At 73.1% G+C, this 57,671-nt stretch carries 45 protein-coding genes, 1 tRNA gene and 2 pseudogenes (2 of these 48 only partly in view); 29 read left to right on the top strand and 19 right to left on the bottom strand.

The annotated features are described in order from the left end of the window. Positions 1-1,658, bottom strand: partial view of a hypothetical protein gene (locus tag ACN268_RS12790; RefSeq protein WP_421483402.1) — the 5' portion only. Its footprint begins 856 nt before the window's first position; only the first 1,658 of its 2,514 coding nucleotides appear in the window; its start codon is at positions 1,656-1,658; its stop codon lies off the left edge, out of view. Positions 1,659-1,836: 178 nt separating this feature from the next. Here ACN268_RS12790 and ACN268_RS12785 point away from each other — a divergent pair, with 178 nt between their 5' ends. Further along, the gene (locus ACN268_RS12785; protein ID WP_421483401.1) at positions 1,837-3,333 is read left to right on the top strand and encodes a DUF3237 family protein; all 1,497 of its coding nucleotides are present in this window, start codon (positions 1,837-1,839) and stop codon (positions 3,331-3,333) included. Positions 3,334-3,424: 91 nt separating this feature from the next. Here ACN268_RS12785 and ACN268_RS12780 read toward each other — a convergent pair whose 3' ends face one another. Beyond that, complete coding sequence (locus ACN268_RS12780) at positions 3,425-4,375, bottom strand: FAD-dependent oxidoreductase (RefSeq protein WP_421483400.1); 951 nt, start codon at positions 4,373-4,375, stop codon at positions 3,425-3,427. A gap of 397 nt (positions 4,376-4,772) precedes the next feature. Between ACN268_RS12780 and ACN268_RS12775 the strand changes: the two genes are divergently transcribed. Next, on the top strand, positions 4,773-7,184 hold the full coding sequence (locus ACN268_RS12775) for a M48 family metalloprotease (protein WP_421483399.1): 2,412 nt from the start codon (positions 4,773-4,775) through the stop codon (positions 7,182-7,184). Between the two features lie 17 nt (positions 7,185-7,201). Continuing rightward, complete coding sequence (locus ACN268_RS12770) at positions 7,202-7,621, top strand: effector-associated constant component EACC1 (protein ID WP_421483398.1); 420 nt, start codon at positions 7,202-7,204, stop codon at positions 7,619-7,621. 428 nt (positions 7,622-8,049) lie between these two features. On the opposite strand, the gene ACN268_RS12765 is transcribed toward ACN268_RS12770, so the two are convergent. Both ACN268_RS12765 and ACN268_RS12760 read right to left on the bottom strand, forming a co-directional pair. Then, positions 8,050-8,916 (bottom strand): aldo/keto reductase, encoded by an 867-nt coding sequence (locus tag ACN268_RS12765; protein WP_421483397.1) that lies wholly within the window; start codon positions 8,914-8,916, stop codon positions 8,050-8,052. Positions 8,917-9,031: 115 nt separating this feature from the next. Next, on the bottom strand, positions 9,032-11,158 hold the full coding sequence (locus ACN268_RS12760) for a PP2C family protein-serine/threonine phosphatase (protein WP_421483396.1): 2,127 nt from the start codon (positions 11,156-11,158) through the stop codon (positions 9,032-9,034). Positions 11,159-11,427: 269 nt separating this feature from the next. On the opposite strand from ACN268_RS12760, the gene ACN268_RS12755 reads away from it, so the two are divergent. From ACN268_RS12755 to ACN268_RS12745, 3 genes are all read left to right on the top strand, one after another. Further along, positions 11,428-11,793 (top strand): YciI family protein, encoded by a 366-nt coding sequence (locus ACN268_RS12755; protein ID WP_088643099.1) that lies wholly within the window; start codon positions 11,428-11,430, stop codon positions 11,791-11,793. A gap of 260 nt (positions 11,794-12,053) precedes the next feature. Beyond that, entirely contained in the window at positions 12,054-13,502 is a 1,449-nt protein-coding gene (gene pyk, locus ACN268_RS12750; protein ID WP_421483394.1) for a pyruvate kinase, read from the top strand. 210 nt (positions 13,503-13,712) lie between these two features. After that, positions 13,713-14,597: an acyl-CoA thioesterase gene (locus ACN268_RS12745; protein WP_421483392.1), complete on the top strand. Its 885-nt coding sequence runs from the start codon at positions 13,713-13,715 to the stop codon at positions 14,595-14,597. Between the two features lie 50 nt (positions 14,598-14,647). Here the strand turns inward: ACN268_RS12745 and ACN268_RS12740 are convergent, their stop codons facing one another. Together ACN268_RS12740 and ACN268_RS12735 are read right to left on the bottom strand one after the other, a co-directional pair. Continuing rightward, entirely contained in the window at positions 14,648-16,414 is a 1,767-nt protein-coding gene (locus ACN268_RS12740; protein ID WP_421483391.1) for a substrate-binding and vWA domain-containing protein, read from the bottom strand. A 27-nt stretch (positions 16,415-16,441) separates the two neighbouring features. Continuing rightward, on the bottom strand, positions 16,442-17,881 hold the full coding sequence (locus tag ACN268_RS12735; protein WP_421483390.1) for a serine/threonine-protein kinase: 1,440 nt from the start codon (positions 17,879-17,881) through the stop codon (positions 16,442-16,444). A 171-nt stretch (positions 17,882-18,052) separates the two neighbouring features. Here ACN268_RS12735 and ACN268_RS12730 point away from each other — a divergent pair, with 171 nt between their 5' ends. Together ACN268_RS12730 and ACN268_RS12725 are read left to right on the top strand one after the other, a co-directional pair. Beyond that, positions 18,053-18,523, top strand: a complete 471-nt coding sequence (locus ACN268_RS12730) for an RrF2 family transcriptional regulator (protein ID WP_421483389.1) — start codon at positions 18,053-18,055, stop codon at positions 18,521-18,523. Positions 18,524-18,751: 228 nt separating this feature from the next. Further along, positions 18,752-19,828 carry a sulfite exporter TauE/SafE family protein gene (locus ACN268_RS12725; protein ID WP_421483388.1) on the top strand — a complete coding sequence of 359 codons (1,077 nt, stop codon included), beginning with the start codon at positions 18,752-18,754 and terminating at the stop codon, positions 19,826-19,828. A gap of 74 nt (positions 19,829-19,902) precedes the next feature. On the opposite strand, the gene ACN268_RS12720 is transcribed toward ACN268_RS12725, so the two are convergent. Continuing rightward, positions 19,903-21,381, bottom strand: a complete 1,479-nt coding sequence (locus tag ACN268_RS12720; protein ID WP_421483387.1) for a pyridoxal-dependent decarboxylase — start codon at positions 21,379-21,381, stop codon at positions 19,903-19,905. 209 nt (positions 21,382-21,590) lie between these two features. On the opposite strand from ACN268_RS12720, the gene ACN268_RS12715 reads away from it, so the two are divergent. Next, entirely contained in the window at positions 21,591-23,891 is a 2,301-nt protein-coding gene (locus ACN268_RS12715; protein WP_421483386.1) for a cellulose binding domain-containing protein, read from the top strand. A 199-nt stretch (positions 23,892-24,090) separates the two neighbouring features. Here ACN268_RS12715 and ACN268_RS12710 read toward each other — a convergent pair whose 3' ends face one another. Both ACN268_RS12710 and ACN268_RS12705 read right to left on the bottom strand, forming a co-directional pair. Next, positions 24,091-25,101, bottom strand: a complete 1,011-nt coding sequence (locus ACN268_RS12710) for an LLM class flavin-dependent oxidoreductase (RefSeq protein WP_421483385.1) — start codon at positions 25,099-25,101, stop codon at positions 24,091-24,093. A 251-nt stretch (positions 25,102-25,352) separates the two neighbouring features. Beyond that, complete coding sequence (locus ACN268_RS12705) at positions 25,353-25,832, bottom strand: Lrp/AsnC family transcriptional regulator (RefSeq protein ID WP_145920916.1); 480 nt, start codon at positions 25,830-25,832, stop codon at positions 25,353-25,355. Positions 25,833-25,950: 118 nt separating this feature from the next. Here ACN268_RS12705 and ACN268_RS12700 point away from each other — a divergent pair, with 118 nt between their 5' ends. After that, positions 25,951-27,144 carry a trans-sulfuration enzyme family protein gene (locus ACN268_RS12700; RefSeq protein WP_421483384.1) on the top strand — a complete coding sequence of 398 codons (1,194 nt, stop codon included), beginning with the start codon at positions 25,951-25,953 and terminating at the stop codon, positions 27,142-27,144. Positions 27,145-27,177: 33 nt separating this feature from the next. Here the strand turns inward: ACN268_RS12700 and ACN268_RS12695 are convergent, their stop codons facing one another. Continuing rightward, positions 27,178-27,306, bottom strand: coding sequence for a hypothetical protein (locus ACN268_RS12695; protein WP_421483383.1), 129 nt, complete (start codon positions 27,304-27,306; stop codon positions 27,178-27,180). A gap of 653 nt (positions 27,307-27,959) precedes the next feature. Beyond that, positions 27,960-28,043: transfer RNA gene (locus ACN268_RS12690), tRNA-Leu, on the bottom strand. A gap of 96 nt (positions 28,044-28,139) precedes the next feature. Here ACN268_RS12690 and ACN268_RS12685 point away from each other — a divergent pair. From ACN268_RS12685 to ACN268_RS12630, 12 genes are all read left to right on the top strand, one after another. Beyond that, the gene (locus ACN268_RS12685) at positions 28,140-28,763 is read left to right on the top strand and encodes an ANTAR domain-containing response regulator (protein ID WP_088643111.1); all 624 of its coding nucleotides are present in this window, start codon (positions 28,140-28,142) and stop codon (positions 28,761-28,763) included. Between the two features lie 328 nt (positions 28,764-29,091). Further along, a complete protein-coding gene (locus ACN268_RS12680; protein WP_421483382.1) occupies positions 29,092-30,270 on the top strand; it encodes a hypothetical protein in 1,179 nt (392 codons plus the stop codon). Positions 30,271-30,543: 273 nt separating this feature from the next. Next, positions 30,544-31,704, top strand: coding sequence for a branched-chain amino acid ABC transporter substrate-binding protein (locus ACN268_RS12675; RefSeq protein ID WP_421483381.1), 1,161 nt, complete (start codon positions 30,544-30,546; stop codon positions 31,702-31,704). Positions 31,705-31,806: 102 nt separating this feature from the next. Next, positions 31,807-32,757: a branched-chain amino acid ABC transporter permease gene (locus ACN268_RS12670; protein ID WP_088643114.1), complete on the top strand. Its 951-nt coding sequence runs from the start codon at positions 31,807-31,809 to the stop codon at positions 32,755-32,757. After that, positions 32,754-33,899, top strand: a complete 1,146-nt coding sequence (locus tag ACN268_RS12665; protein WP_421483380.1) for a branched-chain amino acid ABC transporter permease — start codon at positions 32,754-32,756, stop codon at positions 33,897-33,899. Before ACN268_RS12670 ends, ACN268_RS12665 begins: the two co-directional genes overlap by 4 nt. Beyond that, positions 33,892-34,737 (top strand): ABC transporter ATP-binding protein, encoded by an 846-nt coding sequence (locus ACN268_RS12660; protein WP_421483379.1) that lies wholly within the window; start codon positions 33,892-33,894, stop codon positions 34,735-34,737. The genes ACN268_RS12665 and ACN268_RS12660 overlap by 8 nt, the downstream gene beginning before the upstream one ends. Continuing rightward, complete coding sequence (locus tag ACN268_RS12655) at positions 34,727-35,437, top strand: ABC transporter ATP-binding protein (protein ID WP_204926046.1); 711 nt, start codon at positions 34,727-34,729, stop codon at positions 35,435-35,437. The genes ACN268_RS12660 and ACN268_RS12655 overlap by 11 nt, the downstream gene beginning before the upstream one ends. A 30-nt stretch (positions 35,438-35,467) precedes the next feature. Then, complete coding sequence (locus ACN268_RS12650; protein WP_421483378.1) at positions 35,468-36,373, top strand: ABC transporter substrate-binding protein; 906 nt, start codon at positions 35,468-35,470, stop codon at positions 36,371-36,373. A 6-nt stretch (positions 36,374-36,379) separates the two neighbouring features. Continuing rightward, a complete protein-coding gene (locus ACN268_RS12645; RefSeq protein ID WP_357759954.1) occupies positions 36,380-37,366 on the top strand; it encodes an amino acid ABC transporter permease in 987 nt (328 codons plus the stop codon). 68 nt (positions 37,367-37,434) lie between these two features. After that, positions 37,435-38,187, top strand: coding sequence for an amino acid ABC transporter ATP-binding protein (locus tag ACN268_RS12640; RefSeq protein WP_363652066.1), 753 nt, complete (start codon positions 37,435-37,437; stop codon positions 38,185-38,187). A 72-nt stretch (positions 38,188-38,259) separates the two neighbouring features. Beyond that, complete coding sequence (polA, locus tag ACN268_RS12635) at positions 38,260-40,968, top strand: DNA polymerase I (protein WP_421483377.1); 2,709 nt, start codon at positions 38,260-38,262, stop codon at positions 40,966-40,968. Between the two features lie 42 nt (positions 40,969-41,010). After that, positions 41,011-41,571 (top strand): isochorismatase family protein, encoded by a 561-nt coding sequence (locus tag ACN268_RS12630; RefSeq protein WP_421483376.1) that lies wholly within the window; start codon positions 41,011-41,013, stop codon positions 41,569-41,571. 130 nt (positions 41,572-41,701) lie between these two features. Here ACN268_RS12630 and ACN268_RS12625 read toward each other — a convergent pair. The 3 genes and pseudogenes from ACN268_RS12625 to ACN268_RS12615 form a co-directional block, all read right to left on the bottom strand. Further along, positions 41,702-42,046 (bottom strand): annotated as a pseudogene (locus ACN268_RS12625) (DUF3140 domain-containing protein); the annotation flags it as partial. Continuing rightward, positions 42,033-42,251 carry a DUF2945 domain-containing protein gene (locus ACN268_RS12620; RefSeq protein ID WP_421483375.1) on the bottom strand — a complete coding sequence of 73 codons (219 nt, stop codon included), beginning with the start codon at positions 42,249-42,251 and terminating at the stop codon, positions 42,033-42,035. The gene ACN268_RS12620 and the pseudogene ACN268_RS12625, both read right to left, overlap by 14 nt. Before the next feature lie 224 nt (positions 42,252-42,475). After that, complete coding sequence (locus ACN268_RS12615; RefSeq protein ID WP_421483374.1) at positions 42,476-43,285, bottom strand: class I SAM-dependent methyltransferase; 810 nt, start codon at positions 43,283-43,285, stop codon at positions 42,476-42,478. A gap of 386 nt (positions 43,286-43,671) precedes the next feature. Between ACN268_RS12615 and rpsA the strand changes: the two genes are divergently transcribed. Together rpsA and coaE are read left to right on the top strand one after the other, a co-directional pair. Beyond that, positions 43,672-45,171: a 30S ribosomal protein S1 gene (gene rpsA, locus ACN268_RS12610; protein ID WP_421483373.1), complete on the top strand. Its 1,500-nt coding sequence runs from the start codon at positions 43,672-43,674 to the stop codon at positions 45,169-45,171. Between the two features lie 413 nt (positions 45,172-45,584). Beyond that, positions 45,585-46,790 (top strand): dephospho-CoA kinase, encoded by a 1,206-nt coding sequence (gene coaE / locus ACN268_RS12605; protein ID WP_421483372.1) that lies wholly within the window; start codon positions 45,585-45,587, stop codon positions 46,788-46,790. Between the two features lie 13 nt (positions 46,791-46,803). Here the strand turns inward: coaE and ACN268_RS12600 are convergent, their stop codons facing one another. Then, positions 46,804-48,366: a hypothetical protein gene (locus tag ACN268_RS12600; protein WP_421483371.1), complete on the bottom strand. Its 1,563-nt coding sequence runs from the start codon at positions 48,364-48,366 to the stop codon at positions 46,804-46,806. A 353-nt stretch (positions 48,367-48,719) separates the two neighbouring features. On the opposite strand from ACN268_RS12600, the gene uvrB reads away from it, so the two are divergent. The 4 genes and pseudogenes from uvrB to ACN268_RS12580 all read left to right on the top strand — a co-directional run. Continuing rightward, positions 48,720-50,828: an excinuclease ABC subunit UvrB gene (gene uvrB, locus ACN268_RS12595; RefSeq protein ID WP_421483369.1), complete on the top strand. Its 2,109-nt coding sequence runs from the start codon at positions 48,720-48,722 to the stop codon at positions 50,826-50,828. Between the two features lie 62 nt (positions 50,829-50,890). Beyond that, positions 50,891-51,757, top strand: coding sequence for a helix-turn-helix domain-containing protein (locus ACN268_RS12590; RefSeq protein WP_421483367.1), 867 nt, complete (start codon positions 50,891-50,893; stop codon positions 51,755-51,757). Between the two features lie 23 nt (positions 51,758-51,780). Then, the gene (locus tag ACN268_RS12585) at positions 51,781-52,149 is read left to right on the top strand and encodes a VOC family protein (RefSeq protein WP_421483366.1); all 369 of its coding nucleotides are present in this window, start codon (positions 51,781-51,783) and stop codon (positions 52,147-52,149) included. 161 nt (positions 52,150-52,310) lie between these two features. Continuing rightward, a pseudogene (locus ACN268_RS12580) lies at positions 52,311-53,168 on the top strand (helix-turn-helix domain-containing protein); the annotation flags it as partial. A 108-nt stretch (positions 53,169-53,276) separates the two neighbouring features. Here ACN268_RS12580 and ACN268_RS12575 read toward each other — a convergent pair. Continuing rightward, complete coding sequence (locus ACN268_RS12575) at positions 53,277-54,038, bottom strand: SDR family oxidoreductase (RefSeq protein ID WP_421483365.1); 762 nt, start codon at positions 54,036-54,038, stop codon at positions 53,277-53,279. A gap of 429 nt (positions 54,039-54,467) precedes the next feature. After that, positions 54,468-54,761: an antibiotic biosynthesis monooxygenase family protein gene (locus tag ACN268_RS12570; RefSeq protein WP_421483364.1), complete on the bottom strand. Its 294-nt coding sequence runs from the start codon at positions 54,759-54,761 to the stop codon at positions 54,468-54,470. Positions 54,762-55,205: 444 nt separating this feature from the next. On the opposite strand from ACN268_RS12570, the gene ACN268_RS12565 reads away from it, so the two are divergent. Then, complete coding sequence (locus ACN268_RS12565) at positions 55,206-56,204, top strand: TerC family protein (protein WP_421483363.1); 999 nt, start codon at positions 55,206-55,208, stop codon at positions 56,202-56,204. 52 nt (positions 56,205-56,256) lie between these two features. Here ACN268_RS12565 and ACN268_RS12560 read toward each other — a convergent pair whose 3' ends face one another. Then, on the bottom strand, positions 56,257-57,165 hold the full coding sequence (locus tag ACN268_RS12560; RefSeq protein ID WP_421483362.1) for an NlpC/P60 family protein: 909 nt from the start codon (positions 57,163-57,165) through the stop codon (positions 56,257-56,259). A gap of 61 nt (positions 57,166-57,226) precedes the next feature. Further along, a protein-coding gene (locus ACN268_RS12555; RefSeq protein ID WP_421483361.1) for a mandelate racemase/muconate lactonizing enzyme family protein crosses the window boundary here: on the bottom strand, positions 57,227-57,671 show its 3' end. Its footprint extends 653 nt past the window's final position; 445 of the gene's 1,098 nt are visible here — the last part of the coding sequence; its start codon lies beyond the right edge, outside the window; the stop codon is at positions 57,227-57,229.

The raw sequence follows: 57,671 nt of genomic DNA, 5'->3' as shown, positions 1-57,671 counted from the left end.
ATGAGAGCTTCGATTCGTCGCCCGACTTCGGTCAGCCGTATCGCGTGCCAGTCCATCCAGTACGCCTGTATCTCGGGCGGGGTGTCCGGGGTGAGAGCGGCGACGATGCGGCTCGTCAGCGCCACCGCCAGCCGCCCCAACTCCATCGACGGGTACGGCACGAGTTCAGCGGTCCGCCCCGCCCACCCCACATCGATGTCCGCGTCCGCCAGCAGCCGCACCGCGCCTGGCGTGAACACCCCGGGGAACTGCACCCCGACCGAAAGCACCGCTTCGACCATCCGGGGCACGTCCACCCCCAACGCCACCTCGATCAGCGCCGCCGCGTCGCCCTGGTGCGTCCTCGCCCGCCCGAGCACGGTCAGCGCCCGTACCGCCTGCGCCACCGTCAGGCCGGTGAACACCCGCGCGCGGTCGGCGGCCGGGTAGTCCCGCAGCACCCGCACCGCCAGCGTCTCCGCCAGCAGGTCGGGCTGCACCACGCCGAGCCCGGTGCCGTCGGCGGCCGGATACAGGTCGGCCAGCCACGCCGCGTACCGGTCCACCCGCTCCGGCTCGGCGGCCACCAGCGCGGGGACCCGCCGGACCAGGCCGGCGACCTCGTCCGGGCCGTCCGCGCCGAGCAGCGCCGCCACCCCGACGACCTGCCGCAGGAGTGCGTCCGACGCCGGGTCGTCGGCGGCCAGCAGGCTCGCCCGTCGGGCCGCGAACCGCCAGTAGCGGGCCTCGTGCCCGAGCACCTCGGTCAGCACGTCGTACCGGCCGTGCCGGGGTTTCCCGTCCAGGGCGGTCAGCAGCGCCTCGGCGTGCAGGCGCAGCACCGGCGTGTCCGCCGGGCGCTCCCGGGCCTCGACCGCCGGCAGCGGTCGCCCCAGGTGGGCGGCGAAGTCCCGCGCCGCGAGGGCGACGATCTCGTCGGGTTCGCTCTCCTCGATCCGGGCCGGCAGCACCACCACCTGCGACCGGCCGGTCACCGCGTCGAGCAGTTGCGCCTGCTGCGGGTACGCCGCCGACAGCGTCTCCCACCACAGCCCGGCACCCCGGGCGATGAGCAGCACCCGCACCCGTACCCCGGTGGCCCGCTGCGCCGCGCAGACCAGCGCCGCCACGCCGGCCCGGTCCCGCGTCTCGGCGTAGTCGACCACCACGAGCAACCGCGACGGTACGCCGCCCGAGGCGATCAGGGCGGCCGTCTGCTCCTCGGCCCCGGCGTGGATCCACTCGCACCGCCAACCAGGCAGCCGGCCGGCGAACTCCCGGGCCAACCGGGTCTTGCCCACCCCGCCCGCGCCGGTCAGCAGCCGTACCGCCACCGCGTCGGGGTCGGTCGCCCAGGACTCCAACTGGCGCAGCACCCAGCCGCGACCGAGGAAGTCGACCACCTCCCGGCCCGGGTGCAGCAGCCAGGCCACCGACGCCGGCAGCTCGGCCGACGTCACCACGCGCAGCGCATCCTCGCCGCGCCGCCGGGCCTCCCGCCTCGCCGCGAGCCGGTCGGCCACCGTCGGCCCGAAGCCCCCGACCACCCCGGCGGCGGCAGCGGAGACGACCGTCCAGCCGGTCTTGTCGTCGGCGACGGCCGCCCACGCGCCGAATCCGGCGACCACGCCCGGGATGCCCACCCACCACGCATGCCGACGCCAGGCACCCCGGTCCATGCGCGACACCCTACCGAGGGTCACCAACAGGACACGAAACGATCTTCACGGGCGTCGGGGTCGGTCCGCCGTCCGGTCGATACCGAGAATCGAGAAGCATCGATTGACAGAAGTTTGTCCGATCGAGACACTCGATGAAACATAACCGTGCGTGCAAGGGCCGCTCCGGGAGGACCAGATGAGGCTCGTACACCGGCGGCCCCTGCTCGCGGGAGCGCTCGCCGCCACCACCCTGGTCGGCGTCGTCGGCGTCGCCACCGCGGCCTCCGCCGCCACCGGCTGCCGGGTGACCTACACCGTCACCAGCCAGTGGAGCGGCGGCTTCGGGGCCAACGTCGCGGTCACCAACCTCGGCGACCCGATCAACGGCTGGCAGCTCACCTGGTCGTTCACCGCCGGTCAGCAGGTCACCCAGTACTGGAACGGCACCGCCAGCCAGAACGGCGGCCGGGTCACCGTCGGCAACACCACCTGGAACGCCGCACTCGGCACCGGGGCGAGCACGTCGTTCGGCTTCAACGGCTCGTGGAACAACGCCAGCAACCCGGCACCTACCGACTTCGCGCTCAACGGCACCCCCTGCACCGGCAGCACCACCCCCACGACGCCGACCACGCCCACCCCGGGCACCCCGCCCCCCACCACGCCACCGCCCACCCCGACCACCCCACCGCCGACCACCCCGGCACCGACCACCCCACCGCCACCCACCCCGAGCACCACCCCGAGCGGCGCGGAGGCGACCATCGTGCCCGACCCGTCCTGGACCTGCGGCCGGTCCGCCGGCCTCGTGCCCCCGACCCGTGGCCGGCTGGTGTTCCGGGCCACCGCCCAGCTCGGCGCGATCCGCGACGTCGGCGTCACCCAGTACGGCCACCGCCGCATCCTCGACATCCGGGGCGGCACGGTCACCGGCGACCGGATCAACGGCACCATCCTCAGCGGCGGCCTCGACCTCGAACTCACCCTCGGCACCGGCGCGACCGAGCTGGAACAGGTCGCCATCCTGCGCACCGGCGACGGCACCCCGATCTACCTGCGCACCTGCGGGGTCGCGCCGGCCGGTGACTCCACCGTGCGGATCGTTCCCGACTTCGAGGCCCCGAACTCCAGCGCGTACGCCTGGTTGAACACCGGCACCTACGTTGGCACCCGGACCGTCGACACCGCGACGAACACCCTGAACCTGGCCGTGTACGACGTCTCCGGGGTGTCCCCGGCCGACCCGCGCGTGCAGCTACGGGACCCGGCCGGGACGGCCAACCAGTCGTGGGACTGCCTGACCGGCAGCGGCACCCGGGGCGCGGCGGTGTTCACCGAGACCGTCACGCTCGGGGCCAGCGTCTCGGTCGGGGCCAGCAAGCGCGGCACCCGCAACATCATCCCCATCACCGGCGGCACCATGACCGGCCGGGTGACCGGGACCGTTCTGCCCGGCGGAGCGGACTACCAGCTCATCGGCGCGACCAGCACGCTCGACGCCCGGTACGTGCTGTCCACCAACGACCGGGAGCTGATCCTGGTCCGCAACTGCGGGGCGTTCGGCCGGCTGGTGCCGACGTTCGAGGCCCGCGCCGCCGGCCCGTACGCCTTCCTCAACGCCAACACCTGGCTCAGTTCCGACCCGGGTTCCGCCCCGGGCGGCGTGAGCATCACCTTCTACGAACGCCGATAGCGTGGGGGAGGGGGCCCGCCCTCCACCCCGGCACCCGGCCCCGCCCCACGGTCCCGATGGGTCGGGGTCGGGGCGCGTCCGGCCCGGCCGGTCAGCCGTCGAGCGCCAGCCCGGCCACCTCGTCGGCGCAGCCCCAGGACAGCGTCACCCCGGCGCCCCCGTGGCCGTAGGCGTGCACCAGCCGCTGCCCCGGCGCCGGCCCGGCCTGCGCCGCCACCCGGGGCCCGCCGTGCCGGGCCGGCCGCAGCCCGACCCGCACCCCGAGCACGGGGGCGTCGGCCAACTCCGGCACCAGCGCCACGCACCGGGCCCGGACCGCCGTCGCGGTGGCCGGGTCGGGGCCGGTGTCCCACCGGTCCGGTTCGGCGGTGCCGCCGAGCACCACGTCGTGCCGGCGCGGGTGCACGTAGGTGATGCCGGCCGGGTTCTCCTCGTCGCGTACCGAGGTGGTCAGGCCCGGGTTCGCGACCAGCACCAACCGGCCGCGTACCGGGTGCACCGCCGGGTCGTCGGCGAGCCGCCCGGCGGCCAGTCCGGTGGCGTTGACCACCGTCGGGGCCAGCGCGAAGCCGTCGTCGAGCCGCGCGAGCCGGCCGGTCACGACCCGGCCGCCGGCCGCCGTGAACCGGTCGGCCAGCCAGTCCAGGTACGGCGACATCTCCACCGTCGGCGCGGTGAACCGCAACTCGGTGGCGTACGGCCCGGAGCCGGGGTGGGCGACCAGGTCACCGGCCGCCGCCGCCCACCACGGCGGTCCGGTCCACGGGCGGCGCAGCAGCATCCGGGTCGGCCGGGCCACCACCCCGGGCACCCCGGCGTCGGCCTGCCGGCCCAGTTCCGTGTACGTCCCGGCGGCCCAGCGCAGCACCCGGGGGTCGGCGTCGGTGTGGCTGGGGTACCAGACGGCGGCGGCGACCGCCGACACCGTGTCGCCGGGCGGGTCGGCGGTCAGCAGGGTCACCCGCGCGCCGCGCTCGCGCAGCCGTACCGCCGCCGTCAGCCCGATGATCCCGCCCCCGACCACCAGCACGTCCGTGTCCATCGTCGACCTCCCCGCCGGTGCCGCCCGCCGGTACGGGTGGCCGGACCCGGATCGTCTCCCCGACCGGCCCGACGGGTCCACGACGGGAAATGGCACCGGAGCCGTTGACGGACAGATATCCGACAGTTATTCGGAAAGCCGATCTCCGATGGGAAACGGGATCGCGGACGGTACTCGTCATCGGTAATGTCCAGCGGCGTCGAATTCCGCCACCTGCGGAGTCGACCGACAGCATTGGTGTCATTCGTCGCCGGTGGCGACCGGTCAGGCGGTCCTGTCGATCTGCCGACCCGTTCGGCCCGCGGGCCGTCGGGTCCGCCGACCGACAGGTCCGCCGGTGGCCCGGTCCGCCGGGCCCGCGCCACGGCCGGCGACATCCGTAGTCGAGGAGCCCCCCGTGCCCGACCTGGACCCCCAGCCGCAGCCCGATCCCCGCGCGGCCCAGCCCGGCCCCACCATCGACCGGCAATCCGACCCGCCGGCCGGCACACCCCTGCGACCTGCGGGCGGATCGGCGTCGCCTGGCGGACCGGCGTCGCCTGGCGGATCGGCGTCGCCCGGCGGACCGGCGTCGCCTGGCGGACCGGCGTCGCCCGGCGGCGACCCGCCGGCCGGGGCGACGGCGTCGTTCGGGGCGACGGCGTCGGTCGGTGCCGCGCAGGCGCAGGAGTCCCCGGCCGCCGGGGACCGGTTCGCCCACCGCCCGCCCGGCTACCCGAGCGCCCTGGTCTGGCTGCGCGCCGGCATCGTGCGGGACTGGCGGGGCGTGCTCGGCGCCTTCCTCGCCACCTGGTTCTACGTGCCGTTGGCGCTGGTCGCGGCGGTCTGGGGTGGCCTCGCCCTCGGCCTGTACGGGCTGGTCGCCGGAGGCACCCAGTCCGACGAGACGGTGCCCGCGCTGCTGCGGGACGCCCCGCTGGTCGGGCCGCTGCTGGAGGCGTTCGTGGCGCGTTCCGGCGGGGTGGTCGGCGGGTTCGCCGGGTTCGCGCTCGGCGCGCTTGTCGGTTTCCTGGCCGTGCTGGTGCTGCCCTGGCGCAACGCCGTCGACGAACCGGCGAACCTGTTCACCGGCCTGGCCGGGATGGTGATCGCCGCCGGCCTGGTCGGGGTGCTCTACACCGTCGGGCGGGTGCTGCTGGAACCGTGGCTGCTGGGTGTCTCGGGGGCACGGCAGCTCAGCCGGCGGGAGGCCGAACGGCTGCGTCCGCTACTGAGCGACTGCGCGGCCCGGCTCGGCCTGCCCGGGGAACCCCGGCTGCTGATCGAGGACGATCCGGTGCTCGCCAACGCCCGCGCGTACGCCCGGCACGTCGTGGTGAGCACCGCGGTGCTCGACTGCACCGACGAGGAGATCGCCGCGCTGCTCAGCCACGAACTGGTGCACTGGCGCACCGGCGACGAGGTGACCAGCGCGTTCATCAGGGGTGTCGGCCTGCCGCTGGTGCTGGTGCACGCCCTGCCGGCCTGGCTGATGCGCCGGTTCCCGCACCCGGCCACCGACTTCGTGGTGTTTCTGTTCTTCTGGCCGGTGCTGCTCACCATGCGGTACGTGGTCCTGCCCTGCCACCGCCGGGACGTCCGGGCCGCCGAGTACCGGGCCGACGCGGGCGCGGTGCTCGCCGGACACCGGGAGGGGATGCGGTCCATGCTGGAGCGGCGACGCTCCTTCGAGACCGGGCGCAGCGGCTGGGACGAGGCGGTCTGCGCCACCCACCCCCCGTCCGAGCTGCGGCTGGACCGGCTGGACCGGCCCGTCCCCGACCCGGTGACCGACCGCGCGGCCACCGCACGCGGCCTCGACGAGCTGTTCGGCGGTACGACGACGACGGCGGTCGGTTCCCGGCGCGCCCTGCTGGTCGTCGGCGCGCTGGTGCTGGTGAGCTGCCTGGGCGGTGGGCTGACCACGGCCCAGTGGGCGTTCTTCCGCCCCCAGGCGGCCGTCGGCGACTACTTCGGGGCCCTGGCCGACCACGACGGCCCGGAGGCGCTCGACCAGCTCACCCCCGACGTGCGGGCGGCGCTGGGCGACAGCGGGCAGCTCGCCCGGATGGTGGCGGCGAAGGACTACCGCCCGCCCACCGACGTGTCCGTGACGGGGGTGGAACGCGACGGCGACGAGGCGGTCGCCACGGTCGCCTACACCCTCGCCGGGCAGAAGCTGACCGCTGAGCTGCCGTTGCGCCGCGACGACTCCGCCGTGCTCGGGCTGTTCCACCGCTGGCACATCGACGCCGCCCCGGCGACCCTGACCCTGCCCGGCGGCCCGGCCCCGCTGACCGTCAACGGGGTACCCGCACCGACCGGCGCGGAGGAGGCGGGGGTGGCGGTGCCGCTGCTGCCGGGGGCGTACACGGTGGCGGGGGAGAGCACCGCGCTCAGCGAGACGGCACCCCGGGTGGTCTACGTCGTACCCGGGCAGCAGAGCGTGAGCGGCGCGGAGCTGACGCCCACCCTGCGTCCCGAGGCGCAGGCGGCGGCGGAACAGAGCGTACGGTCCTATCTGGACGGCTGCGCGGCGCAGGCGGTGGCCACCCCGCAGGGGTGCCCGTTCCGCTACTACACCGGCGGCTCGCCGGTGAAGAAGATCGCCTGGAAGATCACCCGGTACCCGACCATCGAACTGACCCTGACCGGCCCGGCCACCGCCCGGGTCTCCACCTCGTACGAGGCGCAGGGCTCGGCGCAGGCCACCGGCAGCACCGTCGGCTACTTCGGGACCACGCCGTTCACCGAGAACGAGACGTTCGGGGTCAGCGGCGTGCTGTCGGTGGTCGACGGCAAGCTGACCTTCCAACCCGGTGACGACTGATCCGCCGGCCGGACCGCATGACTGAGAGGCAGACCGAGATGACCGTGCCCCGCTCCACCGCACCGGCCCGGCTGGTGCTGGCCCCCCGTGCCGCCGGCCCGCAGCGTACGACGCTGCTGGCGTGGCTGCACCGCGACCCGCGCTACCGGGCCCTGGTCCGCGACGCCGGGCCGGGGGGCGGGGCCGGTGGCCGGGCCGGATTCAGCGACGCGGTGATCATCGCGGTGGTCGCCCAGGGGCTGCTGCCCGGTCTGTTCAACCTGGTGCAGAGCTGGGTGGACCAGCAGCGGACCGAGGTGAGCATCCGGCTGCAGGTCGGCGACTCCGAGGTGGAGATCCAGGTCAACGGCCGCACCGACCCGGCGAAGCTGTTCGACGAGGCCCAGCGGGCGCTGCGCCCGACCGACCCCGGCAACGAGATCACCCCCGGCGGCTGACCCGCCGCCACCCGCCCCCGGGCCCACCCGCCCCCCGGGCCCTGGCCCCGCGCCCGCCGTGCGGCGTTCGGTCCGTCGGGGTTCAACGACGGGGGCGATGTAGCGCTATCCGTAGCTTGGGATGCCGCTACATCGCTCCCGTCGTGGGTCGGGCGCTGCGCGGAGACCCTTATGCCTGTCCGTCATAAATATGACGGACAGGCATAAGGGGTGTTCGACCTGTTGCCGTCAGGCACGACACGCCGGGGCGGCCGACGATGCCATGATCGCCGACGGGCCACCACGGCGACCCCCGTCCGGGTCAGGTCCTCGTCGACCGAGGCATGCTGGCCGGAGGCCGTGACCCCCCGACGGGCGGCCACGATGACGATGACCCGGTATGCGTGGTGGCGCGGGCGACGCCGTGATCTCCGGCGGGGGCGGGGCGGTCAGGCGGCCTTGGCCAGGGCGTCGTACTCCTCGTCGGTGAGCTGCACCTCGGCGGCGGCGACGTTCTCCTCCAGGTGACCGACCGAGGACGTGCCCGGGATGGGCAGCATGACCGGCGAGCGGCGCAGCAGCCAGGCGAGCGCCAGCTGGGCGGGGGTCGCGTCGTGCCCGGTGGAGATGGCGTCCAGCGGGCCGCCCGGCTTGGCCAGGTTGCCGGTGGCGATCGGGAACCACGGGATGAACGCCAGGTCGTTGCGCTCGCAGTGGTCCAGGACGTCCTCGGCGCTGCGGTCGGCCAGGTTGTAGAGGTTCTGCACCGACACGATCGGGGTGATCTTCTGGGCCGCCTCGATCTGCGCGACGGTCACCTCGGACAGCCCGATGTGCCGGATCTTGCCCTCCTGCTTGAGCAGGGCCAGCTCGCCGAGCTGATCTTCCAACGGCACCTTCGCGTCGATCCGGTGCAGCTGGTAGAGGCCGATCGACTCCAGGCCCAGGTGCCGCAGGCTCAGCTCGCACTGCTGGCGCAGGTATTCCGGCCGCCCCACCGGCCGCCAGTCACCCGGCCCGGAGCGGGTCAGGCCGGCCTTCGTCGCGATGACCAGGTCGTCGGCGTACGGGTGCAGCGCCTCCCTGATCAGCAGCTCCGAGACGAACGGCCCGTACGAGTCGGCGGTGTCGATGAACGTGACGCCCAGCTCGTACGCCCGGCGCAGCACCCGCACCGCCTCGGCCGGGTCCTTCGGGTCGCCCCACACCCCCGGCCCGGTGATCTGCATGGCCCCGTAACCGAGCCGGTCGACCTGCAGGTCGCCGCCGATCCGGTAGGTGCCTGACGCCTTCGCGGGCTGACTGCTGGACCCCATGTGCCGTACCCCGATCCTGTGGTTGTCGTCGGTGGCAAATCTAGCCACCCACCCCGACGGCTTTCCCGAAGATCGCGGTCGGCAACACCCCCGGACCGAATGTGGGCGTCGACACTCAGCCGGCGTGCCGGATGATCACCAGCGCCTGGTCGTCGTCGGAGCCGGAGAGCTTGGTCAGCAGGGTGTCCGCGATGACCTCCACGGGCTGGTCCCGCACCGGCACGAGCACCTCGTGCAGGGCCGTCACCCCGGCGTCGTACGCCTGGTCACGCCGCTCCACCAGCCCGTCGGTGTACGCCACCAGCAGGTCACCCCGGCCGAACGCCACGGTCGTCACCGGCACCGGGTCACGGACCAGCCCGAGCGGCAGCGAGTGCCCCGTCCAGACCGTCTCCGGCGGCCGGCCCGGCCGCAGCAGCACCGGATGCGGATGCCCCACCCTGGCGACCTGCGCCTGCCCGGCCACCGGGTCGACCACCATCGCCAGGCAGGTGCCGAGGAACCCGACCCCGAGCAGCCCGGTCAACCGGGGGAACACCTCGGCCAGCGGCACCCCGGAGCGGATCAGCGTGTTCACCACCGTCCGCAGCTGCGCCATGTCGGCCGCCGCCTCGACCTGGTGGCCCACCACGTCCCCGACGACCACCGCCAGCCGGCCGTCGTCCAGGTCGACCAGGTCGTACCAGTCGCCGCCCAGGTGCAGGCCGCTCATCGCCGGTTGGTAGCGGGTCGCCAGCTCCAGGCCGGGTGGCCCGATCGTCGCCGAGGTGCGCAGCCGGCCCGCCAGCCGGGTCACCAGGTTGTGTTCGGCGGCGGCCAGCCGGACCCGCTCCAGGGTCTGCTCGCACAGGTCGGCGACGGTGTCCAGCAGGGCCAGGTCGTCGTCGTGCAGCGCCCTTTCCCGGGGCCAGCCGAAACCCAACGCCGCGATGGGCCGCCGGGAGGCGTCCAGCAGCGGGAGCACGACCGTGGTCACCATCCCGTACTCGCCGGCCGGGTCCGGCAGGCCGGGATGCCGGGCGGCGAATTCGGCCCGGTTGCGCAGGATGATCCGTTCCCCGGTGCGCAGCGCGTGGGCGATCGGCCGGGGGTCGTCGATGGTCAGGTCGTCGAAGGTGGCGACCAGCCCGCTGGGCAGCTCCGCGTGCCACAGCCGGACCCGCCGGCCCTCGTCGCGCATCGCCAGGCCGGGCAGCGCCGCGCCGAGCGCCATCGGGGCGGCGTCCAGGATCACGTCGATCGCCTCACCGGTGGACCGGGTGACGCTGAGCCGGGCGGCGAACTCCGCCATCGCCCGCGCCGACGCGGTCAGCTCGGCCCGCCGCAACGCCTGGCTGCACAGCCCCGCCACGGCGTCGAGCAGGATGCGGCGGGCCTGCTCGTCGGCGGCCGGCCCGGCCCAGTGCACCTCCAGCGCACCGAGCACCGCGCCGGCACCGTCGCGCAGCGGCAGGCAGAGCCCGTCCGGCAGCGGCACGGTGGTCTCCTCGCGTACCGCGCGGGCCAGCGGCTCGTCGTCGGTGACCCGCAGTACGCCGGTGCCGGCGTCGTCGGTCACCGTCAGCTCCCAGGTGCCCGCCGTGGCCGCCGCGACCCGGACCCGGTCCGCGCCGACCAGACCGGGGGTGACCGCGCCGACCACCTCCATCACCGCCGCCCGGCTGCCGGCGGCGCTGAGTGCCCCGGCGAGCCGGGCCAACCCCTCGGCCTGCCGCAACGCCCGCCGCCGGTCCCCGTCGGCGGCGGCGACCGGACCGCCGGGCGCGGCGAAGTCGGCGGTGCCGCCGGGCGCGGCGGTGACGGTGGTGAGGACGCCCTGCGGATGGCCGGCGGCGTCGACCACCGGGCCCGACGAGAAGACCGGCCCGGCTCCGTCGTCGCCGTGCCGGCTGGTGACCCGGGCGGCGGTGAGCACCCCGGTCAGCGCGGGCACCGCGTCGGGCCAGACCGCCGAGGCGGGCCGGCCCAGCGCCCGGGTGCCGGCCGGGCCCAGCAGGGCCAGGTAGTCGTCGTTGGCGAGCAGCAGCAGCTCCGGCCCCCACCACAGCGCGGCCGGCGTCGGGCTGTGCAGGCAGAGGACCAGGGCCGTACGCAGGCTGGGCGGCCAGTCCGCCAGCGGGCCGAGCGGGGTGCCGGCCCAGTCGTGGTCGACGATCCACCGGCCGGCCGGGCCGGTGTGGGAGAGCAGTTCGCGCCAGCGGGAGTCGTCCGGCGGCCGGGGGGCGTCGGACGAGCGAGCCATGTCGGGACCTCCGCTCCGCGGATCGAGCGCCTTCCCCATCAGTCGGACCGTACCAGCGTCGGCTGGCGGGCACGTCTGCCGATCTGTCGGCGTGGGCCGACCGAAAGGCGGGCCACGCCGTCCGCCGCACCCGGTGTCCGCCCCGGGGACGGCCCCGTCCGGCCCGGAGTTGTCCCGACCGGCGATCAGGGGCGTCCCCACCGTGGGACGCTGGCCGGGTCCGGGGACACCACCGGCGCGGTGTGGCGCCGACGCGGGGAAGGGGCGCGATGACGGGTACGCCGCAGCTGGACTTCGCACTCGACACGTACGAGTGCATCGTGCTCTACCCGGGTCCGGCCGGTCGGGTGCTGCCGAAGGAGACCGTGCAGCGCCTCCAGGCCGAGCACACCGCGCACATGCGGGCCCTGCAACGGCGGGGTCTGGTGCTGGTGGCCGGCTCGATCGACGGCCCGGCCCGGGAGCCCGCCCCGCCGATCGGCATCGGCCTGGCCCGTACCGGTTCGGTCGAGGACGTACGCAGCGTGATGGAGGCGGACCCGGCGGTGCAGGCCGGCCTCTACATGGTCGACGTGCTGACGTTCCTCTGCCCGGCGGGCTCGCTGGAGTTTCCGCTGGTCAAGACCGACAGCTGAGCGCCGGGTCGACGGGCGTGGCGCGGCGGTGACCGACGGTGGCGGCGTCGGCGCACGGGAGCACGGGAGCGCGCGGACGGCGATTGCCCTCGGGCGGTACGATTCCCGGCGCGCGGTCGCCGATGCCCGCCGCTTTCCGACGTGCCTCCGGCGTGGCCCGCGTCCCGCCGGCCACGCGCCCACCCCGCGCGTCGTCGGACCCTGTTCCTCAGTCCGCAAGGGGTCGGCCCGTAGGCCGACCCGGAGGAGAGACTAGCCTGATGGGCGTGAACCGCCGCGCGAAGATCGTCTGCACTCTTGGCCCCGCCACCTCGTCCCCGGAGCGGCTCCGGGGCCTCATCGAGGCGGGCATGAACGTGGCCAGGCTGAACTTCAGCCACGGTAGTCACGCCGACCACGAGTCGGTGTACCGGATGGTCCGCGAAGCAGCCGAGGCGGTCGGCGTGCCGGTCGCCATCCTGGCCGACCTCCAGGGCCCGAAGATCCGGCTCGGCAAGTTCGCCGACGGGCCGCACGAGTGGCGCACCGGCGACTCGGTGGTGATCACCAGTGACGACATCCTCGGCACCCGGGACCGGGTCTCCTGCACCTACCGCAAGCTGCCCCAGGAGGTGAAGCCGGGCGACCGGCTGCTGATCGACGACGGCCGGGTCGCCGTCGAGGTCAGCGACGTCACCGGTAACGACATCCGGTGCCTGGTCACCGAGGGTGGCCCGGTCTCCAACAACAAGGGCGTCTCGCTGCCGAACGTGGCGGTCAGCGTCCCGGCGATGTCGGACAAGGACGCCGAGGACCTGCGCTTCGCCCTCGGCCTGGGTGTCGACCTGATCGCGCTCTCCTTCGTCCGCACGGCGGAGGACATCAAGCTCGTCCACGGCATCATGGACGAGGAGGGTGTGCGCCGTCCGGTGCTGGCCAAGGTCGAGAAGCCGGAGGCGGTCGACCACCTGGAGGCGATCGTGCTCGCCTTCGACGGCGTCATGGTGGCCCGGGGTGACCTCGGCGTCGAGATGCCGCTGGACCAGGTGCCACTGGTGCAGAAGCGGGCCGTGCAGCTGTGCCGGGAGAACGCCAAGCCGGTCATCGTGGCCACCCAGATGCTCGACTCCATGATCGAGAACTCCCGCCCCACCCGCGCCGAGGCCTCCGACGTGGCCAACGCGGTGCTCGACGGCGCGGACGCGGTGATGCTCTCCGGCGAGACCAGCGTCGGCAAGTACCCGGTGCTCACCGTCAGCACCATGGCCAAGATCATCACCACCACCGAGGCCGGTTCGATCGGGGTGCCCCGGCTCCAGCACGACCCGCGTACCCACGGCGGCGCGCTGACCGTGGCCGCGTCCTCGATCGCCCGCGCCATCGGGGCGAAGGCGCTGGTCGCCTTCTCGCAGACCGGTGACACCGTCAAGCGGCTCAGCCGGCTGCACTGCGACCTGCCGCTGCTGGCGTTCACCCCGGTCCCCGAGGTGCGCAGCCAGCTCGCGCTGTGCTGGGGCGTGGAGACCTTCCTGATGCCGTTCGTGCAGCACACCGACGACATGTTCCGCCAGGTCGACCAGGCGTTGCTGGGTCTCAACCAGGCCACCCCCGGCGACTACGTGGTGATCGTCGCGGGCAGCCCGCCCGGCACCCCCGGCTCCACCAACACCCTGCGCGTGCACCAGCTCGGCTCCCTGGTCGACGCCGCCTCCGCCCGGGCGCTCCAGTGAGCCGGTCGGCGCAGCGAACAGAGGCCGCCCGGTGAGCGCGAGGAGCGCGCCGGGGTTGCGCGCCCCGCAGTCGCGAGCAGCGGCAGTTCCGGTGAGCGCGAGGAGTGCGCCGGGGTTGCGCGCCCCGCAGTCGCGAGCAGCGGCAGTTCCGGTGAGCGCGAGGAGCGCGCCGGGTTTGCGCGCCCCGCAGTCGCGAACAGAGCAAGCTCGGTGAACGGGCGTCCGGCGGCGACCGGCCAGGCCGCGGTCGACCAGCTCCTCGAGGTCCTCGACCTCGACCACACCGGCGCGACGTCCTTCCGTGGGGTCAGCCCCTCGGTCGGCCCGCAGCGGGTGTTCGGGGGGCAGGTCGCCGGTCAGGCCCTGGTCGCCGCCGGGCGCACGGTCGACCCGGAGCGGTTCGTGCACTCGCTGCACGGCTACTTCGTCCGGCCCGGCGATCCGGCCGAACCGATCGACTACCAGGTGGAGAACGTCCGCGACGGACGCTCCTTCTCGGTCCGGCGCTCGGTGGCGTTGCAGCACGACAAGCCGATCTTCTTCATGTCGGCGTCCTTCCAGCGGCAGGAACAGGCCCTGGAACACCAGGCGCCGACCCCGCCGGACGTGCCCGGTCCGGACGACGTCCCGACGATGTCCGACCGGCTGGCCCGCTATCCGGAGCGGCTGGGCATCTGGGGGCAGATCCCCCGCCCGATCGACGTCCGCTACGTCGGCGAGCCCGGCTGGGTACGCCCCGGCGACCGGCCCGCCGACCCGCACCAACGGGTCTGGATGCGCATCGACGGCAAGCTGCCCGACGATCCGCTGCTGCACGCCTGCGCGCTGACGTACGCCTCGGACCTGACCCTGCTGGATTCGGTCCTGTCGGTGCACGGCGAGGTCTGGGGGCCGGGTGGTCTGGTCGGGGCGAGCCTGGACCACGCCCTGTGGTTCCACAGGGCGTTCCGGGCCGACGAGTGGTTCCTCTACGACTGCTGGAGCCCGTCGGCCTCCGGCGCGCGGGGCCTGGCCACCGGCCGGATGTTCACCCTCGACGGCCGGCACATCGCCAGCGCCGTCCAGGAGGGTCTGCTGCGCCGCGTCGGCGACTGAACGCACCCGCCACCGGGCCGTGGCGGCGGGTGCACACCAGCCGGGCCGGCTCAGAAGCTGCTGACCACCTTCACCAACGCCTCGTCGATGGTGGTCGGGTTCTTGGCGTCGAACGCCTTGCCGGCCGACGCCTTGGCGATCCGGTCCAGCGCGGCCAGGTCGGAGTCCTGGTCGAAGGCCACGCAGAAGACCTTCACCGGCTTGTTCGGGTCCAGCGCGATGTCCCGCAGCAGCCGGTCGAGGTCGCTGTCCTTCTGGTACTCGTTCTTGCCGTCGGTGAGCACCACCACCGCGTTGATCCGGTTCGGGTCGTACCTGTCGAGCAGGGTGCGGTGCGCCGCGCGGACGGTGGCGTACAGGGCGGTGTTGCCGCCGATGCGCAGCCCGGCGAGCTTCCGGTTGAACGCGTCCCGGTTCAGCGGGGCGAGCCGTACCTCCTCGCTGTACGGCCGCTTCGGCCGTTGCGGGGTCTCGCTGGAGAACGACCAGAGGGCCACCTGGTCGGCGGCGTTGAGCAGCCCGATCGCCTTACTGGCGGCGTCGGTGGCCACCTGGAACCGGGTCCGGTCGCCGACGCTTGCCTTCATCGAGCCGGAGGTGTCCACGGCGAGCAGGATGTTGGCCTTCTTGCGCAGGGTGTCCCAGCTGCCGAGGATCGCGCCGACCACCTCCGGGGTGGGCGGGTCGAAGTAGGTGAGCCGGTCGCCACCCGGCCCGGCGACCGTGGCCAGCAGCGTCTCGGCGGGGCGGCGTTCGTCGTCGCGGAAGCCGAGGGCGGCGAAGCTGCGTTGTTGCGGGCCGTCGCGGAGGAAGGTCAGGAAGTCCTCGGCGGCCTCGCGTTGCGCCGGGTCGGCCGACGGCAGCACCACGTACGGGTGGTCGAGGTTGAAGGTGCCCTCCTTGGGGTGCACCGCCACCAGCGGCACCCGGGGCTTGTCGCCGGTGGGGCTGAGCTGGCCCTGGTTGTAGAGGTAGACCAGCTCCTCCTGCAGGACGATCGCGCTCATGTCGGTCGCCGGGGCGTCCCCGGTGGCGACGGCGTCGGCCTCGGCGAGACCGCGCAGCAGGTCCACCGAGTCGTCGCTGTAGTGCGAGACGTTGGCCTCGATCCGCCTGACGAACTGGGTCACCGCCGGCTGGGCGAGGTCCTCGCTGGTCAGGTCGCTGGCCCGGTTGACCGCCGCGTAGTAGGTGGCGATGGTGGCGGCCAGACCGGAGGTGGACAGGTGCGGGTTGTCCTTGCCGAAGGTGAACCGGCCCCACTCGGGCTTGCCGAACGCCGCCCAGCCGGTGCCGCCGGAGAGGCCGAGCACGTCGGCCCAGCCGAGCGGGCCGCGCTGCTGCACCAGTTCGCCCCGGTCCTTGGGCATCGCGATGACCAGCGGGCTGTTGGCGATCGACGGGTACTGCCCGGGGGTCTGCGCGGGCCGGCCCGCAGCCTTGTCGAGCAGGCGGAGCTGCCCGGTCCACAGCGACGAGGTGGGCAGCCACACCTGCGGTTCGGCGACCTTCGGCTGGGTGAGCGCCCACCCGCCGGCCAGCGCCTCCATCGCCTCGCCCGAGTTGAGGCCGTGCACGGTCACCTGCGCGCACCGCCCGCCGAAGCGCCGGTCGGCGGCGTTGTACCGGTCGGCGAGCTGGGCGACCAGCGTGCTCTTCTCGGTGGAGGAGCTGACCTCCAGCGGTACGCAGTCGGCCCGGTCCGTGCCGGGCGTCGGCCGGACGTACAGGTACGCCCCGGCGATCACCGCGAGCCCCGCGACGACGGCCACCGCGTGCGGCAGCCACGGTCGGGCGGGACGCTGACCGGCGGCCATCGGCTCCTCCAGGGGTCGTTCGGTGGGTCAGGCGTCGGTGCGGGGTGCCGGCACGGGCCGGGTGCCGGGCCGCTCGACCGAGCCGTCCGGCGGGCCGGATCGGGTCAGCGCGGCGGCGACGAGCAGACGGACACCGTAGACCACGGCGAGGGCGAGCAGACCGACGGCGGCGGCGGTGCCCACGTCGGTGCTGGCGACGTACCCGGTGGCGAAGCCGGCCGCGCCGAGGAGGAACGCGAGGGACATCCCCCACGGGTCGGCCCACTGTCGACGCAGCCGCCGGCCGAAGCCGTCCGGGGTCGCTGTCGCGGTGGCCGGCCGGCCCGTGGCGGCGGGCGGGGTGGGGGCCGGGGCGGACCAGGCCGTCGCCGGTGGGGCGGTCGGCGGCGCGGGGTGGGCGGTCGACGTGGTGGGCCACGGCGTCGGCACCGGGTCGCCGGTCACCTGCGGGGCGGTCGGGGTGCCCGGCGGGGCCGGCGCCACCCCCGCGGTCGGCCAGGGGTCCACCGCCGCCGCCGTCGTCGGCCACGGGTCGGCCGCCGCGACGACCGGTGCGGCGGGCGGGGTGGCGGCCACGGTACGCGGGACGTGCCGGGTGGCCGCGGCGTCGGTGCCGGCCCGCAGCACGGTCTGCAACGGCACCTCGCCGCTCGGGTGGGCGTCGCGTCCGAGCAGCCGCAGCAGCACCTCCTGGGCGGTGGGCCGGACCCGGTGGTCCTTGTCCAGGCACTGCCCGATCAGGGTGGCCAGCGGACCGGTGAGCCCGGTCAGGTCCGGCGGCTCGTGCAGGACCCGGTGCATCACCGCGACGACCGGACCGGTGCCGAACGGCGGCTGACCACAGGCAGCGAAGGCGATCGTCCCGGCCCAGGCGAACACGTCGCTGGCCGGGCCGACCTCGTCGTCGCGGAACCGTTCCGGGGCCATGTAGGTGGCGGTGCCCATGATCCGGCTGGTCATCGTCTCGGTGACGTCCAGCGCCCGGGCGATGCCGAAGTCGATCACCCGGGGGCCGTCCGCCGCGAGGATCACGTTGTCCGGCTTGAGGTCGCAGTGCACCACGTCGGACTGGTGGATCGCGGCGAGCGCGGTGGCGGTGCCGACGGCCAGCCGGTGCAGCGCGTTGCCGGTGACCGGCCCCTGCTCGCGGACGTGCCGTTGCAGGGTGACGCCCTCGATGAACTCGCTGACCACGTAGGGCAGGTCACCGTCCACGTCGGCGAAGAGGATCTGCGCGGTGCAGAACGGCGCGACCCGGCGGGCGGCGGCGATCTCCTTGACGAACTGGGCCTTCGCCCGGGGATGCTGGTGCAGGTCCACGTTGATGACTTTGACCGCGACCCACCTGCCCTGCTCGTCGCGGCCCAGGTAGACCACACCCTGACCGCCCGCGCCGAGCCGACCGATCAGCTCGTACGGCCCGGCCTGGCGCGGGTCCCGCGGGTTCAGCGGCGTCACGTCCGGCATCGCTGTCGCTGCCCCTATCGGCCTGTGCTCCGGTGCGCTGGTGTCCGCCACCGGCGACCCTGCCGGCGACACGGGTATGGTGCCATGCCCACGCCACCGGGACAGCCCACCCTGGCCGTTCGGTGGAGGGCGGCGCTCCGGCCGGCGGGGCCGGCGACTAACCTTGCGGCCATGCGCCTCTCCGCCCGGGTCGACTACGCACTGCGTGCGGCGGCCGAACTCGCGTCGGTCGCCGACGGCGCGGACTCCGGCCGGTCCCGTCCGGTCACCGCCGAGCAGATCGCTCGGTCGCAGGACATCCCGCCGAAGTTCCTGGAGAGCATCCTGCTGCAGTTGCGCCGGGGCGGCATCGTGCACGCCCAGCGGGGCCCGGAGGGCGGCTACTGGCTGGCCCGGCCCGCGGTGGAGATCTCCCTCGCCGAGGTGATCCGGGTGATCGACGGTCCGCTGGCCCACGTCCGGGGGCAGCGTCCCGAGCAGCTCGGCTACCACGGCGCGGCCCGCGCGTTGCAGGAGGTCTGGATCGCGCTGCGGGCCAGCGAACGGGAGATCCTGGAGCAGGTCACCATCGCCGACGTGGCGGCCGGGGTGCTGCCGGGCCGGATCACCGAGCTGGCCGCCGACCCGCGCGCCTGGAGCTGACGCCCCCGGGCCGTACCCGGCCCGCCGGACCTGCCTGCCGTACCGGGCCCGCCGGACCTGCCCACTGCACCCGGTCTGCCGGCGTCTGACCTGGTCTGCGGGGTTCAGGCCGGGGCGTCCCGCTGCGCCGGACCCGTCCCACCCACCGATCTGGGGGTTGACCGGGGAGCGTCCCGTGCCGCATTCTCGACCAAGTCGATAGGAGATGCCGAAAAGTTCGGAGGGCTCGTGCGCAAGCTTCTGATCCTCGCTCTGGTCGGGTTGGCCGCGCAGCTCGTCGACGGCGCGCTCGGCATGGCGTACGGGCTGACCTCGTCGACCCTGCTGCTCTTCGTCGGGGTCGCCCCGGCCGCCGCCTCGGCGTCGGTGCACCTCGCCGAGATCGGCACCACGCTCGCCGCGGGTGTCGCCCACTGGCGGTTCGGCAACGTCGACTGGCGGGTGGTGACCCGGATCGCCCTGCCCGGCGCGGTCGGCGCGTTCGTCGGGGCCACCTTCCTCAGCTCCATCTCCACCGAGAACGCCGCCCCGTGGATGGCCGGCATCCTGTTCACCCTCGGCGCGTACCTGCTGGTGCGCTTCTCCCGGCCGCTGCGCCAGCGTTCCGGTGCCGGGCGGCTGCGCGGCCGGTTCCTCGGCCCCCTGGGCCTGGTCGCCGGCTTCGTCGACGCCACCGGCGGCGGGGGATGGGGCCCGGTGGCCACCCCGGCACTGCTGGTCTCCGGTCGGATGGAGCCCCGCAAGGTGATCGGTTCGGTGGACACCGCCGAGTTCGTGGTGGCCGGAGCGGCCAGCATCGGCTTCCTGATCGGCCTGGGCAGCGAGGGCTTCCTGCTGCCGACCGTCGCGGCGCTGCTGATCGGCGGCCTGATCGCCGCGCCGGTGGCCGCCTGGCTGGTGCGGATCGTCCCCGCCCAACTGCTGGGCGCGACCATCGGCGGGGTGATCGTGCTGACCAACGCCCGCATCCTGCTCAAGGCCGGTGACGCCGGCTCGACCGTCCGCCCGGTTGTCTACGTGCTGCTCGCCGTGGGCTGGGTGGTCGCCCTGACGTTCGCCGTCCGGGCGCTGCGCCGCACCCGCCGGGCCCGCGCCATCGTCGACGCCGCCACCGCCACCGCCACCGCCACCGCCACTGCCGCCGCCGCCACCGCCACCGCCACTGTCGCCGCCACCGCCGACACGCCCGCCGTCGGTGCGACGCCGTCGCCGGACACCGCGGCTGCCGTCGTCGGGGCCGGAGCCGTCGCCGGGTCCGCCCCGGTCGGGGCCGACGACGACCGGCTGGCCGTCGTCGAGCGCTGAACCCCGACAGGGGTACGCCGCCCGCCACACTGACCGTCGCACCCCGCCGGTGACCCGGCACGGGGCGGCGACGGTCACCCGGTAAGCGCGCCGCCCGGGGCGGGTCCGGACGGGGCCGGGTGCCCGGCGAGCAGGTCGGTCGCCGCCGCCGACAGCAGCGCCCAGGCCCGGTCCACGTGCTCCGGCCCGGTCAGCGGCGAACCGACGGCCAGGCGCAGGGTGTACCGGCCGTTGACCCGGGTGTGGGTCAGGTAGACCTGTCCGCTGTCGTTGACCCGGGCCAGCAGCGCCGCGCCGGCCTCGTCACCGGCCCGCAGCCGGAACGTGACCAGGGAGAACGGGTGCGGGGCGGCGAGGGCGAACCGGTCGTCGGCGCGGACCAGGCCGGCGAACCGGTCGGCCAGGGCGATCCCTGCGCGCAGGTGCGCACGCAGTCCCTCGACGCCGTACCAGCGCAGGACGAACCAGAGTTTCAGCGCCCGGAACCGGCGGCCCAGTGGCACCTGCCAGTCCCGGTAGTCGATCACCGCACCGGACTCGCTCGCCGCGTTGCGCAGGAACTCCGGCATGACGGTCAGCGCCTCGATCAGCTCGCCCCGGTCGGCCACCCAGAAGGCGTCGCAGTCGAAGCCGGTGAGCAGCCACTTGTGCGGGTCGAAGCAGTACGAGTCGGCGTGCTCCACCCCGGCGTGCGTCCAGCGCAGCTCGGGGCAGACCGCCGCCGCCCCGGCGTACGCGGCGTCGACGTGCAGCCACACGCCGTACCGGGCGCAGATCGCGCCGATCTCCGGCAGCGGGTCGACGGCGGTGGTGGAGGTGGTCCCGATGGTCGCCACCACGATGGCGGGCACCACGCCTTCGGCCAGGTCCGCCTCGATCGCCGCGCGCAGCGCCGCCGGCCGCATCGCCTGGGTCGTCGGGTCCACCGCGACGGTCCGCACGCCCGCCTCGCCGAGCCCGGCGATGCGGGCCGCCTTCTCGATCGAGGAGTGCCCGTGCGCCGAGGTGTACGCCCGGTAGCGGCGGTCGACGCCGGCCTCCCGCCAGCGTCCGCCGCTGGCCCGGTGCAGGGCGGCCAGGGTGGCGACCAGGGTCGCCGAGGAGGCCGAGTCCTGGATGACGCCGCCGCCGGTGCCGGTGGAGCGGAACCGCGCGGGCAGGTCCATCAGGTCGGCCAGCCAGTCCAGCACGACCGTCTCCAGTTCGGTGCCGGCCGGGTTGGTGGCCCAGAGCATGCCCTGGCTGCCGAGGCCCGAGCTGACCAGGTCGGCCAGCACGCTGGGGCCGCTGGTGTTGGCCGGGAAGTAGCCGAAGAAGCCGGGGTGCTGCCAGTGGGTGACCCGGGGCGCGATGATCGCGTCCAGGTCGGCCAGCATCGCCGCGACCGGCTCACCGTGCGTGGGTGGGCCGGCCGGCAGGGCGGCGGTGACCGTGCCGGGCGGGTCCTGCGGGGTGACCGGGCGTCGGTCCAGCGTCCGCCAGTAGTCGGCGACCCAGTCGACCACCGCGTACCCGGCGCGGCGGAACTCCTCGGGGTCCATGTGCTCAGCCATCCGCCGAGTCGATCAGGTGGGCCGGCCGGGAGCAAGAGCGGGTACGGCTTGTGCGGGCGGAAAGCGTTGTCCTACGATCCGACTGCGCGGAGTCGAACTATGGATGTCGATGCAAAGGCGTCCGTCACCACCGTCAGCGCGGCGTCATCCCGCCGGTCCGGGCAGGCCGGCTCCGCCACCGTGCGCTGACCTCCGCGAAAGGCGTTTCCGTGCACCTGAGCCCCACCCGTCGACGCGCCGCGCTGCTCGCCGCCGCCGCGGCCACCACCCTCGCCGCCGGCACCCTCACCACCGTGACGGCCTCGGCCGCCGCCGCCGGCTGCCGGGTCGACTACAAGATCAGTAGCCAGTGGGGCGGCGGCTTCGGCGCCGACGTCCTCGTCACCAACCTCGGTGACCCGATCAACGGCTGGACGTTGACCTGGTCCTACACCGCCGGCCAGCAGGTCACCCAGGCGTGGAACGCCACGGTCACCCAGTCCGGGGCGCAGGTCAGCGCCAAGGACGCCGGTTACAACGCCGCGCTGGGCACCAACGGCACCGCGAACTTCGGCTTCAACGCGTCGTGGAACAACGCCAGCAACCCGACGCCTGACAGCTTCGCCCTCAACGGCACGACCTGCACCGGCGGCACCGCGCCGACCACCGCGCCCCCGACGACCGCGCCGCCGACCACGCCCCCACCCACCACGCCACCCCCGACGACACCACCCCCGACGACACCGCCACCGACCACGCCCCCGCCGACCGACCCGCCGGCCGGGGCCAAGCAGTTGGAGGATCTCGACCGGGGGCTGATCAGTGTCCGCTCCGGCAACGGGAACCTGGTCTCCTGGCGGCTGCTGGGCACCGAGACCTCCGGGGTGTCGTTCAACCTCTACCGGGGCTCCACCAGGGTCAACGCCACACCGATCACCGGCGCCACCAACTACCTGGACAGCGGGGCGGCGGCCGGCTCGGCGTACACCGTGCGGGCCGTGGTGGGCGGTGCCGAGCAGGCGGCGTCCGCACCCGCCCTCCAGTTCGCCAACGGCTACCTGGACGTGCCGATCCAGCCGCCGGCCGGCGGCACCACCCCGGCCGGGGAGGCGTACAGCTACTCGGCCAACGACGCCAGCGTCGGTGACCTCGACGGCGACGGCGACTACGAGATCGTGCTCAAGTGGGACCCGTCCAACGCCAAGGACAACAGCCAGTCCGGCTACACCGGCAACGTCTACGTCGACGCGTACACCCTGACCGGCAGCCGGTTGTGGCGCATCGACCTGGGTCGCAACATCCGTGCCGGGGCCCACTACACCCAGTTCCAGGTGTACGACTACGACGGCGACGGCAGGGCCGAGGTGGCGATGAAGACCGCCGACGGCACCCGCTCCGGCACCGGTCAGCTGATCGGCTCGTCGTCGGCGGACTACCGCAATTCCAGCGGCTACGTGCTGTCCGGCCCCGAGTACCTGACCATGTTCAACGGGCAGACCGGCGCGATCGCCTCCACCGTCAACTACGACCCGCCGCGCGGCACCGTCTCCTCCTGGGGCGACTCGTACGGCAACCGGGTCGACCGGTTCCTCGCCGGCACCGCCTACCTGGACGGTCAGCGGCCGTCGCTGATCATGGCACGCGGCTACTACACCCGCGCGGTGATCGCCGCCTGGGACTTCCGCAACGGCGCGCTGACCAAGCGGTGGACGTTCGACTCCAACGCCTCCGGCAACTCCGCCGCCGCCGGCCAGGGCAACCACCAGCTCTCGGTGGCCGACGTCGACGCCGACGGCCGGCAGGAGATCGTGTACGGCGCGGCCACCATCGACGACAACGGCCGGCTGCTCTACTCGACAGGCAACGGTCACGGCGACGCGCTGCACGTCGGTGACCTGGACCCGGGCCGCTCCGGCCTGGAGGTCTTCAAGGTCGACGAGGACGCCAGCAAGCCCAGCTCGTACTTCGCCGACGCGCGCACCGGCCAGATCATCTGGAAGACCGCGGCCAACGGCGACAACGGCCGGGGCGTCTCGGCGGACATCTGGGCCGGCAGCCCCGGCGCCGAGTCGTGGTCGTCGGCGGTCGACGGGCTGGCCAACACCCGGGGGCAGAACATCGGCCGCAAGCCGTCGTCGGCGAACTTCCTCGCCTGGTGGGACGGCGACCCGGTACGGGAACTCCTCGACGCCACCAAGATCGACAAGTACGGCACCGGCGGCGAGACCCGGCTGCTCACCGGCAGCGACGTGGCCTCCAACAACGGCACCAAGTCGACCCCGGCGCTGTCCGGCGACATCCTCGGCGACTGGCGCGAGGAGGTGATCTGGCGCACCAGCGACAGCCGGGCGCTGCGGATCTACAGCACGCCCACGCCGACCAGCACCCGGATCTACACGCTGATGCACGACGCCCAGTACCGCGCGGCGATCGCCTGGCAGAACACCGCCTACAACCAGCCGCCGCACCCGGGCTTTTTCATCGGTGACGGCATGCCGACCCCGCCCACGCCCAACATCTACCTGCGCTGACGGTGCGGGCCCGGCATCAGCCGGGCCCCCACAAAAGCAGGCACCGGGTCGCCAGCCGCGGAATCCGCTCAGCTGGCGACCCGGTGCACCACACCGCAGCACCCCCGACCCGTCCCGACCGGGAGTGCCGTACCACCACCGGTAATGAAGTTAGAGGTCGTCCGCAACGGTGGGGTGACGTGGCTATGAAGAGCGTGTTTCAGACGCCCCGGGAGAGCCCGCCGACCACCTTCTCGGCCACCAGCTCGAACGAGCGCACCCGGTCGGCCACGTCGTACACCATGGTGGTGAGCATCAGCTCGTTCGCGCCGGTGCGGTCCAGCAGCTCGGTGAGCTGCCGGCGGACCGTCTCCGGTGAACCCATCGCCTGACCGTCGCGGCGCTGCAGCACGAACTCCCGCTCCAGCTCCGTGTACGGGTACCGGGCGGCGTCCTCGGGGCTGGCCAGCGGCTCCGGCCGCCCCGAGCGGAGCTTGAGGAACGACAGCCCGGCCGGCCCGGACAGCCACTCGGCCCGCTCGTCGGTGTCGGCGCAGACCACGTTCACCGCCACCATCGCGTACGGCTCGCTCAGCCAGCGCGACGGGCGGAAACTCTGCCGGTAGAGCTGGAGCGCGGGCAGCGTGTGCTGGGAGCTGAAGTGGTGCGCGAACGAGAACGGCAACCCGAGCAGCCCGGCGAGCTGGGCGCTGAACCCGCTGGAGCCGAGCAGCCAGACGGCGGGGGACTGGCCCAGCCCCGGGCTGGCGGTGATCGCGCCCGGGTCGTCGCCGCTGAAGTAGTTCATCAGGTCGGCCAGCTCCCGGGGGAAGCCCTCCGCCGACAGCCCCTCCATCGTGCGCCGCAGCGCCAGCGCGGTCCGCTGGTCGGTGCCGGGGGCCCGGCCGATGCCCAGGTCGATCCGGCCCGGGTGCAGCGCCTCCAGGGTGCCGAACTGTTCGGCGACCACCAGCGGCGCGTGGTTGGGCAGCATCACCCCGCCCGAGCCCAGCCGGATCGTGGTGGTGTGCGCCGCCAGGTGGGCGAGCAGCACCGCCGGGGCGGAGCTGGCGATCGCCGGCATGTTGTGGTGCTCGGCCACCCAGAACCGGCGGTAGCCCAGTTCCTCGGTCCGGCGGGCCAGCTCGGTGGTGTGCCCGAGCGCCTCGGAGGCGGTGGCCCCGGCGGCGACCGGAGCAAGATCAAGAACAGACAACGGTACGTCGATCACACCTGTGCCCAACCCGTCCCGGCCCGGACTTGTTCCCTGGTCGAGCCCGGTCCGTGGTCCGGGACCGTGCCCGGCCCGGGCCCGGGGGAGGCGGACATCGCAACATCAGCGATGTCGCGGCATCAGGCGCTGCGGATACCGCAACATCGCTGCCGTCGAGTCGATCTCGGCGGGCGAGCGGGCGAGCGGGTGGGGCGAGCGGGCGGACCGTGGCCGGCCGGCGGGCGGGCGGTGGCCGGCGGGTGACGGGGTCAGCCCCGACCGCGGGCCTGCTCGAAGATCAGGCTGGTCTGGGTGTGCTGCACCGCCGGGTCCACCGCCAACTGGTCCAGGACGAAGTCGCGCAGCGCGTCACCCGACGCCGCCCGGACGTGCAGCACGTAGTCCTCCGCGCCCGCCACGTGGAACACCGACACCACCCCGGGCAGCCGTACCGAACGGGCCCGGAAGGCGTCCACCGCGGCCCGCTCGTGCGCGGTCAGCCGGACCGACACCAGCGCCTGCAACGGCAACCCCACCGCCGCCGGGTCCACCTCGGCGTGGAAGCCCCGGATCGCCCCGCAGTCCCGCAGCGCCCGGGTCCGGGTCAGGCAGGTCGACGGGGCCACCCCCACCCGTTCGGCGAGGGCGTTGTTCGGCAGCCGGCCGTCGGCGGCCAGCTCGGCCAGGATCGCGCGGTCGACGTCGTCCAGGGTGGCGAAGGGTCGTACATCGTTCGGTGCGGAGGGCATCCCCGCATCCTTCCGCGAATCCGAGCACAGGAATAGCTGCCCCGCCAGAATATCGTTCGAAAGTCTTGCCTTTCGTCATGCTGATGTTCGAGGCTTCCGGCATGACGGCGGCTACGGCATGAACCCCATCACCAGCGTCGGGGCGACCCTCGACGACACCTCCCCGGACACCCGGGCCGTGCACGCCGGCCGGGACGATCTCGCCGCCCTCGGGGTGCACGTACCGCCGATCGACCTGTCCACCACCAACCCGCTGCCGTCGGTCGAGGCCGGCGGCGCGGCCTACGAACTGCTCGCCACCGGTGGCACCCTCCCGCCCGGCGACAGCGCCGTCTACCAGCGCCTGTGGAATCCCACCGTGGCCCGCTTCGAGACCGCGCTGGCCACCCTCGAAGGCACCCCGGCGGCGGTCGCCTTCGCCAGCGGCATGGCCGCGCTCACCGCGGCCCTGCTCGCGGCCACCCGGGACGGCCGCCGGCACGTCGTCGCCGTCCGTCCCCTCTACGGGGGCACCGACCACGTGCTCGCCACCGGCCTGCTCGGCACCGAGGTCAGCTGGGCCCGTCCCGACGAGGTCGCCGCCGCCGTACGGGCCGACACCGGGCTGGTCGTCGTGGAGACCCCGGCCAACCCCACCCTCGACCTCGTCGACATCGCAGCCCTGGCCGCAGCCGTGGGCGACGTCCCGCTGCTGGTCGACAACACCGTCGCCACCCCCGTGCTCCAGCAGCCGGCCCGGCACGGCGCCGCGCTCGTCCTGCACAGCGCCACCAAGAGCATCGGCGGGCACGGCGACGTGCTCGCCGGCGTGGTGGCCTGCGACGTCGACTGGGCCGCCCGGTTGCGCCAGGTGCGCGCGGTCACCGGCGCGGTGCTGCACCCGCTCGGCGCGTACCTGCTGCACCGGGGCCTGCAGACGTTGCCGCTGCGGGTCCGCGCACAGCAGGCCGGCGCGGAGAAGCTGGCCCTGCGGCTCGCCGGGCACCCGGCCGTCGCGCGGGTCCACCACCCCTCGGTGCACGACCCGGCCGGGCTGGTCGGCCGGCAGCTCGCCGGCACCGGGAGCCTGCTCGCCGTCGAGGTACGCGGTGGCGCACCGGCCGCCGCCCGGGTGGCCGGGGCCTGCCGGCTGATCACCCACGCGGTGTCGCTGGGCGGGGTGGACACCCTGATCCAGCATCCCGCCTCGCTGACCCACCGGCCGGTGGCCGGGGAGGCGAAGCCGGGCGACGGGCTGCTGCGGATCTCGGTCGGCCTGGAGGACCCCGAGGACCTGTGGACCGACCTGGCCCGCGCGCTCGCGGCGGGGTGAGCGTCCGGTGGGGCGGTCGGCCCTGCTGACGGGTCAGTGCTTGGAGCCGACGTGGCCGTCCAGGGTGGCGACCGCCGCCCGCCGCGCCACCGACAGGCAGTTGCGGCGGTTCATCGTCCAGGCGACACCGATCAAGTCGAGTGCCCACTGGCAGAGACCCATGATGTGGGTGGACTCGTTGCTGAAGTGGTAGCGCGGGTAGACGTACGGTCGGCCCCCGCACGGTCACCCGGTTGTCCACCCGGCAGCCGTCGGAGTGGAACAGACCCCGCAGGAAGTCGCCCGGCTGGCGCTGGACGATCTCGCGTTGCCAGTCGGCCAGGCCGATCCGGCGTTCGTGCTTGCGGCCCGGCCCGTGCTGGGGAAACAGGCACGGCCAGTGCCGGCCGTAGCTCTGCACGCCGACGCAGCCCTGCTTGCGCACCCGCTGCACCGTCGTGGCGAGCACGGCCCGCATGGCCAGGTCGCACGCGTCGACCAGCCCCGGCCAGGCGGCGGCACAGTAGATCCGCAGCACCGGCACCCGGGCCGTCGTCACCAGGTGGCCGTCGCCGAGGTGCAGGCCGAGGAGATAGGCGTACGCCGCCGGGTCGGCCGGACCGTCGAGCCCGTCCCGGCACCGGAAGCACCGCAGCTCGGTGCCCCGCTGCCGCGCCTCGGGACGGTCGTTGCACCAGTGCCAGACGGTGCGGTAGGGAAGGCCGACGGCACCTGCCGCGTCGGCGACCGAACCGCCGGCGCGGTGCACCTGCCGGGCGCGGGCCCGGATCTCTGGTGGATGCACCGGGGCATCATCGAACAGGTGTGTGACAAGGTGCCGGGAGCGGGACTCGAACCCGCACGCCTGTTAAGGCAAATGCTTTTGAGGCATTCATGTCTGCCGATTCCATCATCCCGGCGTCACCCCGAGGGGCGCGTGGCTCACTGTACCCGACTAGGCTCATGCGGGAGCATGGGTGGTAGCCGGTGTGGGATCGATGGTGGGGGTAGGGCTGGTGGCCGAGACGCAGACGGATGCCGAGCGCAGGCGGGTGCTGATCGCCGAGGACGAGGCGCTCATCCGACTGGACCTGGCCGAGATGCTGGTCGAGGAGGGTTACGAGGTCGTCGGCGAGGCCGGTGACGGCGAGACCGCCGTCCGGTTGGCCGAGGAGCTCAAGCCCGACCTCGTCATCCTCGACATCAAGATGCCGATCATGGACGGCCTGGCCGCCGCCGAGCGGATCGCCGGCGCCCGGATCGCCCCCGTAATCATCCTGACCGCGTTCAGCCAGCGTGACCTGGTGGAACGGGCGCGGGCCGCCGGTGCGATGGCCTACCTGGTCAAGCCGTTCCAGAAGAGCGACCTGGTGCCGGCGGTGGAGATCGCGCTGTCCCGCTACTCCGAGATCGCCGCCCTGGAGTCCGAGGTGGCCGGCCTCACCGACCGGCTGGAGATCCGCAAGACCGTCGAACGCGCCAAGGGCGCGCTGATGACGACGTACGGGATGACCGAGCCGCAGGCGTTCAAGTGGATCCAGCGCACCGCGATGGACCACCGGATGACCATGAAGGAGGTCGCCGAGCGGATCCTCGCCGAGACCGCCGGTGGCGAGATCGCCGAGCAGCCCACCTCCTGACCCGTCGGCGCACCGGTCGCCGATCGGTCCGTCTTTCCTCCCCGCCCGGCGGCCCACCCTGTCCGGTCGACGCGGCGGCCCGCTCCGAACCGGCGGACGAATCCGCCCCGACGGTCGTCCGGTCCGTCCTGACGTCGACCGGTGAAGGCGCGGTCCGGCACACGCCGGTGACCACCGGGAGCAGCAGGGCGCACCACGGCGTACCGGTCGGCCGGTGGCCGCCGCCCCCGATCGCCCGGCTCCCGTCTCCGGACCGGTCGGGCCGGCCGCCGGTCGGGCGGCCCGACCCGCCCCCCCACGGCGGGGCTCCGCTGCCTAGCATCGATGCATGTCTGCCCGGCGCGTGCTCGTGGTGTGCGCTCTGTTGGTCCTGGTGGTCGCCGGCTGCGACCGGAACGGAACCGGAAACGACGAGGCCGGCCCGGGTGGCGGGCGGTCGGCGGCGGTCGAGCCGGCCTGGCGGGAGGCGACCCTGCCCGCACCGCCCGGTCCGGCCGGCCGGCTGGTGCTGCGCGACGCGGTCTCCTGCGCCGGGGTCTGGTTCCTGGTCGGCGGGGTCGTCGACCCCGCCGGTGGGAGCCGCCCGGCGGCCTGGTCCAGCGCGGACGGTGCCACCTGGGTGCCGATGCCGGTCGCGGCCAGCACGTTCTACGGCCGGCAGCACGTGCTCTACGCGGCGGCCTGCGCCGGAGACCGGGTGGCGGCGCTGGGTGCCAAGAACGGTGGGGTGCACGGCAACCCGCGTACCGGGACCTGGGTCCGCGACGGTGCCGGCCCGTTGCGGGAGGTGCCGGCGGCGTTCGAGCTGTTCGGCGGCCCCCGCGCGGTCAGCGTGGTCCGGCTGGCGGCCGGTGCGCAGGGCTGGTTGATCGCGGGTGCCCGGGCCGACGGCGCGGCGGTCTGGACGTCGCCGGACGCGGGCGGGTTCACCCTGGCCGAGGGGTTGCCGGAGCTGGCCGGGGATGCCCGGGGGCGGACGGCGGCGTACGACGCGGTGGCGCTGCCGGCGGGTTGGCTGGTGGTCGGGTCGCTGCTGCCGGCGGCCGGCTCGGCGCTGCGGCCGATGGCGTGGACCTCGGTCGACGGGCGCTCCTTTCGGCGGGCGGAACTGCCGGTGCAGGACGGCCGGGGGCGGGCGGAGCGGGTGGTGCTGCGCGACGGCGTGCCGGTGGTGGTGGGGGCGGTTTCCGACGGTTTCGCCGTGTGGCGGGCCGACGACGGGGTGCGGTGGCGGCGGGTCGGCGGGTTCGGGGCGACCGGGCCGGGCGTGCTGTCGGTGGTGGGGCTGACCGTGGTGGGTGGCGCGCTGGTGGCGGTCATCGGTGACGGTGCCGGTCGCGCTACGTGGGTGTCGACCGACGGTGGGGTGTCGTGGCGCTCCGTCCGGGTGCCGCTGACGGTGGTCGATGGCGGTGACACCGCCCTGACGGTGGCCGGCGGCGATGATCGACTGTTGCTGCTGGCCGACGACGGCCGGGCCTCTCATGCCTGGTGGGGGCGGGTTTGAGTGGCTATAGGCGGGGGCGGTGGGCGGTGCCCTCCCGCACCTTCGAATGGAAAGTGAAGATCCCTCAGATCTGACGGTTCTTACAGCGATCGTTTCGAATCCGCCACGGCGTGTAACGGTTCGATCAACCCCGCTTGCTGGGGCTTACGTCGCAGCTTCCCGGTGGGATAACGTCCCGGCCCAGACCGGCGACGACGGTCTGGTTCGTCCGCCCCCGCAAGGGCCAATAGGCAGCGGGTGGTTCGGACCATGCGACGGAGGAGGGTTCCGGCCTTGAGGCAGAAGCTCGCACGCGTGATCGGTGGAGTCGCCATGCTGGCGCTCGTCGCCGGCGGCACCGCTTGCTCCAGCGGCAGCGACGACGAGGCGTCCGGTGGGGACGGCTGCGGTAGCAAGATCGCGTTCTTCGGCGCGCTGACCGGCAGCTCGGCGGCGCTGGGCATCAACGAGAAGAACGGCGTCAAGCTCGCCGTCGAGAAGTACAACAAGGAAAACGCCGACTGCAAGGTCGAGCTGGCCGAGCTGGACTCGCAGGGCAGCCCGGACCAGGCCCCCGGTCTGGCCCAGAAGGCCATCGACGACAGCAAGCTCCTGGGCATCGTCGGCCCGGCCTACTCGGGCGAGTCCGAGGCCGCCGGCCCGCTGTTCAACGAGGCCGGCCTGGTCACCATCACCCCCTCCGCCACCCGCCCCAGCCTCGCCCAGCAGGGCTGGAAGACCTTCTTCCGGGCGGTCGGCAACGACCTGAGCCAGGGCCCGGCGGCCGGCACCTACATCAAGAACGTGATGAAGGCCGACAAGGTCTACGTCATCGACGACCAGTCCGCCTACGGCGCGGGCCTGGCCGACGAGGTCAAGAAGGTCCTCGGCAGCGCGGTCGTCGGCTCGGACAAGGTCCAGGGCGAGGGCAAGCAGACCGAGTTCTCCGGCGTGGTGACCAAGGTCAAGGCCGCCGGCGTCAAGGCCGTCTTCTTCGGTGGCTACTACCAGGAGGCCGGCCTGATCCGCAAGCAGCTCACCGCTGCCGGGGTCACCGCCCCGCTGGTCGTCGGTGACGGCTCCAACGACCCGGCGTACATCACCACCGCCGGTGCCGCCGCCGCCGAGGGCACCATCCTCACCTGCCCGTGCGCGCCGGCCGCCGAGGCCCGTGGCACGTTCGTCGAGGAGTTCAAGGCGCTCAACGGCGCCGACCCGGGCACCTACAGCGACACCGCCTACGACGCCGCGAACATCCTGCTCGCCGGCATCAAGGCCAAGAAGACCACCCGCGCCGACCTGCTGGAGTTCGTGAAGAGCTACAACGGCGAGGGTGTCGCGTCGAACTACAAGTTCGTCGAGGGCGGCGAGCTGGACCCGGCGCAGGTCAAGGTCTGGGCGTTCAAGGTCCAGGGCGGCAAGGTCGTCCCCGACCAGGAGATCCCGAAGGCCTGACCACGGTCGCTGCGAGCGATTGACGACAGATCGCGGGTGCGGCCGGGAGCTCGCTCCCGGCCGCACCACCTGTTTCTCCACACCTGACGGAGCGGCCCTCCCGTGAACTTCGACGGACTGTTCTCCAACTTCGGGGAACTCACCACGACCGGCCTGACACAGGGTGCGATCTACGCCCTGGTCGCGCTCGGCTACACGCTGGTCTACGGCGTACTCAGACTCATCAACTTCGCTCACTCCGAGGTCTTCATCGCCGGCGCGTTCGCCGCCATCTGGACCTGGAACGGCTTCGGCCTCGACCAGGACTCCCAGGTCAGCGGGGTCGGCTCGATCCTGTTCTACCTGCTCGTCGCGATGATCGTCGCGGCCATCGCGTCGGCCGGCACGGCGACCGTGATCGAGCGGGTGGCGTACCGGCCGCTGCGCAAGCGCAACGCGCCGCCCCTGGCCTTCCTGATCACTGCGATCGGCGCGTCGATCGCGATCTCGGAGGCGTTCGGCATCTGGACCCGTCGGCGGCCCGAGGGCGCACCGATCCTGATCAGCCAGAAGCCGCTGTTCCACCTCTTCGGGGTGCCGATCGACGGGGTGCAGTTGCTCACCCTCGGCGCCGCGCTGGTGATGATGGTCGCGCTTGACCAGTTCATCAACCGCAGCCGGGTCGGCCGGGGCATCCGGGCGGTCGCCCAGGACGCCAACACCGCCGCGCTGATGGGCGTGAACAAGGACCGGATCATCCTGATGGTCTTCATCGCCGGTGGCACCATGGCCGGCGTCGCCGGCCTGCTCTACGACGTACGGATCCAGAGCCTGACCTACAGCGTCGGCTTCCTGCTCGGCCTGAAGGCGTTCACCGCCGCGGTGCTCGGCGGTATCGGCAACCTGCGGGGCGCCCTGGTCGGCGGCCTGCTGCTGGGCGTGGTGGAGAACTACGCCTCGGGGCTGTTCGGCAGCGAGTGGAAGGACTTCGCCGCCTTCGCCGTGCTGGTGGTGCTGCTGATGTTCCGGCCGACCGGTCTGCTGGGCGAATCGCTGGGAAGGGCACGGGCATGACGACGACGGTTAATCCGCCGACCCCCGAGCAGCAGCAGGGGATCGGGACACGGCTGCGGCACGGCCGCGAGGCCATCGGGCAGCGGTGGCACGACGCGCCGCGCTGGGTGCGCTGGGCGGCGCTGGCGGCGCTGATCGCGTTCTTCTACGCGCTGCCCAACAAGGAGTTCTACCAGTACCTGGGGCCGATCCCGACCACGGGCTCCAACTTCACCCAGGTGCTCTTCACCGTCTCGATCTACGTGCTGCTCGCCGTCGGGTTGAACATCGTGGTCGGCTTCGCCGGCCTGCTCGACCTCGGCTACTTCGGCTTCTTCGCCGTCGGCGCGTACACGGTGGCGGTGTTGACCTCGCCGAGCAGCGACCTCAAGACGCTGTGGCCGTGGCTGCTGGTGGTGCCGATCGCGATCGCCCTCACCATGGTCTCCGGCATCATGCTCGGCACCCCCACCCTGCGGCTGCGCGGTGACTACCTGGCGCTGGTGACGCTCGGCTTCGCCGAGATGATCCGGATCGCGGCGGTCAGCTCCGAGTTCCTCAAGGGCCAGCGGGGCTTCAACCAGATCCCGCACCCGCCCGGCAAGTACGCCGACGGCAAGCCGTTCTTCGGGGTGCTCGACGCCCGCCCGTACTACTGGCTGGTGCTCACGCTGATCATCCTGGTGGTGATCGGGGTGCGGAACCTGACCCACAGCCGGGTCGGCCGGGCCTGGATCTCGATCCGGGAGGACGAGGACGCCGCCCAGTTGATGGGCGTGCCGACGTTCAAGTTCAAGCTCTGGGCGTTCGCCTCGGGCGCGGCGATCGCCGGCCTGGCCGGTGCGCTCTTCGCCGGCAAGCAGAACTTCGTCAACTCGCAGAACTTCGAGCTGCTCAACTCGATCATCATCCTGGCCGCGGTCATCCTGGGCGGCTCGGGCAACATCGTCGGCGCGATCGTCGGCGGCGGTCTGGTGGCGTACATGATCGAGCGGTTCCGCGGCATCGAGCTGTTCGGCGTGGAGCTGTACGAGTACCGGTTCCTCTTCTTCGGTCTGGTGCTCGTGGTGATGATGATCTTCCGGCCGCAGGGCCTCATCCCGAACCGACGACGGGCGGCGGAGTTCAAGGACCGTCGCAAGGAGGTGATCGTCGGTGAGTGACACCGAACAGACCCCGGCCGTTCCGGCCCAGGCGGGCGCGCCCGCCGTCGAGACCGTCCCCGGGCGGGAACCGCTGCTGGAGGTCGACCACGTCACGCTGCGCTTCGGCGGCGTGGTGGCGCTCAACGACGTCGACTTCACCCTCTACAAGGGCGAGATCCTCGGGCTGATCGGCCCGAACGGCGCCGGCAAGACCACCTGCTTCAACGCGATGACCGGCATCTACCAGCCCAGCGAGGGGCAGATCCGGTTCCGCGGCGAGAAGATCAGCGGCAAGAAGCGGCACCAGATCACCAAGATGGGCATGGCGCGGACGTTCCAGAACATCCGCCTCTTCCCGGAGATGACCGCGCTGGAGAACGTGCAGGTCGGTGCCGACGCGCACCACAAGACCAGCGTGGTCTCGGCGCTGTTCCGGCTGCCCCGGCACTGGCGCGAGGAGCGCGAGGGCCGGGAGAAGGCCGAACGGCTGCTGGAGTTCGTCGGCATCCGGCCCCGGATGCACGAGTTCGCCCGCAACCTGTCCTACGGCGAGCAGCGTCGGCTGGAGATCGCCCGGGCCCTGGCCACCGACCCGGTGCTGCTCTGCCTGGACGAGCCGGCCGCCGGCTTCAACCCGGCGGAGAAGGAGGAGCTGCTCCAGCTCATCCGGCAGATCCGCGACACCGGCGTGACCGTGCTGCTGATCGAGCACGACATGCGCCTGGTCATGGGCGTCACCGACCGGATCGTGGTGCTGGAGTTCGGGAAGAAGATCGCCGAAGGGCTGCCCGCCGAGGTGCGGGACAACCCGAAGGTGGTCGCGGCGTACCTGGGGGTACCGGACGATGCTGCTTGAGATTGACGACGTCAGCCTGCTGTACGGGCGCATCCAGGCGCTGCACGGGATCAGCCTGACCGTGGGGGAGGGCGAGATCGTCGCCCTGATCGGCGCGAACGGCGCCGGCAAGTCCACCACCATGCGGGCGGTCTCCGGCATCCGGCCGATCGCCTCCGGGGCGATCCGCTTCGAGGGCGAGGACATCTCCAAGCTCCGGGCGGACCTGCGGGTCCGGCGGGGGCTGTGCCAGGCCCCGGAGGGGCGCGGCATCTTCCCCGGCATGACCGTGCTGGAGAACCTCGACATGGGCGCCTACACCCGGCGGGACCGGGCGGGCATCGCCCAGGACCTCAACCGGGTGCTGGAGCTGTTCCCCCGGCTGGCCGAGCGGCGCAAGCAGGCCGGCGGCACCCTCTCCGGCGGCGAGCAGCAGATGCTGGCCGTCGGCCGGGCGCTGATGAGCCGGCCCAAGCTGCTGCTGCTCGACGAGCCGTCGATGGGTCTGGCCCCGATGCTGATCCAGCAGATCTTCTCCATCATCACCGAGATCAACGAGCAGGGCACCACGATCCTGCTGGTGGAGCAGAACGCGCAGCAGGCGCTCGCCCGGGCCCACCGGGCGTACGTGCTGGAGACCGGCCGCATCGTCAAGAGCGGCACCGGCGCGGAGCTGCTGCACGACCCGTCGGTCAAAGAGGCCTACCTCGGCGTGGCCTGACCGTCGCCCCCCTCGCAAAGGAGTACTGCCATGTTCCACCTCACCCCTGGTCGGCGGGCGGCGTTCGGCGTCGCCGGCGCGACCGCCCTGCTGCTCTCCCTCGCCGCCTGTGGCGAGGAGGAGAGCACCGAGCAGCCCGGCGGCGGCCCGTCGGTCAGCGCGTCGGCCGACACCTCGCTGGCCGACAAGGTCCCGGCCGCGATCAAGGCCGACGGCAAGATCGTCGTGGGCACCGACTCGACGTACGCCCCGGCGGAGTTCCTCGACGCCGACGGCAAGACGGTGATCGGCTTCGACGTCGAGCTGTTCACCGCCGTGGCGGCCAAGCTCGGCCTCAAGGCGGAGTTCGTCTCCGCGCCGTTCGGCGACATCATCTCCGGCGTGAGCACCGGCAAGTACGAGGTCGGCGTCTCGTCGTTCACCATCAACGACGAGCGCAAGCAGCAGGCCAACATGGTCAGCTACTTCCAGGTCGGCACCCAGTGGGTGACCAAGAAGGGCAACCCGGCCGGCGTCACGATCGACGACGCCTGCGGCAAGAAGATCGCCGTGCAGAAGGACACCGTCCAGGTCGAGGACATCCAGAAGCGCTCCAAGACCTGCACCGAGGCCGGCAAGCCGGCGATCACCGTCGAGCAGTTCCCCGGCCAGGACGCCGCCACCGCCGCGGTGGTCTCCGGCAAGGACGACGCGATGCTCGCCGACTACCCGGTCGGGGTGTTCGCGGTGACCCAGTCCAACGACGCCCTCGAACTGCTCGACAAGCAGTACGAGGCGGCCCCGTACGGCTACGTGGTCGGCAAGGACCAGGCGGCGTTCGCCGAGGCGGTGCGGGACGCGACCAAGGCGCTGATCGCCGACGGGTCGTACAAGTCGGTGCTGGACAAGTGGAAGGTGGCGGACGGCGCGATCACGGACCCCGCGATCAACCCGTAACAGGTCATGGAATCCCACGACACTTCCACCGTACGGGCGCGGCCGGAGCCTCTCCGCGCCGTGCCCGTACGGCACCCGGGGCGCTGGGTCGCGGTCGCCGTGCTGGCCGTGCTCGTCGCCATGTTCGTCCACCTGCTGGTCACCAACGACGCCTTCAACTGGTCGTTCATGGTGGACAAGATGTTCCGTCCGCCGATCATCGAGGGGCTGCTGCGCGGCACGGTGCTGATGACGGTGAGCGCGATGCTCATCGGCGTCACGCTGGGCGTGGTGGTGGCGGTGATGCGGCTGTCGGACAATCCGATCCTGCGCGGGGTCGCCTGGCTCTACACCTGGTTCTTCCGGGCGGTGCCCCGGCTGGTGCTGCTGGCGGTCTTCGGCAACATCGGCATCCTGTGGAGCCGGATCGAGTTCGGGGTGCCGTTCGACACCCAGCTCGGTCAACTCTTCGGCATCGACAACCTGCAACTGCGGCTGTTCGGTTTCTCCTCCCGGGACATCCTCACCGGCTTCATGGCCGGCCTGCTGGGATTGGCGCTGTCCGAGGCGGCCTACATGGCCGAGATCGTCCGGGCCGGCATCCAGTCGGTCGACGAGGGGCAGACCGAGGCGGCCCAGGCGCTGGGCATGAGCCGGGGTCAGCTGCTGCGCCGGGTGGTGCTGCCGCAGGCGATGCGGGTGATCATCCCGCCGACCGGCAACGAGACCATCGCGATGCTCAAGGACACCTCGCTGCTGCTCTACGTGCCGGTGAGCGTGGAGCTGTTCTTCCAGCTCGACGCGGTCGGTAAGCGGACCTTCCAGATCTTCCCGATGTATGTGGCCGCCTGCCTCTGGTACCTCTTCCTGACCAGCATCCTGCTGGTCGGGCAGTACTTCCTGGAGCGGCACTTCGGCAAGGGCTACGGTCCGGCCGGCCGGGCCCGGCTGCGGTTGCGCGGGATGGCGGCGGAGACCGGTGGCGGCAACGCGGGAACGGTGGGTCCGGCATGAGCGAGCTGATTCCCGGCCAGCCGGGTGCGCCCGCTGCGGAGCCGGGCCGGGCCGGCGAGTCCGGGCTGATGGTGCAGGCCGAGCAGGTGCACAAGTCGTTCGGGTCGCTGGAGGTGCTCAAGGGCATCGACCTTCAGGTGCGGTCGGGCGAGGTGTGCTGCCTGCTGGGGCCGTCGGGCTCCGGCAAGTCGACCTTCCTGCGCTGCATCAACCACCTGGAGAAGATCAACGCCGGGTCGATCCGGGTGGACGGCGAGCTGATCGGCTACCGGGAGCGAGGCGGCCGGCTGCACGAGATGCGGGAGAAGGAGGTGGCCGCGCAGCGTCGTTCGATAGGCATGGTGTTCCAGCGGTTCAACCTCTTCCCGCACATGACGGTGCTGGGCAACGTGACCGAGGCCCCGGTGCTGCTGGGCCGGGAGAAGAAGGCGGCGGCCCGGGAGCGGGCCGCGCAGCTGCTGGAGCGGGTGGGGTTGGGCGACAAGCTCGGCGCGTACCCCGGGCAGCTCTCCGGCGGGCAGCAGCAGCGGGTGGCGATCGCCCGCGCGTTGGCGATGCGGCCGAAGCTGATGCTCTTCGACGAGCCGACCAGCGCGCTCGACCCGGAACTGGTCGGCGAGGTCCTGGACGTGATGAAGGACCTGGCCCGGGACGGGATGACCATGATCGTGGTGACCCACGAGATCGGTTTCGCCCGGGAGGTCGGCGACACGCTGGTCTTCATGGACGGCGGCGTGGTCGTCGAGTCCGGCGACCCGCGCGAGGTGATCGCCAACCCGCGGCACGAGCGGACCAGGACGTTCCTCGCCAAGGTGCTCTGAGTTCCGGGCCACCCCCGGCGTCGGCCGTGCCGCCGCCGGGGGTTGTCGGGGGTACGGACTAGAGTCGCTGCCGTGACAGCTACGACGCCGCGCCTGCTCCTCGTCGACGGACATTCCCTGGCATACCGGGCTTTCTTCGCCCTGCCGGTGGAGAACTTCTCCACCACGACCGGGCAGCCGACCAACGCGGTCTACGGCTTCACCTCGATGCTGATCAACGTGCTCCGCGACGAGCAGCCCACCCACATCGTGGTCGCCTTCGACGTCTCCCGCCGCTCCTTCCGCACCGAGAAGTACGCGGAGTACAAGGCCGGCCGCAGCGAGACCCCGGCCGACTTCAAGGGCCAGGTCAGCCTGGTCAAGGAGGTCCTCGACGCGCTGCGCATCCCGGTCGTCGAGCGGGAGGGCTACGAGGCCGACGACGTCATCGCCACCCTCGCCTGCCAGGCCCGCGACCAGGGCATGCAGGTGCTGATCAGCACCGGCGACCGGGACGCCTTCCAGCTCGTCGGCGACGACGTCACCGTGCTCTACCCCCGCAAGGGCGTCTCCGACCTGGCCCGGATGGACCCGGCGGCGATCGAGGCGAAGTACGGCGTCGGCCCGCAGCGCTACCGCGACCTGGCCGCCCTGGTCGGCGAGACCAGCGACAACCTGCCCGGCATCCCCGGCGTCGGCCCGAAGACGGCCGCCAAGTGGATCAACACCTACGGCGGGGTCGAGGGCGTGATCGCCCACGCCGACGAGATCAAGGGCAAGGCCGGCGACAGCCTGCGCGAGCGGCTCGCCGACGTGATCCGCAACTACGAGATCAACTGCCTGGTCTCCGACCTGGAGCTGCCGGTCCGCCCCGAGGACGCCCGCTGGCAGGGCTGGGACCGCGAGGCCGTGCACCAGGTCTTCGACACCCTCCAGTTCCGCATCCTGCGCGACCGGCTGTATCAATACCTGGAGGCGGTGGAGCCGGAGGCCGAGGCCGGCTTCGACCTGGCCGGCGAACGGCTCACCACGGCCGGCGCGCTCGTCGACTGGCTGGCCGCGCACGTCTCCGCCGGCACCCAGGTCGGCGTCGCGGTGAAGACCCCGGCCAAGCCGAAGGACCCCCGCGAGCGCTACGAGCCGCAGCTTGAAGCGCTGGCCCTCGCGCTGGCCAGCGGCCCGGCCGCCTGGCTCGACCCGGCGACGCTGGCCGAGGCCGACGAACGCGCCCTGGCCGACTGGCTGGCCGACCCCGCGCAGCCCAAGGTGCTGCACGACAGCAAGCACGCCCGGCTGGCGTTCGCCGCGCGGGGCTGGTCCCTGGCCGGTGTCGCCCGGGACACCGAGCTGGCCGCCTACCTGGCCCGTCCCGACCAGCGCTCCTACGACCTGACCGACCTGGCGCTGCGCTACCTGCACCGCGAGCTGCGGGTCGACGCGCCGGAGACCGGTCAGCTCACCTTCGACGGGCTCGGTGACGACGGCGAGGCCGAGCAGAACCTGATGCTCCAGGCGCGGGCCACCCTGGACCTGGCCGACGCGATCGACGCCGAGCTGTCCCGCGACGGTGAGCAGTCCGCCCGGCTGATGGCCGAGGTGGAGCTGCCCCTGTCCGAGGTGCTGGCCGGGATGCAGCGCGTCGGCATCGGCGCCGACCTGGACTACCTCCACGAGTTGGAGGCGCACTTCGCGGGCGAGGTGAAGTCCGCCGCCCAGGGCGCGTACGCCGCCGTGGGGCGGGAGTTCAACCTCGGCTCGCCCAAGCAGCTCCAGGAGCTGCTCTTCGGGGAGCTGGGGTTGCCCAAGACCAAGAAGATCAAGACCGGCTACACCACCGACGCCGACGCGCTCCAGTGGCTCTACGCCCAGAACCCGCACCCGGTGCTGGAGCACCTGCTGCGCCACCGGGACGTGGCGAAGCTCAAGACCACCGTCGACGGCCTGCTCAAGTCGGTCGCCGACGACGGGCGCATCCACACCACGTTCAAGCAGACAGTGGCGGCCACCGGTCGGCTCTCCTCCACCGACCCCAACCTCCAGAACATCCCGATCCGCACCGAGGAGGGCCGGCGCATCCGCCGGGCGTTCGTGGTGGGCGACGGCTACCAGACCCTGCTCACCGCCGACTACAGCCAGATCGAGATGCGGATCATGGCGCACCTGTCGTTGGACGAGGCGCTGATCGAGGCGTTCAACTCCGGCCACGACTTCCACGCCGCGACCGCCTCGTCGGTCTTCACGGTCCCGGTCGGCGAGGTCACCGCCGACCAGCGTCGCAAGATCAAGGCGATGAACTACGGCCTCGCCTACGGCCTGAGCGCCTTCGGCCTGTCCCAGCAGCTCGGCATCACCGCCGACGAGGCCCGGGGGCTGATGGACAACTACTTCGCCGGCTTCGGCGGGGTGCGCGACTACCTGCACGAGGTGGTGGCCCGCGCCCGCCAGGACGGCTACACCTCCACCGTCCTGGGTCGCCGCCGCTACCTGCCCGACCTGGTCAGCGACAACCGGCAGCGCCGGGACATGGCCGAGCGGATGGCGCTCAACGCCCCCATCCAGGGCTCGGCCGCCGACATCATCAAGGTCGCCATGCTGCGCGTCGACACCGCGCTGCGCGACGCCGGGCTGCGGTCCCGAATGCTGCTCCAGGTGCACGACGAGCTGGTCTTCGAGGTCGCCCCCGACGAGCGGGAGGCGTTGGAGACGCTGGTCCGGCAGGAGATGGGGGCGGCCTACCCGCTGTCGGTGCCGCTGGAGGTCTCCGTCGGCGCGGGCCGGGACTGGAACAGCGCCGACCACTAGCCAGCCCTCGCACGCCACGCACCGGCCCGACCAGGGGGAGACATGAGCACACTCGCCGACCGCCCGCACACCGCACTGCTCGTCGTCGACGTGCAGAACGGGGTCGTCGCCGGGGCGTACCGGCGTGACGACGTGGTCGCCAACGTGGCCGCCCTGGTGCGGCGGGCCCGCCAGGAGGGGGTGCCCGTCGTCTGGGTGCAACACTCCGACGCCCGCCTCGTCCCCGGCGGGGACGACTGGCGGATCGTCCCCGAGCTGGTTCCGGCCGACGCCGAACCGCTTGTCGAGAAGCTCTACGGCGACTCCTTCGAGGACACCGCGCTGGAGTCGGTGCTGGCCGGGCTGCGCGTCGGGCGGCTCCTGGTGGTCGGTGCGCAGACCGACGCCTGCGTCCGGTCGACCCTGCACGGCGCGTTCGTCCGGGGCTACGACACCACGCTGGTCAGCGACGCCCACACCACCCAGGACCACACGCGGTGGGGCGCGCCGCCACCCGAGCAGGTCGTCACGCACACCAACCTCTACTGGACGCACCAGCAGGCCCCGGGGCGCACGGCGGGCACGGTCGCGACGAAGGACGTCGACTTCGCCACGACGGCCTGACCCCACCCTGTGCCGTCGCGGCGGGCCCGCCGGGCCCGGCCGCGGCATCTGGCCCGGCCGGTACCTGGCCCGGCCGGTACCTGGCCCGGAGGTAGGCCCGGCGCGCTCAGTGCCGGGCCTGCGGCGGTCAGCGCAGCGGGTCGTGGCCCCAGTTCATCAGCGACCACCGCCACTTCGTGTCCCGCACGTCGCCGGCCGGTCGCTGCGCCAGGTGCCGGTGCACGTAGCCGATCACTGTGCGCATGTGCCGGTAGTCGGCGGCGGACAGCTCGGCCCGCTTGCGACGCAGCAGGTCGACGATCCGCCGGCCCGACGAGTGTCCCACCGACTCGCCGCCGCCGGCCCGGCCGCCCTTGTGCCAGCCGACCTGTTTGGACTCCGGCGTCTGCAACCAGGACGCCAGCTCACCCGGTTTCATGTTCACCGCCTCGGTGAACTCCCGGTAGGTCTGCTGCGGGTCGTCAGCTCGGCTCACGACGCAACGCCTCCGGCCGGTGGGCGACGTCGCGTCCCGAGTCGTCGTTGCGGATGCGGTACCGCGGGTCGTCAGGCGCGGCGTTCACCGTGCGCCCCCGGACGTGCGTGCGTTCGGTCAGCTCCTCCTGCACCACACCGTGGGCGCGACCGCTGTGGCTGGCCCAGGAGACGTAGTCACCCTGCTGGAACCGGTGCTCGGCCATGGCCGGCGGGTACCCGACGGCACCGCCCCGAAACAACGCGCCCGGCCGGCCGGCGATGCCGGCGGGCCGCGTGCGGGGCCGGTCCGGTGCCGCCGGCCCAGCCGGCGGGTCCGGTGGTGGCCGGTCCGGTGCCGACGGAACGGTCGGCGGCGGGTGCCGGCCCGGTCCGTGCCCACCGGTCCGTGCCCACCGGTCCGGTGCCGGTCGGTCCGGTGCCGGACCGGTCAGGTGGTGGCCGGTTTCTCGGTGACGAAGATGGCGGTGCCGGGGAAGAGCCGCCCGCGCAGCGGGCTCCACTGCCCCCAGGTCTCCCGGTGGCCGGTCGGCCACTCCGGCTCCACCAGGTCGAGCAGGCGGAAGCCGGCACCGACCAGTTCGCGGATCCGGTCGCCGAGGGTCCGGTGCTGCTCCACGTAGCTGGCCACCCCCCGCTCGTCCTGCTCGACGTAGGGGGAGCGGTCGAAGTACGAGTGCACGGCGGTCAGCCCGCCCTCGCCGGGGTCGTCGAGGAAGACCCAGCGCATCGGGTGGGTCACCGAGAAGACCCAGCGCCCGCCGGGGCGCAGCACCCGGTGCACCTCGGCCATCAGCGCGGCCGAGTCGGCGACGAACGGGATCGCCCCGAACGCGGTGCAGGCGATGTCGAACGAGGCCCCGGCGAACGGCAGGGCCAGTGCGTCGGCCTGCACCAGCGGTACGCGTACCCCGCTGGTGCCGGCGGCACGGGCGGCGTGCCGCAGCATGCCGGCGGAGAGGTCGAAGGCGACCGGCTCCGCCCCCTGGGTGGCCAGCCACCTGGCGCAGGACGCCGCGCCGCAGCCGACCTCCAGCACCCGCCGCCCGGCCAGCTCGCCGAGCAGCCGCGCCTCGGATTCGCGCAACCCCTCCGGGCACCAGCGGAAATCCACCTCGCCCAGGAACGCGCCGTGCTCCGCCTGGTAGTCGTCGGCATCGGCGTCCCACCAGCCACGGTTGGCCCGTCGTGTCTCGGTGTCGCCCACCCGGCGTCGGAGCACCCGCTCGTCGTCGTCCACCCGTTCACGCTAGGCCCTGCGGTGGTGCCGTCCGCCGGACCCCGGCGTGCGCGGCGCGGCGGACGGCCGTACGCTGTCGGTCCCGTGGGGTGGATGTGACGGATGAGACAGCGGAGGTGCTTTCCCACCGAAATCTCCGCTTTCGCAGCAGACGAGGTCGTGAGGACCCGGGAGGGCTTGCACGCTGTGGTAATGCAGCGGGTAGGCTAGACGATGCGCTCGTGGATCGTGTACCTCGGCAGGGAGCAGGTGCGCGGTCACCGGAGCACCGATGATCCTCTTCTGGCGATCGTCAGGTGGGGACGGTGGCGGATCCGCTGGCGCGAACGGGTCACTGCGACACCACGCCTGCTGTGACAACCCATCCGACCGGAGCAACCGCCCACATGACGAGCAGCATCGAGGCCCCCTCGAGCGCCACCCGGGTCACCCACGACGATCTCGGTTCCGAGGAGGCTTTCCTCGCCGCGATCGACGAGACCATCAAGTACTTCAACGACGGCGACATTGTCGAAGGCACCGTCGTCAAGGTCGATCGGGACGAGGTCCTGCTCGACATCGGCTACAAGACCGAGGGTGTCATCCCCTCGCGGGAGTTGTCGATCAAGCACGACGTGGACCCCGCCGAGGTCGTCTCGGTCGGTGACCACATCGAGGCCCTGGTCCTCCAGAAGGAGGACAAGGAGGGTCGGCTGATCCTCTCCAAGAAGCGGGCGCAGTACGAGCGGGCCTGGGGCACGATCGAGAAGATCAAGGACGAGGACGGCGTCGTCCGCGGCTCGGTCATCGAGGTCGTCAAGGGTGGTCTCATCCTCGACATCGGCCTGCGCGGCTTCCTGCCCGCGTCGCTGGTCGAGATGCGGCGGGTGCGTGACCTGCAGCCGTACGTCGGCCGTGAGCTCGAAGCCAAGATCATCGAGCTGGACAAGAACCGCAACAACGTGGTCCTGTCCCGCCGGGCCTGGCTGGAGCAGACGCAGTCCGAGGTGCGCACCGAGTTCCTCAACAAGCTCCAGAAGGGGCAGGTCCGCAAGGGCGTCGTCTCCTCGATCGTCAACTTCGGCGCGTTCGTCGACCTGGGCGGCGTGGACGGCCTGGTGCACGTCTCCGAGCTGTCCTGGAAGCACATCGACCACCCGTCCGAGGTCGTCGAGGTGGGCCAGGAGGTCGAGGTCGAGGTCCTGGACGTCGACCTGGACCGCGAGCGGGTCTCGCTGTCGCTGAAGGCGACCCAGGAGGACCCGTGGCGGCAGTTCGCCCGCACCCACGCGATCCAGCAGATCGTGCCGGGTAAGGTCACCAAGCTGGTGCCGTTCGGCGCGTTCGTCCGGGTCGACGACGGCATCGAGGGCCTGGTCCACATCTCCGAGCTGGCCGAGCGCCACGTGGAGATCCCGGAGCAGGTCGTCCAGGTCGGCTCCGAGGTCATGGTCAAGGTCATCGACATCGACCTGGAGCGTCGCCGGATCTCGCTGTCGCTCAAGCAGGCCAACGAGGGCTTCGTCGAGGGCGAGGAGCACTTCGACCCGACCCTCTACGGTATGGCCGCGACGTACGACAACGAGGGCAACTACATCTACCCGGAGGGCTTCGACCCGGAGACGGGCGAGTGGCTCGAGGGGTACGACAAGCAGCGCGAGACCTGGGAGAACCAGTACGCCGAGGCGCGTCAGCGTTGGGAGGCCCACACCAAGCAGGTGCAGACCTCCCGCGCCGCCGACGCCGAGGCCGCTGCCAACCCGGCTCCGCCCGTGGCCGCCGGTGGTGGCACCACCACCTCGACCAGCTCGTCGGCCCCGAGCCGGCAGGCCGAGGAGCCGGCCGGCACCCTGGCCACCGACGAGGCGCTCGCCGCGCTGCGGGAGAAGCTCGCCGGCGGCAAGTGAGCCGGAGGCCGGCTCCCACCGGGTACGACGTCTGACGTCGCACCCGGGCCCGGGTAGCCGCTGACACACCGCAGCCCCGCCCCCGATCCGCCACGCGGACCGGGGGCGGGGCTTTGTGCTGTCCGGGTGCGTCCGCTCCCGTCCCGCGACGGGGATGATCGACTCAGGGGTGGCGATGTTGCGGTCTCACCGGTGCCGGATACCGCTACCTCGCCGACCGTGCGAGACGACCCGTGCGAGACGACCCGTGCGAGACGACCCGTGCGAGACGACCCGGGCGAGACGACCCGGGCGGGGCGGCCCCGGGCGCGCCGGGCCGGATGAGGTGGGCCGGGCGCGCCGAGCCGGTTCGGTGTGGTGGTGTCGGGTGGGGCGGTGTGGTGGGGTGGGCGGCGATCCGGTTGACTGGGTCGGTGCTGAGGGTGGGGTTGACCGGTGGCATCGGGTCCGGCAAGAGCGCCGTGGCGGCCCGACTGGCCGAACGGGGCGCGGTGATCGTCGACTCCGACCGGATAGCCCGGGAGGTGGTGGCACCGGGCACCGAGGGGCTGGCCGCGATCGTCGCCGCCTTCTCCGAGCGGGTGCTGACCGCCGACGGGGCACTGGACCGGGCGGCGCTGGGTGCGCTGGTCTTCGCCGACGCGACCGCCCGTCGCCGGCTTGAGGAGATCACCCACCCCCGGGTACGCGCCCGGTCCGCCGAGCTGTTCGCCGCGGCACCCGCCGACGCGGTGGTGGTCAACGACGTACCGCTGCTGGTGGAGGTGGGGCTCGCGCCGACGTACCACCTGGTGGTGGTGGTGCGGACGGCCCCGGACATCCGGCTGGAGCGGTTGACGCGGACCCGGGGGATGAGCCGTGCGGAGGCCGAGCGGCGGATCGCCGCGCAGGCCGACGACGCCCGTCGTGGCGCGGCGGCCGACGTGGTGCTCGACAACGACGGCGGCCTCGACGAACTGCACGCCGCCGTGGACGCCCTCTGGTCGACACGCCTGGTGCCCTACGAGCGCAACGTGCGGGAACGGCGGGTGGCCCCGGGTGGGCCGGTGGTGCCGACCACGCCGGACCCGACCTGGTCGCAGCAGTACGCCCGGCTCGCCGCCCGGATCCGGCACGCGCTGGCCCCCGACGACCTGCGGATCGACCATGTCGGTCCCACCGCTGTCCCCGGGCTGGCCGGACCGGATGTCATCGACGTGCAGGTGACCGTGCCGTCGATGGCCGAGGCGGACGGTCCGGTGGCGCGTCGGCTCGCCGATGCCGGCTTCCCGAGGGTGCCCGGCGTACGGGGGGACCGCCCCCGTTGGCTGGGTCGCGACGCCGTGCCGGGCGGGGGCGGTGACGAGGGCTGGGAGCAGCGGTTGCACGGCGGTGCCGACCCGGGCCGGCCGGTCGCCGTGCACCTGCGGGTGGCGGGCTCGGCCGGCTGGCGGCACGCCCTGCTGACGCGTGACCACCTGCGTGCCGATCCCGATCGACGGGCGGCGTACCCGGCGGTGCGGTGGGAGCCGACGGCGGCACCGGACGGCGGAGGGCCCGGTACCGCCGACGACCCGTGGTTCGCCGAGGAGCATCTGCGGGCGCGGGACTGGGCGGCGCGGACCGGCTGGCGGCCCTGACCGTCCCGCCGGGTCAACCGCGCCGCGTGGGCGGGGACGGCTTCCGGTGCGCGGCGACGATCCCCGCCGGCAGCGGGCCGGGGGTCAGCTCCAGTTGCGCCCACAGCCCGCCGGTGGTGCGCAGCTCCAACCGGTGCAGGAAGCCGGAACCGTCCAGCCAGTACCGCAGTCGCTGGCCCTGGCGGCGTACCTCGAACACCTCCACCGGGCGACCGGCCCGTCGGTCGCTGCGGACGTGGACCGTGGTGGTGGCGTCGGGGGCGGGTCCGGCGGCCCGCACCGCCGCGTCGAGCAGCGCGTCCAACTCGTCCACCGGCTGCCCCGCGAGCCGCCAGCCGGCCCCCGTCGGCAGCGGCAGCGGTGGCGTCGCCGACGGGCCGGTGGCCGCGGTGTGCGGTTCGACCGGTACGTCCGCCCGGGCGAAGCCGGCCCGGTCCCGACGCCGCAGCGTCCGGCGGCCGAGGGTGTCCAGTTCGGCGACGGACAGGTAGGCGACGCCGGCCGACCAACTCAACCAGCCGCCGCCGCGCAGGTTGGCGGCGCTGCCGAGGGGTGCGGTCACGGTGACGGCCGCGCTCCCGGTCCCGGCGCGCAGCCGGGTGGCGAGCCGGCCCAGCCGGGCGGTCTCCTCGTCGGTGGCGGCGCGGGGCAGTCCGGGCCGGCCGCCGAGCGCGTCGACGGGCCAGGGTGTCGGCCGGTCGACCCGGTCCAGGTCCACCGTGATCGGGGTGCCGTCGGCGAGGCGACCCGCCCAGCGGCGCAGCCGCGCGTCGTGGTCCACCCACCAGCGCGGGGCGTCGTAGGCCGGCCGCCCGTCCGGCGCGGCGGCGGATGTGGTGGTGGTGGGTGCGGTGGCGACGGACGACGTGACAGCGGGTGCGGCGGTGGTGGGTGTCGGGGGCGGCCACGGCGCCCCCTGGAGGATGTCGACCGGGTCGCCGCCGAGGGTCTCCCGGCCGAGCCACCGGCCGCCACCGGCACGCAGCGGTGCGGCGGGTGCGGGCCGGTCCGCGGCGAGCGCGAAGAGTACGGTGAGCGCCCCGGCCAGCCCTCGCCCGGGTGGCGGGTTCCGCAGCCGCCAGCGGTCACCGGGCGGCACCAGGGGTGGCCGGGCGGGCGTCACGATCGCGGCGGGGTCGGGGCGCTGCACCACCGCCGACGGGGTGGCCTGCACCAGGCCCCGGTCCTGCCCGGCCCCCGGGCCGCCGACGTCGAGGTAGGCCAGCGGGCGGGACCAGTCGACCCAGCCGACCAGGTCGGTACGACCGGCCCCGGTGCCGACGGCCACCCGTACCCCGGCCCGGACGTCCCGGTAGGTGCCGACCCGGACGGCGGCGAGCCGCTCGGCCTCCTCGTCGGTGAGCGCCCGCGTCGTGGCGGTCGGGGCCTGTGTGCCGGCGAGCAGGCCGGCCACGAGGGTGGCGGCGGCGGTGACGGCGACCACGACCAGGGCGACCAGGGTGATCCGCCGCCGGCCCGACGGGCCCTGGGCCGCGGCGTGGCGGTGGTGGCCGGCGCGGCGGCGGCCCGGACCGGCTCCCGGTGGGCGTGGTGGCTGGGCGGGCGAGGTCTCCACGTGTGGTTGAACGGGCCGGCGGGGGCGGAGTGACGCCGCCGGGGGCGGGCGGGGTGCCGGTGAACGTCGGCGGTGGGAGACGGGTGCAGGGGCGCTCGCGGCGGCCGGTCTGCGCCAGGGGCGCGACCACGCGGGATGCGCACGCCGGTGATGTCCGGGTGCTGCGACCCCAGGTGCCGGGCGGTGGGAGCCTGTCGAGGGCCCGGCCACCGCCGCGGTCGGCCGCCGCGAGCGGCCTACGGTGTCCAGGCTAGCCGGCTGCGATGTGGGCCACAATGGCAATATCGAAGCTGATCACCGGGCTGTCCGGCGATCGCGGGGAAGTGTCGGACCCGCGGCGTACCGTGGGGACCATGGCGCTCGACATTCCCCGGCTCGATGGTCGCTTCCAGGTCGTCAGTGAGTTCCAGCCGGCCGGCGACCAACCGGCCGCCATCGATGATCTTGAGCGTCGGGTCCGGCGCGGGGATCGTAACACCGTGCTGCTCGGCGCCACCGGCACCGGCAAGAGCGCCACCACGGCGTGGCTGGTCGAGCGGCTGCAACGGCCGACCCTGGTGCTCGCCCCCAACAAGACCCTCGCCGCCCAGCTCGCCAAGGAGTTCAGCGAGCTGCTGCCACACAACTCGGTCGAATACTTCGTCTCCTACTACGACTACTACCAGCCCGAGGCGTACATCCCGCAGACCGACACCTACATCGAGAAGGACTCCTCGATCAACGAGGAGGTCGAGCGGCTGCGGCACAAGGCGACCATGTCGCTGCTCACCCGGCGGGACACGATCGTGGTGGCGACCGTCTCGGCCATCTACGGCCTGGGCACCCCGGAGGAGTACCTCGACCGGGCCGTGCGGGTCGTCGTCGGGCAGGAACTCGACCGCGACCAGTTGCTGCGCCGTCTGGTCGACATCCAGTACACCCGCAACGACATGGCCTTCCAGCGGGGCACGTTCCGGGTCCGGGGCGACACGCTGGAGATCATCCCGGCGTACGAGGAGTTGGCCGTCCGGATCGAGCTGTTCGGTGACGAGGTGGAGAAGCTCTACTACCTCAACCCGCTCACCGGCGACGTGGTCAGGGAGGTCGACAATCTGTTGATCTTCCCGGCCACCCACTACGCGGCCGGCCCGCAGCGGATGGAGCGGGCCACCCGGGACATCGAGGCCGAGCTGGGGGAGCGGCTGGCCGAGCTGGAACGGCAGGGCAAGCTGCTGGAGGCGCAGCGGCTGCGGATGCGCACCACCTACGACCTGGAGATGATGCGGCAGGTCGGCTTCTGCTCCGGCATCGAGAACTACTCGATGCACATCGACGGCCGGCTGCCCGGCAGCCCGCCGCACTGCCTGCTCGACTACTTCCCCGACGACTTCCTCACCGTGGTCGACGAGTCGCACGTCACCATCCCGCAGATCGGCGGCATGTTCGAGGGCGACGCCTCGCGCAAGCGGATGCTCATCGACCACGGGTTCCGGCTGCCCAGCGCCGCCGACAACCGGCCGCTGCGCTTCGACGAGTTCCTGGAGCGGGTCGGCCAGATGGTCTTCCTCTCCGCCACCCCCGGCCCGTGGGAGCTGGAGCAGGCCCAGGGCGAGTTCGTCGAGCAGGTCATCCGCCCCACCGGTCTGATCGACCCGGAGGTCGTGATCAAACCGACCAAGGGGCAGATCGACGACCTGATGCACGAGATCAAGCTGCGCACCGAGCGCGACGAGCGGGTGCTGGTCACCACGCTGACCAAGAAGATGGCCGAGGACCTGTCCGACTACCTGCTGGAGAACGGCATCCGGGTGCGTTACCTGCACTCCGAGGTCGACACCCTGCGCCGGGTGGAGCTGCTGCGCGAGCTGCGCAAGGGCGACTACGACGTGCTGGTCGGCATCAACCTGCTGCGGGAGGGTCTCGACCTGCCCGAGGTCTCCCTGGTGGCGATCCTCGACGCCGACAAGGAGGGCTTCCTGCGCAGCGGCCGGTCGCTGATCCAGACCATCGGCCGGGCCGCCCGTAACGTCTCGGGTCAGGTCCACATGTACGCCGACAAGATCACCCCCTCGATGGCGTCGGCGATCGACGAGACCAACCGTCGCCGGGCCAAGCAGATCGCGCACAACGAGGCGCACGGGATCAGCCCCGAGCCGCTGCGCAAGAAGATCCACGACATCCTCGACGACATCTACCGGGAGGCGGAGGACACCGAGAGCGCCCGGGTCGGCGGGGCCGCCCGGCAGCTGTCCCGGGGTAAGGCGCCGGTCAAGGAGACCCGCAGTCGCGGTCGGGCCACCGCCGGCACGCCCTCCCGGGAGGGGATGGCCCGCGCCGACCTGGCACAGCTCATCCAGGAGCTCAACGACCAGATGCTCGCCGCCGCCCGGGAGTTGCAGTTCGAGCTGGCCGCGCGGATCCGCGACGAGGTGGCCGACCTCAAGAAGGAACTGCGGGGGATGGACGCCGCCGGGGTGAAGTGACGGGCGGGCCGGTGCTGGACGAGGTGCGTGTCGGTCTGCCGGCGGCACGGCTGGGTCCCGTCGTGGGTCGGTACCTGGGCTACCGGGAGGGTGTTCCGGTCGGCGTGGCGTCCGGGCGGGGCGCGCCGCCGCCCCTGGTCCGGCACGAGGCGGCCGGCGCGTTCGTGGTCCTCATCCTCGGCTGGGGTGCTCCGCTCGACGTGCTCAACCCGCGCTCGGCGGCGCACAGCGCGTACCGGGTGGACTCGTTCGTGGCCGGGCCGTACGACGGTTACTGCACGACCTCGACGCTCGGGGCCGGTGCCGGGGTGCAGTTGATGCTCACCCCGCTGGCGGCCCGCCGGGTCCTCGGGGTGCCGTTGGGGGAGTTGGCCAACCGGGCGGTGGCGGTCGACGGGCTGCCCGACCCGTGGCTCGACCGGTTGCGGGGCCGGCTGGCCGGGGCACCGGACTGGCCCCACCGGTTCGCCCTGCTCGACGCGGCGCTCGACGCCCGGCTGGCGGACGCCGACCCGGTCGACCCGCACCTCGGCCGGGCCTGGGAGCTGCTCGCCGGCTCGGCCGGCCACATCGGCATCGGCGCGCTGGCCGGCGAACTCGGGTGGAGCCGCCGGCACCTGGCCGCGCGGTTCCGCCGGGAGCTGGGGCTGGGCCCGAAGACGACCGCCCGGCTGCTGCGTTTCCAGCGGGCGTACGCGACGCTGGGCCTGCAGGACGCGGTCTCCGCCCCGCCGGACCCCGCCGGGCCGGCGGACGACCGGACGGGGTCATCGGACGACCGGACGGGGCCGGCGGACGGCTGGGCCGAGCTGGCGGCGCGCTGGGGGTACTACGACCAGTCGCACCTGATCCGGGAGTTCCGGGAGTTCACCGGGACGACCCCGGCGGCACTGGGTCGGCCGGGTTCCCATTCGTCCAATCCGGGCTGAGCCCGGGCCGGCACACTCGACGCATGACGAACATCTACCCCACCTTCCGGTACCCCGACGCGCGGGCGGCGATCGACTGGCTCTGCGCCGCGTTCGGGTTCCGGGTCCACGCGGTGCACGACGGTCCGGACGGCACGGTGGCGCACGCCGAACTGGCGCTCGGCGACGGCATCGTCATGCTCGGCACCGGCCGGGGTCGACCGGACCGGCCGGCCGACGACGACTACGCCGTCTACGTGGCGGTCGACGACCTGGACGCCCACCACGACCGCGCGCGGGCGGCCGGGGCGGAGATCATCCGGGAGCCGTTCGACACCGACTACGGTTCCCGGGACTACGCGGCCCGGGACCTCGCCGGCAACGTCTGGTCGTTCGGCACCTACCGGCCCTGACCGGGGTGCCCCGAACGGCCGCCGGGGAGACGGGGGGCTGCCGTTCGGGGCCGCCCGGCGGCGGCGTCATCCGAGGGCGACTCAGATAAGCATTGCGGTGTGCAAGCAAACTGTTGCCCTGGGTGATGATCCTGCGTACCCTCCCTCGTGGGGAGGCCGGGATGCCATTGTCATCGAGTCCTGTCATTCGACGCGCGAGGCTCGGCGCCGAACTGCGCCAGTTGCGCAGGCGGGAGGCGCTGACCCTGGAACAGGTCTGTGCCCGGCTGGGCTGGGCCTCCACCTCCAAGCTGTCCCGCATCGAGCTGGGGCAGAGCCGGCCCGACCTCGCCGACGTGCTCGACCTGCTCGACATCTACGAGGTCCCGTCGCCGCAGCGGGAGGCGCTGATCGTCATCGCCCGCGACGCGGCGACCGGGCGGGGCTGGTGGAAGGCGCTCGGCGAGATGAGCGAGCGGCAGCGCACCTACGCCGAGCTGGAGGCGGGCGCGGCGACCATCGTGGAGTACCAGCCGGCGGTGCTGCCCGGCCTGCTCCAGGCGCCCGGCTACGCCCGGCTGCGGATCACGGCCGGCCGGCTGCTGCACCCGGACGTCGACGTCGAGGCCGACCTGCGGGCCCGGCTCACCCGGCAGGGGCTGCTGCGTCGCCCCGACCCGCCGCACTACACGGCCCTGCTCGACGAGCGGGTCTGCGACCCCGCCGGCCTGCCCGCCGACGTGTGGCACGAGCAGTTGGCGCACCTGCTGGCCCTGGCCGAGCTGCCGCACGTGACGATCCGGGTGGTGCCGGGGACGGCGGCCCCGCGCGGCGGGGCGTACCCGTTGACCGCCTTCTCGTGTTACTCGTTCCCCGACCCGGCCGACCCGCGCACGGTGATGCTGGAGGCGTTGACCACCGACGTGCGGCTGGCCTCCGAGGCCGACGTCGGGCGCTACGACCGGATGACCGGCTGGCTGTCCGCCGCCGCGCTCAGCGCGGTGGAGACGGCGGAGCTGCTGCGCCGCCGGGCCGCCGCCCTCGCCGCCGGCACGGCCGGTCCGGCGGCGGACGACGTGGCCGGGTGGGACGGTCGGGAGACCCCCGGTACGCCGTCCCCCGCCCCGGAGGGTGCCGGTCGGGCGGGCTCACCGGTAGCGGTTGAAGCCACCCTCGGAGTCGATGACCTGGCCGGTGATCCAGTCCGCCTCCCGTGAGCAGAGGAAACGCACCAGCCGGGCGGCCTCCTGCGGGGTGCCCCAGCGGCCGGACGGGAAGAGTGCCGCCACCGCGGCGTGTGCCTCGGGTGGGGCGTAGCCGGTGTCGGTCGGCCCGGGGTTGAGGCAGTTGACGGTGATCCCGCGGGGCATCAGCAGCGGGGCGAGCTGCGCGGCGAGATTTTCCACCCCGGCCTTGCTGGCCGCGTAGGCCAACTCGTCGGGCATCGGGCCGAGGCGCTGGCCGCTGGAGAAGAGCACCAGCCGGCCGCCCGACCCGGCGGTGAAGGCGGTGGCGAACGCGTCGGCCAGGAGCAGCGTCGCCCGGACGTTCACCAGCAGGTGCCTGTCGACCTCGGTGGCGTCCAACCCGCCCAGGCTGGTGCGGGTGGAGTAGGCGTGGGTCGCCACCACACCGTCGAGCCGGCCGTGCCGGCGTACCGCCTCGGCGACCAGCGCGGCCGGGGCGGCCGGGTCGAGCAGGTCGGCCGCGGTGTGATCGGCGACCCCGCCCAGCTCGGTCAGCAGCGCCGGTACGCCCTGCGGGTCGCCGCCGTAGGGCTGTGCCTCGTCGTAGCCGGGCAGCCCGGTCAGCAGCAGCCGGCACCCGTCGGCGGCGAGGGTGCGGGCGACCGCCGCGCCGATGCCGATCCGGCGGCTCACCCCGGTCACCAGGAACACCCGTGCGGTCATCCGGGCAGTCAACCGGACCGCCGTGGCGGACGCCATGGATTAACCCCGCACGACGGCCACCGCCGGTGCGCCGACGGGCTGCCGACGGTGCGTCGAGACCGCCCCGGTGGCGACGGTGGCGACGGTGGGCCGAGGCTGCGGGTGCGGGTGCGGGTGCGGGTGCGGGTGGCGACGGTGCGCCGGGGCCGCCGGTGGCGGCGGGGCCGGCCGGTCACCGGGATCGACCCGGCGGCCGGCGGCCACGACGGCTCACCGCGCGACCACCGGACCCGGCACCCCCGAACGTGTCGGGACCGGTCGCCGCGCATGCGCCGCACGGTAACCCGGGGGTACGACAGATTCTGATCGACCGGAGTGAATTTCTCAGGAAGTTGCCGGAGGCTGCCGGGAACCGCCGGCACGCCGGCCGGATCGCGACGCCGACCCGGCTCAGGCCGGCACATCGACGAAGTGCTCGACCCGGGGTGGACCGGCGAAGTGCGGGCCGATCAGCGCCCGCCACTTGCCGAACGCCTCGGTGGCCCGGAAGTTCTCCTCGTGGGCCCGCACCGAGTCCCACTCGACCAGCAGCACGAACCGGGAGGGGGACTCGATGCCCCGGGTCATCCGGACTGAGCGGCATCCCTCGGCGGCGACGATGATGGCGTGCGCCTGCGCGTAGGCGGCGGCGAAATCGTCCTCGTGTCCGGGCAGTACGTCGATGAGCGCGACCTCAAGCACCATGCCGACAGCCTGCCACGCCGCGCCCCGCCCGTGGTGCGCCGGGGCGACTCCACCCCGCAACCCCGCAGAACACCATCAATCGTGCGAATACCGCTACGCCTAGCCTCCTAGGATGGGCAGGCGGTGTGACCGGGAGAGGAGCGGACGACCAGGTCGGTCGAGGTCGGAACGTGATGCTGCCGGCAATGCGCGGCGCAGGAGATGCGCCCGCGGCCCTCGATGGTGAACAATGGCGGCCGAGGAGGGGAGTATTCCCCCGCGACGGAGTCGTCAGCACGGTCGAGCGTCACCCGACAGCTCGACCCGGCTCCGCCGGTCAGCGCCCCGCCCGCGGGTCGCTGGCGGAAGAGACCTCCGACAGTCACCAGTGTGTGCGTCGTCGCCCACCTCGCCGTCACGCGGCGTACGGTGTGCCCGACGCCGCGTGTCTGCCGGAGGAATGGATTGAACGTGTCCGGAATGGTGTGGGCGGGAACCCTCGTCGCACTGACGGCGGTGCTCCTCGCCGATCTCTTCATCATCGGCCGCCGGCCGCACGAGCCCAGCGTCCGTGAGTCGAGCCTCTGGGTCAGCTTCTACGTCGGCCTGGCGCTGCTGTTCGGGGCGGGGCTGTGGGTCACCGCCGGTGGCGACGTGGCCGGCCAGTTCTACACCGGGTGGCTCACCGAGTACAGCCTCTCGGTGGACAACCTCTTCGTCTTCGTGATCATCATGGCCCGGTTCCGGGTGCCCCGGAAATACCAGCAGAAGGTGCTGCTCATCGGCATCGTGCTGGCCCTGGTCATGCGGGGTGGTTTCATCGCCGCCGGTGCGGCGCTGATCTCCCAGTTCTCCTGGGTGTTCTACATCTTCGGCGCGTTCCTCATCTACACGGCCGTCAACCTGGCCCGGCAGGGCGAGCCGGAGGAGGACGAGTTCAAGGAGAACATCCTGATCCGGTGGAGCCGCAAGGCGCTGCCGCTGTCCCGGGACTACGACGGCGCGAAGCTCACCACGTACGAGGCGGGCCGGCGGCTGTTCACCCCGATGCTGGTGGTGATGATCGCGATCGGCACCACCGACCTGATCTTCGCGCTGGACTCGATCCCGGCGATCTTCGGGATCACCAAGGAGCCGTACCTGGTCTTCACCGCGAACGTCTTCGCGCTGATGGGCCTGCGACAGCTCTACTTCCTGGTCGGCGGGCTGCTCGACCGGTTGGTCTACCTCAGCTACGGCCTCGCGGTGGTGCTCGGCTTCATCGGCGTCAAGCTGGTGCTGGAGGCGCTGGCCGACAACAACCTGCCGTTCCTCAACGACGGTGAGCCGATCGGCTGGGCCCCGCACATCCCGATCTGGCTGTCGTTGTCGGTCATCATCGGCTGTCTCGCCGTGGCGACGGTGGCCAGCCTGGTCAAGTCGTCCCGGGACCGACGGCGCGAGCTGATCGAGGCGCGTCGCTGACCGTAGTGCCCCCGATGGGCGTCACCGCACTGCGGTGACGCCCATTTCCCGGTCAGACCCGGTGCGCGCCGACCAGGGTGGCGACCCGGTCCGGTGGCAGCGGCTCGGTCAGCACCCGCCGCTGCCGGTAGCAGGCGTGCAGCATCCGTGGCCCCCGGCCGGCGGTCACCAGGCCGACGTGGTGGATGCCCCGCCCGGGTCGGGCGAAGAAGTACAGGTCCCCGGGGCGTTCCTCACCGGCCGGCACGGGAGTGGTGGCCGCCGCCTGGTCGTCGGCGTCGCGGGGCAGCGTCACGCCGAGCCGTCGCCACACCAGGTGGACCAGGCCGGAACAGTCGATCCCGTGCCCGGAGAGCCCACCCCAGACGTACGCGACGTCGCGCAGCCGGGCGGCGACGGTGAGCACGTCGTCGGCCGTCGGCGGGGTGGCCGGTAGTTCGGTGACGTCGGCCTCGGGAACCCACAGCGGATCGGGCCGTCCGGGCACCCGGACCGGCCGCCACCCGTCGACGGCGGGACCGGCCGGGTGCAGCCGGGTGCCGAGGACGACCCCGGGCAGGGCCACCGGGCCGGCGGGGGTGACCCGCAGGTCGGTGCTGACGGCGTCGACGACGAGCGGGGCGGCCGGGCCACCGGTGGGGGTGGCCGGGGCGAGCTGGGCGGCGGGCAGCCAGCCGGGGTAGCCGCGCGCATCGAGCCGGGGTGCGGCCTGTTGCACCGCGACCACCCGGGCCCAGCCGTCGGGGTGCAGCGCGGTCACCAGCACCCGTTCGCCCAGCAGCAGCTGACTGAGCACACAGTCACCGACCCGTTGACTGGCGTCCATCCCGGTGATCCAGCCGCCGGTGTCCGAGGGCACCGCCAGGGCGGGCCGGTCGACCGGGCGGGTCGCGCCGGGGTCGGTCCAGAGGGTGGCGACGGCCACCCGGACGAGGGCCTCCCGGCCCGGCTCCAACTCCACGTCGACCTCCGGCTCACGTGTCGGTGCCCCATCCGGACCATAGGAAGAAAAGCTGCGATCATCAACCTCGGTGCTGAATCTTTGTTTCGGTCACGGCGGTGATGCCGAGCCCCGGCGCGTCCGGCAGCACCACGGTGGCGCCCTCGTACCGCAGCCCTCCGCGCACCGGCGACCAGGCCAGCCACCAGGCGGCGTCCAGGTCGGACACGGCGCTGGTCCGGTAGGCGGCGGCCAGGCTGGCCGCCGCGCCGACCCCGACCTGACTTTCCATCATGGACCCGACGAGGGTGCCCATGCCGTGTTCCCGGGCCAACTCCAGCAGGGTCCGGGCCGGGCGCAGACCACCGCACTTGGCGAGCTTGACGTTGACCAGGTCGGCCGCCCGCCGCCGGATCACCGCGACCAGGTCCCGCACCCCGAAGACCGCCTCGTCGGCGAGGATCGGCACGTCCACCCGGTCGGCGACCCAGGCCATGCCGTCCAGGTCCCACCGGGCCACCGGCTGT

Source organism: Micromonospora sp. WMMD735, assembly GCF_049178995.1.
Taxonomy (GTDB): Bacteria; Actinomycetota; Actinomycetes; order Mycobacteriales; family Micromonosporaceae; genus Micromonospora; species Micromonospora wenchangensis.
Note: the sequence above shows the minus strand (reverse complement) of the source record. Positions and strands in the feature narration are given on the sequence as shown.

Bases quoted from the DNA above. Each gene is read 5' to 3' on its own strand.
- ACN268_RS12785 (WP_421483401.1), top strand. From the start codon at position 1,837: ATGAGGCTCGTACACCGGCGGCCCCTGCTCGCGGGAGCGCTCGCCGCC.
- ACN268_RS12780 (WP_421483400.1), bottom strand. From the start codon at position 4,375: ATGGACACGGACGTGCTGGTGGTCGGGGGCGGGATCATCGGGCTGACG.
- ACN268_RS12770 (WP_421483398.1), top strand. From the start codon at position 7,202: ATGACTGAGAGGCAGACCGAGATGACCGTGCCCCGCTCCACCGCACCG.
- ACN268_RS12765 (WP_421483397.1), bottom strand. From the start codon at position 8,916: ATGGGGTCCAGCAGTCAGCCCGCGAAGGCGTCAGGCACCTACCGGATC.
- ACN268_RS12760 (WP_421483396.1), bottom strand. From the start codon at position 11,158: ATGGCTCGCTCGTCCGACGCCCCCCGGCCGCCGGACGACTCCCGCTGG.
- ACN268_RS12755 (WP_088643099.1), top strand. From the start codon at position 11,428: ATGACGGGTACGCCGCAGCTGGACTTCGCACTCGACACGTACGAGTGC.
- pyk (WP_421483394.1), top strand. From the start codon at position 12,054: ATGGGCGTGAACCGCCGCGCGAAGATCGTCTGCACTCTTGGCCCCGCC.
- ACN268_RS12740 (WP_421483391.1), bottom strand. From the start codon at position 16,414: ATGGCCGCCGGTCAGCGTCCCGCCCGACCGTGGCTGCCGCACGCGGTG.
- ACN268_RS12735 (WP_421483390.1), bottom strand. From the start codon at position 17,881: ATGCCGGACGTGACGCCGCTGAACCCGCGGGACCCGCGCCAGGCCGGG.
- ACN268_RS12730 (WP_421483389.1), top strand. From the start codon at position 18,053: ATGCGCCTCTCCGCCCGGGTCGACTACGCACTGCGTGCGGCGGCCGAA.
- ACN268_RS12720 (WP_421483387.1), bottom strand. From the start codon at position 21,381: ATGGCTGAGCACATGGACCCCGAGGAGTTCCGCCGCGCCGGGTACGCG.
- ACN268_RS12705 (WP_145920916.1), bottom strand. From the start codon at position 25,832: ATGCCCTCCGCACCGAACGATGTACGACCCTTCGCCACCCTGGACGAC.
- ACN268_RS12700 (WP_421483384.1), top strand. From the start codon at position 25,951: ATGAACCCCATCACCAGCGTCGGGGCGACCCTCGACGACACCTCCCCG.
- ACN268_RS12695 (WP_421483383.1), bottom strand. From the start codon at position 27,306: ATGGGTCTCTGCCAGTGGGCACTCGACTTGATCGGTGTCGCCTGGACG.
- ACN268_RS12680 (WP_421483382.1), top strand. From the start codon at position 29,092: ATGTCTGCCCGGCGCGTGCTCGTGGTGTGCGCTCTGTTGGTCCTGGTG.
- ACN268_RS12665 (WP_421483380.1), top strand. From the start codon at position 32,754: ATGACGACGACGGTTAATCCGCCGACCCCCGAGCAGCAGCAGGGGATC.
- ACN268_RS12655 (WP_204926046.1), top strand. From the start codon at position 34,727: ATGCTGCTTGAGATTGACGACGTCAGCCTGCTGTACGGGCGCATCCAG.
- ACN268_RS12650 (WP_421483378.1), top strand. From the start codon at position 35,468: ATGTTCCACCTCACCCCTGGTCGGCGGGCGGCGTTCGGCGTCGCCGGC.
- ACN268_RS12645 (WP_357759954.1), top strand. From the start codon at position 36,380: ATGGAATCCCACGACACTTCCACCGTACGGGCGCGGCCGGAGCCTCTC.
- ACN268_RS12640 (WP_363652066.1), top strand. From the start codon at position 37,435: ATGGTGCAGGCCGAGCAGGTGCACAAGTCGTTCGGGTCGCTGGAGGTG.
- ACN268_RS12630 (WP_421483376.1), top strand. From the start codon at position 41,011: ATGAGCACACTCGCCGACCGCCCGCACACCGCACTGCTCGTCGTCGAC.
- ACN268_RS12620 (WP_421483375.1), bottom strand. From the start codon at position 42,251: ATGGCCGAGCACCGGTTCCAGCAGGGTGACTACGTCTCCTGGGCCAGC.
- rpsA (WP_421483373.1), top strand. From the start codon at position 43,672: ATGACGAGCAGCATCGAGGCCCCCTCGAGCGCCACCCGGGTCACCCAC.
- uvrB (WP_421483369.1), top strand. From the start codon at position 48,720: ATGGCGCTCGACATTCCCCGGCTCGATGGTCGCTTCCAGGTCGTCAGT.
- ACN268_RS12585 (WP_421483366.1), top strand. From the start codon at position 51,781: ATGACGAACATCTACCCCACCTTCCGGTACCCCGACGCGCGGGCGGCG.
- ACN268_RS12575 (WP_421483365.1), bottom strand. From the start codon at position 54,038: ATGACCGCACGGGTGTTCCTGGTGACCGGGGTGAGCCGCCGGATCGGC.
- ACN268_RS12570 (WP_421483364.1), bottom strand. From the start codon at position 54,761: ATGGTGCTTGAGGTCGCGCTCATCGACGTACTGCCCGGACACGAGGAC.